Source organism: Rhizobium sp. PRIMUS64 (genome assembly GCF_023006465.1).
Taxonomy (GTDB): domain Bacteria; phylum Pseudomonadota; class Alphaproteobacteria; order Rhizobiales; family Rhizobiaceae; genus Rhizobium; species Rhizobium leguminosarum.
The window spans coordinates 1-57,323 of sequence record NZ_JALBGX010000031.1 but is presented as its reverse complement, the minus strand read 5'-3'; the positions used below and the strand labels follow the sequence as shown (position 1 = coordinate 57,323).

Genomic DNA, 57,323 nt, shown 5'->3' with positions numbered 1-57,323 from the left:
ACGGGCACCAGCACTTACGTGACGCTGGAAGACCTGGCGGAGATGGTGAAGAAGGGCGAAGAATTTACCGTACAAGATGCAAAAAGCGGAGATGACATCACCCATTCGGTGCTGACCCAGATCATCTTCGAACAGGAATCAAAGACCGGAAACACACTGCTCCCCATCTCCTTCCTGCGCCAGCTCATCACCTATTACGGCGACCAGATGCAGATGGTCGTGCCGAGCTTTCTCGAACATTCGATGCGCTCCTTCACCGAACAACAAGCCCAGATGCGCGAGCAGGTGACCCGCGCTTTCGGCGAAACGCCGCTCGGCAAGAACCTGCAGTTGCCGATGCAGATGGTCGAGGACCATGTTCGCCGCAACACCGAGCTGTTTCAGCAGGCGATGCAGATGTTCTCGCCCTTCATGACGCCGCCTGCCAAGGAAAGCCGCAAGGCCGAGGCCAAGGATATCGACGAGCTGAAGGAACAGCTCCGCGCCCTTCAGAACAAGCTCGACAACCTATAGTCCGATCGAGACATCCCGCCCGGCGCTTCGGATCGACACGGCAAAACCGCCGATGACATCGATCAGAGCGATCGTCATCAAAATGAAGAATACCTGCGTCGCAGCATCCCGGACGAGCAAAAACTCGACCAGGAAGGCGATGAAGACCAGCATCGACAACATGTGGTTGACGAGATTGCCGGGACCGGTTCTGGTCGCTTTGAGAATTTCGAAGAACAGCACGACAAGTGCGATGACGATGAAAAGATCGCCGAGCGCCATGCTCCAGATCGCGCCCGAGATCATCGACAGCACGATGATATCATGCTGCAGTGCCGGAATGCCGCCATCTCCCATCAGGCCCAGCATCGCCAGATTGTAAAGAATAAACGGGATAATCATCAGGGGCATGGCGGCTATCATCGGCAATCTCCCAGCGCATCATGCTTTCCGAAAATCGGATGCGATTTTCGGAAAGCATGATGCGTAGCTTCAAAGTGCTACAGCGTCCTTTGCGCGTCTGAAAAGACGCGCGGCACAGTAGCGCGCAAGAAGAATACTGCCGCAAACCGTTGTCTGACTGCAAGTCATTGCAAATATTATATTGTCGAAATGCAAAAGGCCGGCATGACGCCGGCCTTGAAACTTCGATCGGACAAGCCGGATCGGGAAATTATGCGCTTTCCTTCGGCGTCAGGACCTGGCGGCCGCGATACATGCCGGTCTTCAGGTCGATATGATGCGGGCGGCGCAGTTCGCCGGAATTCTTGTCTTCGACGTAGGTCGGAGCCTTCAGTGCGTCTGCCGAACGGCGCATACCGCGCTTGGACGGGCTTGTTTTTCTCTTCGGTACAGCCATTTCACTTACTCCACTTGCGGGCAAAACATTCCCACGGCCAGACTGGCGGCCGAAACGGACATGTCGCGATTTCGGAATTTGGCGCGCTTATACATGCAAGGTGTGGCCTTGACCAGTCCCCATACGTATTTTTTGCGAAGCCGATGATTCCAGGCTCAGACTTCGTCTTCCGGCACGATCCAAGGCTCGGCGCGGGCCGCCTCTTCCCATTTCCGCCAGGCCGGATGCGCCTTCATGGTCTCCATATAGGCCAGGATATCGTTTCGGCTGACGAGATCGTAGATGTCGAACCGGTTGACGACAGGCGCAAACATCGCATCCGCCCCGCTGAACGCGCCAAACAGAAATGGTCCGCCGGATTGCTGCAGCAGGTCGCGCCAGATCGTCTCGATGCGGCTGATATCGGCGTCGACACCATCCGGCAGCGCGATCTTGCCCTTCGGCCGGCGGATATTCATCGGGCAGGCGCTACGCAGCGCCCGGAAGCTCGAGAGCATTTCCATCGAAACCGAACGGGCGAGCGCCCGCTCGGCACGATCCCTCGGCAGAAGGCCGGCGTCCGGATAAAGCTCGGCGACATACTCGATGATCGCCAGCGATTCCCAGATCTTCAATGCGCCGTGCTGCAGGATCGGCACCCGCCCGGTCGGCGAAATCTCCTTGATATTGGGATTGCCACTGGGATAGTCGAAGGGGATCAGGACTTCCTCGAAATCGACGCCGGCGCCCGTCAGCGCCATCCAGGGCCGGAACGACCAGGAAGAGTAGTTCTTGTTGGCGATGTACAGCGTCGGTTTATCCATGGGCCTCTCCCGTTCAGGCTTCGAAATCGAAAATCAGCAATTCGTGGAAATGGTTCATATCCTCGAACACGCAGAATGCCGGCGGGGTCAGCTCGAGAACAGGGGCCTTGCGGCGGATATCGTCGGCCACCTCATCGAGCATCGCCTGCCAGCGCGGCAAGGCTTCATCCTCCAGCCGTTCGATCGCATAGGCAAAGGTCATGTGGAACTTGTATTCCTCATGGCTCGGCTGGCGATAGCCCAGAAGATCAGCCAGCGCATTACGCCAGGCGCGCATGACCCTGCGGTCGTTCTCCGTCGCCCCGTCGACGAGCAGGCCCGACGGGCGAGCGTCGACGATGGCGACCTTGAAGGGATCGAACATCGAGAAACCTTCGAGCCTGGCCGCCATCAGCGCGGTCATGTCTTCGATCGGCGTATCGAGTGGGAGGTCGCCCGGCCAGGAATCCTGCCGGCGCCTGGTCTCGATGACACCTTCGAAAAGCGTCATGTGAATGCTTGATATCGGCGTGAAGAGGAACTGCGGGGCCTCGGGCATCGCCAGATATTTCTCACGCGCCTCGATCAGCGCCGTCTGCGTCTGCGAGCCCTTCTCGAAATGGCAGACGATGGTGTTGCCGGCTTCCGGCAGAAAGCCGCCGACCTTGCGATAGCGGCTGCCGAGATGGGCGGGCGGGGTCGGATTATGCCTCTTCGAATAAAGGAGAAGCTCGGGCGAAAACGTCGTGGTGGTCATGGGCGACTCGGGGCCTCTGGTTGGACTGCATTCGCCCATATGGCAGAACCAAGAATGTCAGATGACACTTGCCGCTTCTAGAGCATGATGCCGAAAAGTGTGAGCGGTTTTTGGACGATATCATGCGCTAACTATATAATTTAGAACAGGATTCAGATTTCAGGCAGTACCCGGACTGAAATCTGAATCCTGCTCTAACGACAAGTTCTGATGTCAATCATAAATGCACCTGATGTAATCGCCTGAACCTTGCGCGCGTCTCTCGATGACGCCGGCCAGCCGGCGAAGGCCTCGTCCAGGCTTGCCAGCATTGCGGTCGATCGGGTTTGGCAGCGAGACGGCAAGCAGCGATGCCTGGCGCCGCGTCAGTTTCGAGGCCGGCACCTTGAAATGATGCTGGGCCGCGGCCTCGATGCCGTAGATGCCGGGACCCCATTCAGCAATGTTGAGATAGATTTCCATCAGCCGCCGTTTCGACAGGACGAAATCCGTGGTCACCGCGAGCGGAAGTTCCAGCGCCTTGCGCACGAAGGAACGGCTGTTCCAGAGGAAGAGGTTCTTCGCCGTCTGCATCGGAATGGTACTGCCGCCGCGTGTCGCCTGACCTTTCAGCGTATCCTCGACCAGCATGCGCATTTCCGCCCAGTCGACGCCGCCGTGAAAGCAATATTGCCCGTCCTCTGACATCATCACCGACTGCACCACAACCGGGGCGATATTATCAAGCGACACCCATTGCCTGTCGTAACCACGCAGCAGCACGAGATCGCGCAACATCAGCGTCGAGACGGGGTGAATGAAGGGCAGCAGATAGAAAAAGATCAGTGCATAGGGAAGGATCAGCAAGATCAGCACGGCAAGAACAATGCGTTTCAACACACGCCGGTCTTCGAACCATCGCCGACGAGCCGGCATGTCGACGCTGTCCTCTCTCTCTGGCGCTATATCCAATGTCCCCAAGTCCGATTTCGCTCCTGTCGTTCTCATAACGCCTGTGCAGAGCTTATGCCAGAGTGCGCGGCGAATCTTGCTGCCGCCATCGACAATTCCGTTGCAAGCCCGTGGGCGCTCATGCCAAACAGCGCCCATGGACGCGAACCGGGACACTTTCGAGACGAGGCTGAAGAACAACGCCCACGAGATCGAGGCGCTGCTCGACCTATTGCTTTCGCCGAGCACCCTTTCCGATGAAATCGCCAGGCCCGAGACGCTGCGCGATGCCATGCATTATGCCGTGCTGAACGGCGGCAAGCGGCTGCGCCCGTTTCTCGTCGTCGAAAGTGCAGCCCTTCTCGGCGGCGACGCAGAGGCGGCACTTCGCGTCGGCGCCGCACTTGAATGTGTCCACTGCTATTCTCTCGTGCATGACGACCTGCCGGCCATGGACGATGACGACCTGCGCCGCGGCAAACCGACGGTACACATCAAGTTCGACGAAGCGACGGCAATCCTCGCAGGCGACAGCCTGCTGACCTACGCCTTCGACATCATCGCCGCGCCGGAAACGGCCCTTCCCGACACGAGCAAGGCATCGCTGGTGCTGGCCCTTGCCCGCGCAGCCGGTCTTGGCGGCATGGCCGGCGGCCAGGCGCTCGACCTCGCGGCGGAAAAGCAGGCCCCCGACGAGGCCGCCATCATTCGCCTGCAGGCGATGAAAACCGGCGCGCTGATCCGCTTCGCCTGTGAAGCCGGCGCCGTCATCTCGGCAAGCCCGCCGGAAGATCGCCGCCGCCTGCGCGCCTTCGGCGAAAAGATCGGTCTTGCCTTCCAGCTTGCAGATGACATTCTCGACCTGACCTCGGACACCGCGACCATGGGCAAGGCAACCGGCAAGGATGCGGCCCGCGGCAAAGGAACACTTGTGGCTCTTCGCGGCATGGAATGGGCCGAAGCCCAGCTCCGTGAGCATGTCCGCGATGCCGAGGCGCTGCTTGCCCCCTACGGCCCTCGCGCCTCGATCCTCACCGCCGCGGCGCATTTCATCGCCGATCGGAAGAGCTGACATCCCCAGGCCCACCTCCGGCGTTGGGGAGCCTTGACTGTTCCCCGACGCCGATGATCCGATCGTTCAGGCGCCGGCTAAAACAGGCTCCTGAACCGTAGCGGTTCGCCGTCCCAGGATCGCAACGATCATCAGACCGCCGACGACGCTCAGATGCTCGATCGCAAACAGCATCTCGAGAAAGGCGGCTTGGCCGCTCATCGACCAGAAGGCGTGCGCGATCGGGATCGTCAGCACGGTGAAGACGCCGAGAGCGCCCGCCCCGAGCCAGATATGCCGACCGGAGATGACAAGGGCGGAGCCGGCTAGCTGCACGAATATGACGGCAATCGCAGTCGGCGCAGCAGGCGCAAGGCCGTAGTGCTCCATCTCTGCGATCGCGGTCGGGAAGTCGAAGAGCTTCGCAAGCCCGCTCGACCAGAAGACCAGCGTCAGCAGAATGCGGGCAAAGATCCGAAAGCTGCTCGATGCCAGCAGGCGATCGACATGATGCATTCTCATTGTTGATTCCTCGATTGTCGAAAGGATTGGGATCGGCGTCGCAGCGCTTGCTCCCGGGGCCGCGGGCTCACGCCTGCGGCGGCGGCGGAATGTCGATGCCGAAACGGGCGGCCGTCGCGACGATCTTCGGAACGTCGGGCGCGCTCATCGGCGGAAAGGCCGTCGTGCCGGGTGCGACCGGCTCGCCGACCGCCATGAAGAACTCCTCATGCAGATCGCCGGGGAAATTGATCAAAAGCAGCTTCGAGGGCGTCTCGGCAATATTCCGGAAGGAATGCAGCGTGCCCGGAGAGACGTGGACGAAATCGCCGGGGCCGCAATGCTTGATCTCGTCGCCGACGACGATCTCGTAATGGCCTTCGAGGATGAGAAAGGCTTCCTGGTCCGTCTGCGAGTGCGGCGGCGGGCCGGCGTTCGGAGCCGTATAGGCCTCGATGACCGTGAAGCTGCCTTTGGTATCCGCGTAGCGGGCACGAAAGGTGAGGATATTGCCAAGAAAATGGACGGTCATCGGCGCAACGGCGTCGGATCGGCCGGAAAGGGGCGCGGAGTTCATCGACTTGTGCCTTGATTTGATTGTGATACACTAAACTCTTAATGAGACATTAATCTCATAACGAGGCATGAATGGACAGTCAAGAAAAAAGATTCGAGAGGGTCAATCAAAAGCGTCGCACGCGTGTCGAGTTGCTGCGTGCCGCGCGCGAGATCATAGAGAAAGGCGGCCACCCCTCGGTCGCCGAAGTGGCCGATCTCTCTGGCATTTCGCGCGCGACGGCCTACCGATATTTCTCGACGCCGGATGAAATTATCCGCGAGGCAGTCCTCGATGGCGTTGCGGATGTGATCAAGATCCCGCCAGCGCGGAACGACATGGGCGATGCGGAGGTTGGCCATCGGCTCGAGGACCTGGTCTCGCAGATCTTCAAAATGGTCATCGACAATGAGGGCGTCTTTCGCGCGCTTCTCGGCAGCTCGGCTGTCGGCCAGGCGCAGGTCCGCCGCGGTGGCCGCCGCATCGCGTGGCTGAAAGAGGCGATGTCACCGCTGCAGGCAACCATGCCGCCGAAGAATTTTCAGCGCCTCGTCCACGCACTGTCGCTGGCGGTTGGCATAGAGGCACTGGTGGTGATGCGTGACATCTGCGAGCTGGAGCCCAAGGAAGCGGAGAAGGTTCTGCGCTGGACCGCAAAGACTTTGCTTGCCGGCGCCATGGCCGAAAGCTGAGGAAATCGGTGGGCTGCTCAGGCCGCCAGCATGTCCTTGAGAGCGGAAACCAGGCGCGCGCACTCCTCGTCCGCGCCGATGCTGATGCGCAGGAAATCCGAAATACGTGGCTTGGCGAAATGCCGGACGAGAATGTTCCGCTCCCGCAAGCCGGCTTGAAGCGCTACACCCGATTGTCTCTCGTGCCCGGCAAAAACGAAATTGGCCTGGGACGGCAGGACCTAGAAGTGCAGCGTTTCGAGTTCGGAGACGAGGCTTTCCCGGCTGGCGATGATTTTCCTCCGGCATGTCTGGAACCACGCCTCATCTTTGATCGCCGCCGTCGCGGCGAGCTGCGCCAGACGATCGAGCGGATAGGAATTGAAACTGTCCTTGACCCGCTCCAGCGCCTCGATCAGCGGCCGCTGCCCCAGCGCGAAGTCGATGCGCAGACATGCAAGCGAACGGGATTTCGACAGGGTCTGAATGACAAGCAGATTGGGATGCGTGGATATCAGCGGGATGGCGCTTTCACCGCCGAAATCGATATAGGCCTCGCCCATGACGACGACTGCATCCGGATGGGCGGCAAGAAGTGCCTCGATGCCGGCAAACGGCAGGCCGATGCCGGTCGGCGCATTCGGATTGGGGATGATGATTGCGCCGCATGGCCTGTCGTAATCCGCCAGCCGGACCTGGAACCTGTCGTCGACCGGCACCTCGATCGCCCCGACACAGTATAGCAGGCGCTGACGATTGGCGACCAGTACTGGCTCATCCGAACCTATGGGCGCTCATTCCGCCGCCGTCCGCTGGCCGAACCGTTTCTCGATATAGTCGACAACCAGAGCCTCGAAGTCGGCGGCGATATTGGGACCGCGCAGCGTCAGCGCCTTCCGCCCGTCGATGAAGACCGGGGCCGCCGGCGTCTCGCCGGTGCCGGGAAGCGAAATGCCGATGTCGGCATGTTTGCTTTCGCCCGGCCCGTTGACGATGCAGCCCATGACGGCGACGTTCAGCGCCTCGACGCCAGGATATTTTTCGCGCCAGACCGGCATGTTCTTGCGGATGTCGTTCTGGATGTTCTGGGCAAGCTCCTGGAACACGGTCGACGTCGTGCGTCCGCACCCCGGACAGGCCGCAACGACGGGTATGAACTGGCGGAAGCCCATGACCTGCAGGATTTCCTGCGCCACCTGGACTTCGCGCGTGCGGTCGCCGTTCGGCTCGGGCGTCAACGATACGCGAATCGTATCGCCGATGCCCTGCTGCAGCACGAAGCCCATCGCCGCCGACGAGGCGACGATGCCCTTGGTGCCCATGCCGGCTTCGGTCAGGCCGAGATGCAGCGCATGATTGGAGCGTTCGGCGAGCATGGAATTGACGGCGATCAGGTCCTGCACCTGGCTGACCTTGGCCGACAGGATGATGCGGTTGCGCGGCAGGCCGATCTCTTCGGCGAGGGCTGCAGAAAGCAGCGCCGATTGCACGATCGCCTCGCGTGTCACCTGCCGGGCCGAAAGCGGCGATCCGGCTTCGGCATTCTGGTCCATCAGCGCCGTCAGCAGATCCTGGTCGAGCGAACCCCAATTCACGCCGATGCGCACCGGCTTGTCATAGCGGATCGCCATCTCGATAATCTCGGCGAACTGCTTGTCCTTCTTGTCCTTGAAGCCGACATTGCCGGGGTTGATGCGGTATTTCGCCAGCGCCGCGGCACAATCAGGATGATCGGCGAGCAGCTTGTGGCCGATATAATGGAAGTCGCCGATCAAGGGCACGTCCATGCCGAGGCGCAGCAGCCGCTCGCGGATCTTCGGCACGGCGGCCGCACTCTCGTCGCGGTCGACGGTGATACGCACCAATTCCGAGCCTGCGCGGAACAGAGCGGCGACCTGCGCGACGGTCGAATCGATATCGGCCGTATCGGTATTCGTCATGGATTGCACGACGACCGGCGCCCCGCCGCCAACGATGACACCGCCGACATCGACGGCAACGGAAGCGCGGCGCGGTTTCGGATCAAAATCGGCGGCTGAAGACATGAAGAGTTCTTGCACCCCTATAAACAGTGCTTTTCAGGTGGATCAAGGCCGGCTGCTTGTCAACCGCCCCTGATATCACTTTTGTTGGGAGGCGGCTCAGTGACCGCCTCCGGAGGTCCCATCGGCATAATGGGCCAGCTTGGAGAGCAGGAGAACGACGAGCAGCAGCACCGGCAGCGCCATGAAAACGACGGCAAAGCCGATATGCTCGGCGACGAAGCCGATCAACGATGGCGCAACCAGCATGCCGGAATAGCCCATGGTCGTGACCACCGAGATGGCGATGCCGGGCTTGAGACCGGGTATGTTGCCCGCCGCCGAGAAGGCGATCGGCACCATGTTGGAAATGCCGATGCCGCAAAATGCAAAGCCCAGGATGGCAAGCTCGGCATTCGGCGCCAAGCCTGCAAGCAGCATGCCGATAATGGCAAACAGCGTGCAGATGCGCAGCGTCTTGACGCCGCCCAGACGGTCGCGCACCAGGTCGCCGGCAAAGCGCATGATTGCCATGGTCGCCGAAAAGGCTGCGAAACCAAGGCCGGAAAGTGCCACGGATGCATCCATTTCCTGCCGGAGATAGAGCGCGCCCCAGTCCAGAACCGCACCTTCCGGCACCATACTGAACAGCGCCATCAGTCCGAGCAGCCACGGCAGCGGCACCATCGGCAACTTCGTCTTTTCCTTCTTGGTGTCGGGATGCGGCGGATCCGCAAGGACCATCGGCCAGGCGACGGCAACGAAGATTGCCGCCAGCACCGTCGCCAGTTGCGCATGGCCGAGAATGCCGAGCTTGGAGATCACGATGCCGCCGAGACCGGAACCGATCAGCCCGCCAAGGCTCCAGAAAGCGTGGCAGGACGACATGATGGCGCGGCGCATGGATTTCTCGACCGACACCGCATTGGCATTCATCGCCACGTCCATTGCGCCGATGAAGCCGCCGAACAGGAAGAGCGAGATTGCCCCGGTGAGCACATTTGGCGCGAGCGTCAATGCCAGCAGCAACGGCAACACGCAAAGAGCCAGTATCTGGACGACGACACGCGAGCCGTGTTTGGCGATCTGCGCACCGGCGAGCGGCATCATGACCAGCGAGCCGACGCCGAAGACGAGGATCATCAGCCCAAGCTCGAACTTGGTCAGCGCCAGACGCTCGGCAAAATCGGGGATCTTCGGCGCCCAGCAGCCGACGACAAAACCGTTCATGAGAAAGAGCAGAGAAACCGCCGCCCTGCTTCTGGTAACGAAGCCGCTCCGGGCTCCCGGCTTACTCACATGAGTATCCATTTTCCGATCTTTCCTCATTGCCGGGCTTGCTCGCGCCCGGTTTCCCTAAACTCTGTGATGGCGCCTCAGTTCGTTTTCTCGGCCAGAACAGTCCTGCATCCGCGCTCGCGGTAACGAGCGAGAATGGCCGGATCGGCATCGTGCTCAACGACCAGGCATTCGCAATGCGCAACCGGCAGGATGCTATGGGGGGCAGAAGTGCCAAATTTCTCCGAGGTTGCAGCCACCAACACCCTTTTGCTCCTGGACGTCGCAAACCGCTTGAACTCCGCATCCTCGAAGCCGAACACCGTGATGCCGGCCTCGAGATCGACGCCGCAGGCGCCGAGAATGCAGAGATCTGGTGAAATCTGCTCCATATCCCGCAACGCCTTGGCGCCGAGCGCACCGCCCGTCTGTCGATCCACCATTCCGCCGATCAGGATGACGTTGACGGCCGGCTTGTCGATCAGCGCTGCGGCAATCGCCGGCGCATTCGTCGCAGCCGTCAGTGCAAGTTCGGCCGGCAATGCGTTGGCAATCGCCAGATTGGTGCTGCCAGCGTCGAAGAACACGGTCGAGCCGGCGGCAATCTGCTTTGCCGCAGCGCGCGCCAGCGCTTGTTTCCGGTCTGCGGCAAAGCCGATACGCTGCGTCAGGCTTCCATGCGCCGGCGAGACCGGCAATGCACCGCCATAGACCCGCTCGCAGAGCCCTGCCGCTGCCATCTCGCGTAGGTCCCGACGCACCGTATCCTCGGAGACCCCAAATTCGAGCGCAAGCTCCGTCGCCAGTACGCGGCCATTCAGCCGCAGCCTCTCGGAAATCACGCCTTGGCGCTCTCGCAACAGAAAATCCTGCATGTTCCTACCGAGTTCGTAGCTTACAAATTAAAAACGTGCATAAACGCTTATGATCATGCAGGCAATATGCACGGTTACACGTTTTCTGACGTTTGGAAATAAAGCTCCACTACCGGAAGGAATAAGCCCTATTGACCGGTCCGAGAGGCGGGAATATCGATTGGTCATTCCCGATTCCCGCCGGCATATCCGCCACCTGGTGCGTTCTCCCCGTGAAAAACTCCGTCAGCCTGGGCATCCTGCTCACGACCGTCGCCTATATGGCGTTCACCTTCCATGACGCGATCATCAAGATCCTGGCTTCCAGCATTCCCGTCTGGCAGATCCTGTTTTTCCGCAGTCTCACCATCCTCGTCGGTTGTCTTGCCTATGGCCGCGGCAAGCTCGTCCATCAGACGATGACATCGCCGATCATCAAGCCGATGATCGCCCGCAGTATCCTTCTGCTCTGCGCCTGGCTTTCCTATTATTCCGCCGCAAGCCGCCTGCAGCTTGCCGAAGTGACCACGCTTTATTACGCCGCCCCTGTCGTCGGCACCTTACTGGCTTGGCTTATCCTGAAGGAGAAAGTCACGCCGACACGTTGGCTGGCCGTCGGCGTCGGTTTCGTCGGCGTCCTTATCGCCTGCAATCCGATCGGCCTCACCATCTCCTGGCCGGTCTATCTGGCGCTGCAGGCGGCCGTGCTCTGGGCCTCTGCCATGGTGCTGCTGCGCAAGACCTCGCTGCACGAGAAGACCATTATCCAGCTCACCGTTTCCAACGTCTTTTTTCTTGCCATGACCGGCATTGCCGTGATCTGGACATGGCAGACCCCCGATATGACGCAGCTCGCGCTCCTCATTGCCACCGGCGTCGTTGCCGGCTGCGCGCAGTTCGCCCTTTTCGAAGGCATGCGTCAGGCGCCCGTCTCCGTGCTTGCGCCATTCGAATATACGTCTCTCGTCTGGGCCTTCCTCTTGGGTTATCTGATCTGGGCCGACATCCCCACGCCCAATGTGGTTGTCGGCGCAGCGATGATCCTCGGCGCCGGATTGATCATCATCGTCAGCGAAAAACTGCGCCGCCGCATCACCGCCTGATGACTGTTTCTGCAGGATTCACGGTTCGAGCGGCCGTTTGAGAAAAATATTTGCAGTTGCTGCTTTTATTCGCAGTTTTCTACGCTTCCGGCGCCATCATTTTCTGCCAACTATCCCCATCCGAAACACCTCCCAAGGATGAATGAACAATGAACTGGTTGAAAACCGTCGCCGCCGCCGCCCTCATTCAGGCTGCGGCCCTCCTGCCTGCCCATGCCGGTGAAAACCTCGCCGCCATCAAATCGGCCGGCGTCTTCAAGATCGGTACCGAAGGCACCTATGCGCCCTTCACCTATCATGACGAAAGCGGCAAGCTCGTCGGCTTCGACGTCGAGATCGGCGAAGCGATCGCCGCCAAGCTCGGCGTCAAAGCCGAGTTCGTCGAAGGCAAGTGGGACGGCCTGATCGCCGGCCTCGACGCCAAGCGCTACGACACCGTCATCAATCAGGTCGGCATCACCGAAACCCGCAAGCAGAAGTATGATTTCTCCGAGCCCTATATCGCCTCCAAGGCCGTGCTGATCGCCCGCGACGGCGACGACAGCATCAAATCCTTCGCCGATCTGAAGGGCAAGAAAGCCGCCCAGTCGCTGACCAGCAACTTCGGTAAGCTCGCAACCGAAGCCGGCGCCGAGCTCGTCGGCACCGATGGTTTCGATCAATCGATCCAGCTCGTATTGACCAAGCGCGCCGACGCCACGATCAACGACAGCCTCTCCTTCCTCGATTTCAAGAAGCACAAGCCGGACGCGCCGGTGAAGATCGTCGCCGAGCAGGAAAATGCCGATTACTCCGGCGTCATCATCCGCAAGAACGAACCGGAGCTTCTCGCCGAAATCAACAAGGCGCTTGCCGACATCAAGGCCGACGGCACCTATAAGAAGATCGCCGACAAGTATTTCGGCCAGGACGTTTCCAAGTAATTTGAACTGAAGAAAAGTCCCCTCCCCAACCCGCTCCCCACAAGGGGGAGGGGCTTAGCCGACGGACCGACTCATCTCCAAATAATCGCGTCGGCCTGCCGCTCGGTCGCTATTTCTTGCGAGGCGACACCTAGATAAGTCCCTCCCCCTTGTGGGGAGGGGTTGGGGAGGGGTATTTCGAGTATCACGACCCAACCGACGAGAGAGAACTCCCTTGGCGCACTGGCTCCAACTGATGGCGGAATCACTGCCCTCGCTCCTGTGGGCGGGGCTGATCTTCACCATTCCTCTGACCCTGCTATCCTTCGTCTTCGGCCTGGCCCTCGGGCTCGCCACCGCAATCGCCCGGCTCTTCGGGCCGATGCCGCTTTCGGCCATCGCGCGCTTCTATGTCTGGGTCATCCGCGGCACGCCGCTGCTCGTGCAGCTCTTCGTCATCTTCTACGGCCTGCCGAGCCTCGGCATCCTGCTCGATGCCTTTCCGGCCGCCCTCATCGGCTTCACGCTGAATATCGGTGCCTATAGCTCCGAGATCATCCGCGCGGTCATTTCCTCAGTACCGAAGGGCCAGTGGGAAGCCGCCTATTCGATCGGCATGAGCTGGCGCCAGGCGATGAGCCGCACCATCCTGCCGCAGGCAGCCCGCGTCGCAGTGCCGCCTTTGTCGAACACCTTCATCTCGCTGGTCAAGGATACCTCGCTTGCCGCCGCCATCACCGTGCCCGAGCTCTTCCAGGCGGCGCAGCGCATCGTCGCCACCACTTATGAGCCCTTGATCCTCTATATTGAGGCGGCGCTGATCTATCTCGTCCTGAGCTCCGTCCTCTCGCAGCTGCAGGTGCGGCTGGAACGCCGCTTCGCGCGTTATGGCGGCATGCTGGAGGCAAACGCATGATCGAGCTTTCCAATATCGAAAAGCGCTTCGGCGATGCGGTCATCCTCAAGGATATCAGTATCCGCATCCCCGAAGGCAGCGTCACCGCGCTGGTCGGGCCTTCGGGCGGCGGCAAGAGCACGCTTCTGCGCTGCATCAACCTGCTCGAAATTCCGACCGCCGGTTCCATCCGCCTCGGAGAGGAAAGGCTGGCCTTCGCACCGGGCAAACGAACAAGCTGGCCGGCGATCCAGAAGATCCGCCGCCAGACCGGCATGGTCTTCCAGAATTTCCAGCTCTTCCCGCATCAGACCGCGATCGAGAATGTCATGGAAGGCCTGGTAACCGTACTGAGATGGCCGAGGGAAAAGGCACGCGAGCGTGCGATGGAATTGCTGACCAAGGTCGGCATGACCCATAAGGCCGATGCCTGGCCTTCGACACTGTCGGGCGGCCAGCAGCAGCGCGTCGCGATCGCCCGCGCACTGGCGCAGTCGCCGCGCGTGCTTCTCTGTGACGAGCCGACATCCGCCCTCGATCCCGAGCTTTCGGCCGAAGTGGTCGATGTGCTGGGCCAACTTGCCAGCGAAGGCACGACGATGGCGATAGCGACCCACGATCTCCGACTCGCCTCTAAGATCGCCAATGACGTGGTTTTCCTGGAAGCCGGGAGCGTCGTCGAAACGGGCAGCGCCAGAGCGATCTTCAGTGCGCCGGAGCGCGAACGCACCAAACGTTTCATTTCGACGATCAACGCCGCCCATACTTACGATATCTGAGCTAGAGCATGTTGCCGAAAAGTGTGAGCGGTTTTCGGACGACATCATGCTCTATTTCTTTGATTTAGATCTGGATTCAGATTTTAGGCCAACCTGGCCTAAAATCATCCGGATCTAATGCCGGGATGCGAACATCCCGGCATTGCTGGAACTCCAATCAGGAGGCCGTGACGACCGAGCGCGCCGCCTTCAGCGCATTGCCCCACCAGGTGAGCTGGTCGAGCTGGTTCTTCGCCGCTTCGTTGAGATGCGCGTAGTCGCTGAGGCTCTTGCCTTCCTTCAGGACGCCGAGATATTCGCCGAGCGCGATATGCACGCCCGTTTTCACCGACGCCGCACCCATTTCCACGAAGATCAGGCGAAGATGCTCGACCGCACGTGCGCCGCCGACGCCGCCGTAACCGACGAAACCGACCGGCTTCTGGATGAACTCGCCGAGGTCGATGGCGTTCTTCAGAACCGCCGTCGGAGCGTGATTGTACTCGGCAGCGGTGAAGATGAAGCCGTCGAATTCACGCAGCTTCTTTTTCCAGCGCTCTGCCGTTTCGCTTTCAGCGGTCGTCGCACGCTGCTCACCGAAAAAATGCATGGGGTAGTCGAGCAGGTCGAGAACCTCGACCTCGATGTCCTGGCGCTCGGCGGCGATAGCGGCAATCCACTTGGCCGGATGCTCGGCAAAACGGCCGATACGCGTGCTGCCGACGATGACGGCAATCTTCAATTTGCTCATGGAGATGATTTCCTGATGGGTCTTGGGGGCAGGTGGTAAGAGTGCAAGTCTATGAGAAAGCCTCCGCGCCGGGCAAGGCGCGAAGGCTGCGGACATTCGAAAAATCAACTTTTTGACAGGCCGATCGTACACAATCGAGTGAATGGAGTCGGCTCGCAAAGTCGGCTGATGGGCGTCTTTGCGAGGACGGCAGCCATTCAACCTGCGTAAACGACGAGCAGGTCCTTGGCGTCGATCTGGTCGCCGGCGCGCACCAGCACCTCGGAAATGGTGCCGTCCTTTTCCGCATGCAGCGCCGTTTCCATCTTCATCGCCTCGATCGAGACGAGCACGTCGCCGGCATTGACGGCCTGGCCGGGTGAGACGAAGACACGGCTGATGACACCCGGCATCGGCGCGCCGACATGAACGGCATTGCCCGGCTCCGCCTTGCGGCGGACGGCCGCACCCGTCGCCCCATGCGCCCGGTCCGGCACCTTGATACGGCGCGGCTGGCCGTTGAGCTCGAAGAAGATGGTCACCATGCCCTGGCTGTCGGTGGCGCTCATCGCCTGATTGACGATGACGAGCGTCTTGCCGCGCTCGATATCGGCAAACAGTTCCTCGCCGTCCTTGAGACCGTAGAAATAGGCGGGTGTCGGCAGCACCGAGACCGGGCCGTAGGTATCGGAGGCGAGCGCGAAGTCGGTGAAGACCTTCGGATACATCAGGTAGGAAGCGAATTCGAAGTCGCTGATCTCGCGCTCCAGCTTCGTCTCGATGACTTTGCGCTCCGCATCGAGATCGGCCTCCTTGAGCAGCGAGCCGGGACGCACGGTGTAGGGCTTGTCGCCCTTCAGCGCCTTCTTCTGCAGCGCCTCGGGCCATCCTGAAGGCGGCTGACCGAGATCGCCCTTCAGCATCGAGACCACCGATTCCGGGAAGGAGACTTCCTTCTCGGGGCTGACGACGTCGGCAACCGTCAGGTCCTGGGACACCATCATCAGCGCCATGTCGCCGACGACCTTGGAAGACGGCGTCACCTTGACGATATCGCCGAACATCTGGTTGGCGTCGGCATAGGCCTGCGCCACCTGATGCCAGCGGGTTTCGAGGCCGAGCGAGCGGGCCTGTTCCTTGAGGTTGGTGAACTGGCCACCCGGCATTTCGTGCAGATAGACTTCGGATGCTGGTCCCTTCAGATCGCTTTCGAAGGCGGCATATTGGTTACGCGCCGCTTCCCAATAGAAGGAAATACGGCGGATCCATTCCGGATCGAGGCCCGGATCACGCTCCGTACCGCGCAACGCCTCGACGATCGAACCGAGACAGGGCTGCGAGGTATTGCCGGAAAGCGCATCCATGGCGGCATCGACGGCATCGACGCCGGCATCGACAGCGGCAAGGACGGTTGCGGCTGCAATGCCCGATGTATCATGCGTGTGGAAATGGATCGGCAGGCTGGTCGCCTCACGCAGCGCCTTGAACAGAACCTTCGCAGCCGCAGGCTTGAGGAGACCTGCCATATCCTTCAGCGCAATGATATGCGCGCCCGCCTTCTCGAGCTCGACCGCAAGGTCGGTATAATATTTCAGATCGTATTTCGGACGGGCCGAGTTCAGGATATCGCCGGTGTAGCAGATCGCCGCCTCGCAGAGCTTGTTCTCCTCGGCAATGGCATCCATCGAGACACGCATGTTCTCGACCCAATTCAGACAATCGAACACGCGGAAGAGATCAATACCGCCCCTGGCCGCCTGGCGGACAAAATATTTGACGACATTGTCGGGATAATTGGTGTAGCCGACGCCGTTGGCGCCGCGCAACAGCATCTGCAGCAGAAGGTTCGGCGCGCCCTCGCGGATCAGCGCCAGGCGCTCCCACGGGTCCTCGGTCAGAAAGCGCATGGAGACGTCGAAGGTCGCGCCCCCCCAGCATTCGAGCGACAAAAGCCCTGGCAGCGCATGTGCATAGGTGCCGGCGATGCGGGCGATATCATAGGTGCGCATGCGGGTGGCGAGCAGCGACTGGTGGCCGTCGCGCATCGTCGTATCGGTCAAAAGCACGCGCTTCTCGTTACGCATCCATTCGCCGAACTTCTTCGGGCCGAGCGTGTCGAGGAGCTGCTTCGTGCCATCCTTGACCGTATTGCCATTGGCGTAGGGAACCACCGGCTCGGCAGCATTTTCCAACGGCTTCGGCCTGTCCTTGGCCTCGGGATGGCCATTGACGGTGACGTCGGCGAGATAGGTCAGGAGCTTCGTGGCGCGATCCTGGCGCTTCACCTGCTGGAAGAGCTCCGGCGTGGTGTCGATGAAGCGTGTCGTGTAGCTGTTATCCCGGAACTTCGGATGGCCGATGATCGCTTCGAGGAAGGTCAGGTTGGTGGCCACGCCGCGAATACGGAATTCGCGCAACGCACGATCCATGCGGGCGATCGCTTCGGACGGATTGGGCGCCCATGCCGTGACCTTGACGAGAAGGGGATCATAAAAACGGGTGATGATGGCGCCCGAATAGGAGGTGCCGCCATCGAGGCGGATGCCGAAACCGGATGCCGAGCGATAGGCGGTGATGCGGCCGTAATCCGGAATGAAATTATGCTCCGGATCCTCCGTGGTGATGCGGCACTGCAGCGCATGGCCGTTGAGGCGGATATCCTCCTGGCGCGGCACGCCCGATTCCGCGGTGCCGATCGCAAAGCCGTCGAGGATGTGGATCTGCGCCTTGACGATGTCGATGCCGGTGACGACTTCGGTCACCGTATGCTCGACCTGGATGCGGGGATTGACTTCGATGAAATAGAATTTCCCGGTATCGGCATCCATCAGATATTCGACAGTACCGGCGCCGATATAATTGGTCGCGGCGGCGATCTTCAGCGAGTAGGCGGCGAGTTCCTGGCGCTGCGCCTCCGAGAGATAGGGTGCCGGCGCGCGCTCGACGACTTTCTGGTTGCGGCGCTGGATCGAGCAGTCACGCTCGAAGAGATGCACGACATTGCCGTGCGTATCGCCGAGAACCTGGCTTTCGACATGACGGGCGCGCTCGACGAGCTTTTCCAGATAGACCTCGTCCTTGCCGAAGGCGGCCATCGCCTCGCGTTTGGCTTCCGTCACCTCGCGAGCAAGATCCTTTGGATCGCGGATCGCGCGCATGCCGCGCCCGCCGCCACCCCAGGAAGCCTTCAGCATGACGGGGTAGCCGATTTCTTCCGCCATCTTCGCCACTTCGGCCATGTCCTCGGGCAGAGGTCCGGTGGCCGGGACTACAGGGACGCCGACCGAAATCGCCAGGTTGCGCGCCGCGACCTTGTTGCCGAGCTGGCGCATCGTATCGGCCTTCGGGCCGATGAAGATGATGCCGGCCTTGTTGCAGGCATCGACAAATTCGGGGCTTTCCGACAGCAGGCCATAGCCGGGATGGATGGCATCGGCGCCGGAGAGTTTCGCGACGCGGATCACCTCCTCGATCGACAGATAACTCTCGATCGGACCCATGTCCTTGGAAAGATGCGGGCCGCGACCGACCTGGTAGCTCTCGTCCGCCTTGAAGCGGTGCAGCGCCAGCTTGTCCTCTTCCGCCCAGATCGCCACGGTTTTTATTCCAAGCTCGTTGGCCGCGCGGAACACGCGAATGGCAATTTCGGAGCGATTGGCAACGAGAATCTTGGAAATGGGCAAAACGGTCTCCTCAGACGTTCAGGCGCGGGCAATGCTGCACCCGCGAAGAAAATTCTTAACTTCTTGTTACAGAAAGTTCAATTTCTCTTGCGACTGCGAAATGCAATTTCTCGCCATGCTGGAGCAACTCCAGGAAAAGTGCGAAGCGGTTTTCCGTCTGGAGTTGCGTAAAAGTAAAAACCAGAGCGTTTCGCTTCGATGAGATGTAGAATTGCTCTAACTTATCAGGCCGTGGCGGAAGGCAAGCGCCACCGCCTGCTGCCTGTTTTTCGCCTTCAGTTTATCCTGCAGACCGTTCATATACCAATCGACCGTGTGGTTTGAGATCTTCAGCATCTTGCTGATCTCCATCGAAGTCATGCCTTCGGCGAGATAATGCAGGATTTCCATCTCTCGCCGCGTCAGCGGCGTGTCTGCCGGCAGGACGGTTTCCAGCGCCGGCGCCTCGCCTTTCAGATCGAGCAACCGCCAGAAGGCCTTGCGCGCCACCGCCTCCAACAATGCGATCTCCACCGGCGACAACTCGATCGGCTTGCCGGCGAGACTGAGGCTGGCGAGAGTACCGTTGCGTCCGTGGATCGGAAAGATGTAGCCGTCCTCCAGTCCGTGGCCGAAGGCATCGACCATCATCTGCTCCATGCGGCGCTGATGCGCATCCTTGTGGAAGGCCGCCATCGCCTCCCGCCAGCGGAAAGGCCGCTGCGCGTGGCCGAGATAGCGCACCATCGGATCGATCAGAGCATATTTTTTCGCGGCATATATCCGCGGCCAATGCTCCGGCCAGCGGCCGGCCAGCGCCGCAGCCCAGGACTCTGGATTCTGCTGCACCGGTTTCTGTGGCAAATGACGCAGCAGGCCGTAATATTCGAAACCGCAACCGTGGAGGATCTGCTCCAGCTCGGTGACGACAGCTTCAGGATTTGAGCATTCTTCCAGAATTACAAGCAATTGAATTAACGAATCAATATTCACAAAAATGCCCCTTGCCCGGACCTGTTGCCCGCATGAGGCCGTCGGCGGCTGGTCAAACTGGTCGCGAAACGGTCTTCTTTAATAAATGCAGTCTGTAATTTAATGCTGTGCTAAACATTTAATAAAATGCAAGCGCAAATTGTTGCGAGATATGGCCAGGCGGCAATTTCGGCGTCATGGCCACTCGTCGCATCCTGCGATAATACGATCGCGGCAATCATCACATCGATCGAACCCTGACTACTCCGTTAATCGCCCGTTCAGGTAGGCTTTTGTAGCATCGCATCATCCCGTTTTCGCAGATGCACAAGAGGTTCGACGTGACGCTATTCAAGGTCTATGCAAGAGCTCTGCGCTATCTTGGCGCCTACAAGCTGCGCGTATCCCTGGTCGTTGTCGCAAACATTGTTCTTGCGACGATCACCATCGCGGAGCCGATCCTGTTCGGTCGCATTATCGATGCGATTTCGGGCAAGGGTGAGGTCAAGCCCATCCTCTTCATGTGGGCGACTTTCGCCGTCTTCAACACCATTGCCTTCGTCCTGGTGGCCCGCGAGGCCGACAGACTGGCCCATGGCCGGCGAGCGACGCTGTTGACGGAAGCCTTCGGCCGCATCATTTCCATGCCGCTCGGCTGGCACCATCAGCGCGGCACCTCCAACGCGCTGCATACATTGCTGCGCGCCTGCGAGACGCTGTTCGGCCTCTGGCTGGAATTCATGCGCAACCACCTGTCGACGGTCATCGCGCTTGCTCTTCTGATACCGACCGCAATGTCGATGGACCTGCGCCTTTCCGCCGTACTCATGGTGCTCGCCATCGCCTACTGGCTGATCGGCCGCGTCGTCATGAGCCGCACCAAGGACGGCCAGGCTTCGGTCGAGAACCATTATCACACCGTCTTCTCGCATGTCAGCGACTCGATCAGCAACGTTTCTGTCCTGCACAGCTATAACCGCATCGAGGCCGAAACCAGGGCGCTGAAATCCTTCGCTGACCGTCTGCTCGAAGCGCAGTATCCGGTGCTCGACTGGTGGGCGATCGCCAGTGCACTGAACCGTATGGCGTCGACCATCGCGATGATGGTGGTCCTGATCATTGGCACCATGCTCGTCCAGGCCGGCCAGCTGCGCGTCGGCGACGTCATCGCCTTTATCGGCTTCGCCAACCTGTTGATCGGCCGCCTCGACCTGATGCGCCAGTTCGCTACGCAGATTTTCGAGGCCCGTTCCAAGCTCGAGGAATTCTATGCGCTGGAAGACTCGGTGCGTGAACGTGAAGAGCCGGCCGGCAACGGCGAAATCAAGGACGTCAGGGGTTCGATCGAATTCCGCGACGTCTCCTTCGGCTTCGGCAACAGCTCGCAGGGCCTGCATAACGTCTCCTTCTCGGTGAAGGCAGGCCAGACGGTTGCGATCGTCGGCCCGACCGGCGCCGGCAAGACGACGCTCGTCAACCTGCTGCAGCGTGTCTATGATGCCCAGGGCGGTAAGATTCTCGTCGACGGCACCGATATTACCAAGGTGACCCGCAAGTCGCTGCGTCGCCACATCGCCACCGTCTTCCAGGATGCGGGCCTGCTGAACCGTTCGATCAGCGACAATATCCGCCTTGGTCGCGAAGGCGCCAGCGAAGAGGAAATGCGCCGTGCGGCCGAAGCCGCCGCCGCCGCCGACTTCATCGAGACCCGTGAGGAGCGCTACGATACGCATGTCGGTGAACGCGGCAACAAGCTCTCCGGCGGCGAGCGCCAGCGTATCGCGATTGCCCGCGCCATTCTGAAGGACGCGCCAATCCTGGTGCTCGACGAGGCGACCTCGGCGCTCGACGTCGAAACCGAAGCCCGCGTCAAGGCCGCAATCGACAACCTGCGCCAGAACCGCACCACCTTCATCATCGCCCACCGCCTGTCGACGGTCCGCGAAGCCGATATGGTGCTCTTCCTGGATGACGGCCGTGTCGTCGAACAGGGCAGCTTCGACGAACTCAGCCACAGCAACGGCCGCTTCGCCGCCCTGCTGCGCGCCAGCGGCATCCTGACGGACGAAGAAGTCCGCAAGGCCCATACCACCGAAGCCGCCTGATCGGTTCGGGTTTCAAGATAAAGGCCGGAAGGTAACCTCCTTCCGGCCTTTTTGTTTGCTCTGGGACCTGGCAGGCTTTTCTGTTCAGATTGAAGTATTCTGTTGGTCCAAAAGGAGCCGGATGATTGAGGGGCCGACGCCCGTCGCCGACGGCGGCAAAGGTCCAGAGATCCTGCGGCCGGCGGGCGATCTTGCGAGCCCCCAGGCCGGATGCTCGTCACAGATATCAAGCAACCGCATGTTCGAGATCGGCTCCCGTGCGCCATGGGCTGGCATGCGGCCGGCGGGAGCAGTCCTCCACCGGCTCGCCCGCCCGCAGGCGCCGCAGCCAGACGTAGCCGGTCTGTCGGCTGATGCAGTGGCGCTGGCAAAGCTCAGATACGTTCTCCCCCTCAAGCTCTGCCAGCCGGCAGAATTCCAAATATTCGTCCGCAATCGACCTCGGCCGCTAGAGCCTTTCCGGGTTAGATTGAAGCATTCTGCCGGAGCAGGTTTTCGTCAGGGCAAAGGCGATTGGCGAAGGGCATACCCCTTGGTACGTCCGAGCCGATCGCCTCTGATCCTGGCGGAAAGATGCCTGGCCCTTCGGGTTGGCTCAAACGGAGTCGGAATGGTTCAATCTAACCCGAAAAGGCTCTAACCTCCGCCAGTCGAAGAGCAACGGGGAGCGAAGCCATGAAGGTCCTGCGCATCGTCGCCAATATTCAGGCACCGGATATCACTCTGGCCCGGCGCTTCTATCAGGATATCCTCGGTCTCGACGTCATCATGGATCACGGCTGGATCACGACGTTCGGCACCCCGCGCTCGATGAACGTTCAGCTCAGCATCGCCAGCGAAGGCGGTTCCGGAACGGAGGTGCCCGCCCTCTCGATCGAGGTCGACGACCTCGATGCTGCTTTCGCGGCAATGTCGGCCTCAGGCTTCCCGATCGAGTACGGCCCGGCCGACGAGCCTTGGGGCGTCAGGCGCTTCTATATGCGCGATCCCTTCGGCAAGCTGGTGGATATCCTCCTTCATCAAAATTGAGCCGGCGGCCATCGGCCGCCGGCTCCTTCATGTCGGGCAAATCCGAGCTCTATTTCCGATCGTTCTGGCGATAGACATTTGCCGTTCTGCCAATGCGGACAGGAACAGGGATGGTGGCGGTATCGGCGACAAGTTTCCCCTTGAGCCTGCCCTGCTGGCGCTTGCGTTCGAGATAATAGGCATAGGCGAATTGTGTCGCGACCCCAGCGATCACGAAGAGCGGACCGATCAGTTGGTCCTTGTTGGTGATGTAGAGCACCACCTGACCGATCATGGCGAGGATCGTGCCGGCGACGAAGATGTTCAGCGAGTGGCGGCCGAGGATCGTCAGCGGATGGTCCGCAGGACGGCGCAGGATACGCGACAGTGCCGGGATGCTGATAACGAGATAGGTCAGCGCCAGCACATGCAGCAGCCGCGGCAGCGACAGGAAGGTCTTGTCGAAACCGGTGATGACAGGCGGCAGGCCAAGTGCTGCCAGCGAGTTGCCGAAAATCCAGAGATGGCCGGTCACCCAGATGAAGGACAGCATAACGTAACCGGCAGCAACCGTCAGCAGCAGCGGATGCTGCGGGATCGTGCCGCCGCGCTTGATATGCAGCATCGACACGATGCCGATCGTAAACAGGAACTGCCAGGAGAGCGGATTGAGGAACCAATAGCCCTCGATCAGCATGTTGTGCGGCGCCACTTCGTAGATGCCCGCAAGCAGCCAGACCGTGCCCGAGACACCGAGCGCCAGCCAAGGGCTTCGCGCATTCAAGAGCAGGATGACCGGCACCATCAGCATCAGCGCCCCGTACATCGGCAGGATATTATTGTAGCCGATCTGGTGGCCGAGCAGCAGCAGCGCTGGAATGCCTTCCTTCAGGTTCATCAAAACCGCCAGGATATTGATCTCGACCAGCAACCCCGGCCTATGAAACAGCCACGCACCGCAGAGAAAGAGCGCCAGCGTCATGAAGGTGGTGATCATATGGGCGAGATAGAGCGTGAAGGCGCGCTTTGCCGACTTGATCGCCACCGTGAGCCGGTTGCCCGGCTGGAAGCGGCCCCCATAGGCAAGGCCGACGGCAATGCCGGAGATCAGCACGAAGGCCTCGGCGGCATCGGAGAAACCGAAATTCTTCGTCGTCACATATTCGAAAATCTGTCCGGGAACATGATTGATGAAGATCATGATCAGGGCCACGCCACGCAAGACGTCGAGCCTCGTGTCACGCACTGACGCAGCTGCGGATAGGGAACTGCGCCCCGTGACGATGGCTTGGGTCGGCGTGCTTGCCATTGGTCTCTCCTTATTATCCGATTTGCAAACGCGACGACGGCCAAAAGGGTTCCCTTTTGGCCGTCGCGAATCGCCGTCTTTTTCAGCGTGGAGAACGCTGTTATCCGAGCGGATATCCCTCTTCGGGATCGGTGACTTCGCAGCCGTTGATTGACAGAGTGTAGCCGCTGTCATTGGACGCTTTTGAGACCGAAATGCGGTATTTGCCGCCGCCTTGCTCCACCTCTGCCGCAAAACCGTCCCATTCCGAAGGGAGCGACGGGCGCACGTAAATCCGGCCGTCCTTCAGCCGGATACCGAGGATGCCCTCGACGGCGGCGCGATAGAGCCAGCCGGCTGACCCGGTATACCAAGTCCAGCCGCCGCGCGACGTATAAGGCTCGTTTCCGTAGACGTCGGCCGCAACGACATAGGGTTCGACGCGGTATTGCTCCGCTGAAGCCTTGTCGAGCGCATGGGTGATCGGGTTGAGGATCTGGAAGCAGCGGAAGGCATCGTCGCCCCGCTTCAGCTCCGCCAGCGCCATCACGATCCAGGTCGCGGCATGGGTATATTGCCCGCCGTTTTCGCGCACGCCCGGCGGATAGGCCTTGATATAGCCGGGATCCCTGGCGGAATTGACGAAAGGCGGCGTGAACAGCCGGATGATGCGGGCATCCTCGTCGACCAGCTGATCGAGCACCGCATCCATCGCCGTGACGGCGCGGGCTGGATCGCCCTCGCCCGACAGCACGCTCCAGGACTGCGCGATCGAATCGATCCGGCATTCGGGGCTTTCCCTGGAGCCGAGCAGCGCACCGTCGTCGAACGTGCCGCGGCGATAGTAGCCGCCATCCCAGGCCGCAGTTTCCAGCGCCTTCTTCAGCTCGGTGAGATGCGCCGACCAGCGCTCTGCACGGGCCGTGTCGCCGCGCTCTTCGGCATAGGGAATGAAAGAGCGCAATGCCCCCGCCAGGAACCAGCCGAGCCAGACGCTGGTGCCGCGCCCGCCGACGCCGACGCGGTTCATGCCGTCGTTCCAGTCGCCGCCAAGGAACAGCGGCAGGCCGTTGGCCCCCTTGCGAGCGATGGCGAGATCGAGCGCCAGCGCCGCGTGTTCGTAGACGCTCGCCTTGTTCTCGGAGATCTCCGGCTTGTAGAACGAGTCGTGCTGGCCTTCGAGCAGTGCCGGCCCTTCCAGGAAGGCGATCTCCTCGTCGAGCACGTTTTTGTCGCCGGTGACGCTGCAATAGTGGTGGATCGCGTAAGCGAGCCAGACGACGTCGTCGGAGATCAGCGTACGCACGCCCGCACCCGTTCCCGGCAGCCACCAATGCTGTACATCGCCTTCGCGGAATTGCCGCGAAGCGGCATTCAGGATCTGGCGGCGGGCAAGCGAGGGCTCGTGCAGCACGAAGGCCAGCGTGTCCTGCAGCTGGTCGCGGAAGCCGAAGGCGCCGCTTGCCTGGTAGAAGGCGGTGCGGGCCATGATGCGGCAGCCGAGGCTCTGATAGGGCAGCCAGGTGTTGACGAGATTGTTCATCCCGCGATCTGGAGTCGATATCTGCAGCCTGCCGGTGAAATCCCGCCAGAAGGCGCGGTTTGCCTCGACGGTCTCGTCGAACGAAACCTTGCGGATATCGGCGATGACAGTGCGCGCTTCTTCTTCCGTCGGCGTATCGCCGAGGAAGAATGTGAAGTCGCGCTCTTCGCCGGCGCCGAGCTCGATGTCGATTGCAAGCGCCGCGGCCGGATCACCATCGAGTTCCGTCGCGCCGGAAAGAGCGGCGGCGGAAGTGACGGCCTGCGGTGCCTGGATCGTCCCCGCCTTACCGATGAATTCGCGCCGGCTTGCCGAGAAACTCGAAAGTGTCTCGCTCGCAGCGAAGAATGCAGTGCGGTTCGAAAAATCGATGCTGTAGGGATTGGTGGCAAACAGCGCCCCCGTCTCCTCATCATGGCTCGACAGGATGAAAGGCACCGTGCGTCCCGGATTGCTGCCGAGAATCCATTCGACATAACCGTAGAGACGCAGCTTGCGGCCAGTCGAACCGGTGTTGCGCAGGCGCAGGCGTTGCAGTTTCACCGGCTTTTCGCGGTCGATCGTCTGCGTCAGCTCAAGCGCGATATCGTGCTGAACGCTGGAGAAGACGGAATAACCGAGCCCGTGGCGGGCTTCGAAACGGATGTCCGGCCGGCGGGAAAGTGCTGCGAACGGCGTCATGACGGCACCGCTGTCCAGATCGGTGAGATAGAACGCCTCTCCCGAACGGTTGACCACCGCATCGTTCGACCAGGAGGTCAGCTGATAGTCGCGCGAATTGACGCTCCAGGTGAAACCCGAGCCCTCGGCCGAAACGTGGAATCCGAAGCTGTCGTTGGAAATGACATTGATCCAGGGCTGCGGCGTCGCATGACCTCCAGGCAGCCGAACGACATATTCGCGTCCGTCGCGGGCAAAGCCGCCGATGCCGTTCCAGAAGTCGAGATCGCCTTCCTCCTCGATGATGACGGCGGGCACGACAGGTGGCGGCACCGGCGCAACACGCTTGACGGGGGCCTTGTTGCGCTCGACCCGTTCCATCTCCTGCAGTTCCTCCTTGGAGGGTGCAAACAGCGCGACGGCGCGGTTGATCTGGTCGACCACCTTGCCGTTCTTGGTGTGTAGCGTGACGCGGGAAGCCGCGATCAGCGCATGATAAGTGGCTTCTTCCATCAGGTCCTTGCGAACCGCAAAGATATGCTGGCGCAACCCGTCGGCCTGGCCCATGCGGCGCACGTTTTCGCACATGGCGTCGAGCGCATGCTGCATGTCCTGCGCATAGGACGAAGCGCGTTCGTTCATGATGACGAGATCGGCGGTGACGCCGCGCGAGCGCAGATATTCCTGCGCCAGCAGCGCCTCGCGGGCGATGTCGAGGTCCATGTCATCGTTGATGCGCAGCGTGAAGATCGGGAAGTCGCCGGAGATCGCCAGCGGCCAGAGCGCCGATTGCGACTGCAGGCCGGCCTCGACGGTCGCCTCGTCCTTGCGCAGTTGCATGTCGGGATAGACGAGGTAGCGTCCGAGATGCTGGAAGGCGGCCGCCTGCTGGGAGGTGACGCCGACATGGCGCATCTGCACCTGCGTGCGTGTCCAGGCCTGGACGAGCTCGTGGGTGAAGGCATCGGGATGACGGTAGCGATTGACCGCCTTGTCGACTTCCTCGCGGCTTGGCGCCGCAATCGTCCAGAAGATCACGCTGACTTTCTTGCCGGCCGGTACGCGGACGGTGCGACGCAGCGACATGACGGCATCGAGCATGAAGCCATCGCTGCCGGAAAGCGTGGCACCCGGATCGAAGGCCGCCGCATCGGCAAGGCTGCGGCCACGGCCGATGAACTTGCGCCGGTCGGTCTCGAATTCGGTATGGCGGGTGTCGCCGGCATTGTCGACGATCAGATGTGCGATGCTGATATTAGGCTCGTTCGGGTCGCGCTTGTTGCGTTCGGCGCGGATGACGTCGCCGCGCTTGCCGATCTCTGTCTTGACGAACATGCGGGCGAATGCCGGATGCGCATTGTCGGTATCGTCGGAGGTAATCACTGGTTCGAGATAGGAGGTGACCTCGATGAAACGGTCTTCCGTGCCCATGTTGAGCAGCGTGACGCGACGGGCCTCGGCATCATGCTCGGTCGCGACGATGCATTCCACCTCGCTTGTGAGGTCGCCGACCATCTTGGTGAACTGCGCCTTCTCGTCGGCGAATTCGACCTTGATCTTTTCGCCTTCGACGCCCTTCGGCTCTGATGTCGCCGACCACCATTCGTTGGTGGCGGTATCGCGCAGGAAGATGAAGCTGCCCCAGCGGTCTTCAGTCGGATCAGGCTTCCAGCGGGAAACGGAAAGATTGTTCCAGCGGGAATAACCCGCGCCCGTCGCCGTCAGCATCACCGAATAATGACCGTTCGACAGGAAGACCAGTTCGCGGTCACGCGAAGCCGGATCGCTGATCTTCCGGAGCTCCGGCCGCAGGAGATCGTCCTGGATGCTGGCCGGTGTGTCGGATTCATGCTTGCCGCTCATGACAGGAATATCGCGCGGCGCCTTTTCCTGCAGCAGCAACTCCGCCGCCTCGATGACGGGATCGGCGTGGAAGAGCTCGCGCAGATGACCGTTGAAGGCGACGTTGGCGACCGCCGCGATCGACATGCCGTGGTGATGGGCATAATAATTGTAGACCACCGCGCATTTCTTGCCTTCCGGCACGCGCGTCGGCGTGAAATCGACGGCGTCATGGAAGCCGAACTTGCCGAGTGCGCCGAGCTTGCGCAACTTTTGCAGGTTTTCCAGCGCGGCCGGCGGATCGTACTGGCTGGCAAGCAGCGAGGCATAGGGCGCGATGACGGCATTGTGGCCGAGGCCGCGCTTCAGGCCGAGCGTGGGCACGCCGAAATTCGTGTACTGATAATTGAGGTTATGGTCGCGGGCATTGAAGGCCGCCTCCGAAATACCCCAGGGAATACCGAGCTTGCGGGCGTAATTCATCTGCTCGACGACGACCAGATTGTTGGTCTGGTTGAGAATACCCCCGCCGCGCTCCTGCATGACGAGCGGCGGCATCAGATATTCGAACATCGAGCCGGACCAGGAAACCAGCGCACCGCGCGACCCCACAGGCACGACCTGGCGGCCGAGGCGGTACCAGTGTTCCGTCGGCAGGTCACCCTTGGCGATGCCGAAGAGGCTGGTCAGGCGGCATTCCGAGGCGAGAAGGTCATAACAGGCCTGGTCGAGTTCACCGCTTTCGACGCGATAGCCGATCGACAGCAGACGCCGTTCCGGCCGGAACAGGAAGCCGAAATCCATCGAGAAGGCGAGATCGCGCGCCTTGTCGCGCAGCGCCACCAGGCGCGGCCTCAGCGCATCGACTTTGGAAAGGTCGAAGGTGCTGTCGGAAATATGCGCCTCGCAGACCTTCACCAGGGATGCCGCCCATTGGGTGACCTCTTCGCTCTGCTTCGACTTGACCTCATGGTCGAGATTGGCAGCGAGCTTCTCGATGTCGCGCGCGAGAACCGCAAGGTTGATGATGCGGATCGAGGCGAATTCGTGCTCGCGTTTGACGGCGGCAAGCGCGTTCTGGAAGCCGACGATGCGCTCCTCCAGGCGCCGGCGCAGCGGGCGCACGGTCTTGCGGTCATCGGGCAGGTCCGCCAGCACTTCTCGGAGAATGCCGGCCGTGTCGCCGACGCCGTCGAGATTACCCTGCATATGGGCGGACGGCGCCTCGGCCCAGTTGCGGCAGGCCGACGAAATGGCGATCAGATGGCCGGCGAGATTGCCGCTGTCGACGGCTGAGACGTAACGGGGCCCCAGCGTCTGCAGCGTATCGGTGTGATACCAGTTGAACAGATGGCCGCGGAATTTCTCCATTCTATCGATCGTCGCGATCGTCTGCTCCAGCCGTTCGAGCGTCTCCTCGAAGGAGAACCAGCCGAAATGCCGGCCGGAAACGACGGAAAGCAGATAGACGCCGATATTGGTCGGCGAGGTGCGCGCCGCCACAATCACATGCGGCGTTTCCTGGATATTGTCCGGCGGCAGATAGTTCTGCTCGGCCGTCGTGAAGGTCTCGAAATAACGCCAGGTGCGCCGGGCGATCTTGCGCAGTTCGCTCGACACGGAATCGGCGACCTCGAGCCGGTCCTCGGTCTCCGCCGACTGGCTGACATACCAGGCGACGACCGGCGACAGGATCCACAGCAGCGCGAAGGGAATGCCCACAAGGAAGGCGTTGTCGCCGGGAAGAGCTGCGAAACCGAGCGCCAGCAGCGCCAACGCCGGTGCATGCCACATCGCCTTGTAATAGGAGATCAACGTGCCCTGGCCGCCGGCCTGAACGCTGGCAGCGGTCCGCCACTGCAGCATCAGCTTGCGGCTGACGAACAGGCGATAGAGCGAACGGCCGATCGCATCCGCCATCATGCAAGCCGAATCGGCGATGAAGACGATGCGCAGCGCAACCTGCGCGTTGGCGGCCGTGATATCGGACCAGACCGTATAGAGATGGGCGCGGGCGATGATATCGCTGGTGCGCGGGATGATGCCGTTGATGAGCGACAGCGTCGGCGCGACGAAGAGGCAGAAGATCAGCAGAATCTGCCAGATGAGCGCGCCGAGCGGACCCATGAAATACCAGCCGAGCACGGAGGCGAAGAACCAGGCGATCGGCGTCAGCGAGCGGCGCAGATTGTCGAACATCTTCCAACGGCCGAGTGCCGTGACGCCGTATTTCGGATTGAACATGTAGGGGAGAAGCTGCCAGTCGCCGCGTGCCCAGCGATGCTGGCGCGAGGTTTCCACCTCGTAGCGGATCGGGAAATCCTCCACCAGTTCGAGATCGGTGACGAGCGCGCAACGCGCCATCGAGCCTTCGAGAAGATCGTGGCTGAGCACGGAGTTCTCGTCGATCCGGCCCTTCAACGACGCTTCGAAGGCATCGACATGGTAAAGGCCCTTGCCGGTGAAGGTGCCTTCGCCGGCGAGATCCTGATAGACGTCGGAAACGGTGAAGACGTAAGGATCGAGGCCACGGTTGATCGAAAAGACGCGCTGGAAGACCGACGCGTCCTTGCCTGTCGTCAGCGACGGGGTGACCCGCGGCTGCAAGACGCCATAGCCGCTTTCGACGCGGCCGGTTTTCGGATTGATGACCGGGCGGTTGATCGGATGATAGAGCTTGCCGACGAGCTTGGTGACGGCATCGCGCATCAGGCGCGTATCGGCATCGAGCGTCATGACATATTGCACATTGGCCGGCACGGTATTGGCGCCCGGCAGATAGGTCGTGTCGCGGTCGCCGCGCAGAAGCATGTTCAGCTCGTGCAGCTTGCCGCGCTTGCGCTCCCAGCCCATCCAGACGCCTTCCGCGGGATTGTAGAGGCGGCGGCGATGCAACAGATAGAAACGCGTCTTGCCGTCATAGGCATAGCGGGCGGAGAGATTGGCGATCTCGCGCCTGGCATAATCGAGAACCTCGAGATCGGCAGGCGTTTCCTCGACCTCGCTGTCCGGCCAGTCGCTGAGCATCGCGAAATAGATCTCACCGCGCGGATTGGCGAGATAATGAACCTCGAGATTGCGAACGTGATCGTCGACGCTGTCGCGGTTCGAGATCAGGCAGGGCACGACGAGCAGCGTGCGCGCATCTTCCGGAATGCCTTCCTTGAACTCGTAGCCGACGAGGCGCGCCGGCGTCACGAAGAAGGATAGCAAGGTGTTGAAGAGACCTGTCGCCCCCTCCGACGCCGGCACCGAGAACATGATCAGCAGCAGGGCGATTTCAAACGCACCCATGCCGGCATTCGCCATGAATTTGCCGACGATCGCCATGGCGATGATGGTCAGCAGCATGACGGGCACGGCAATCGCCAGCCAGTTGAACCGGCGCACGGCGCGCACAAAATGCTGGATGACCGTCGGGCGATAGTTCGCCCGTGCTTCGAGCTTCGGCCGCTGCGCGCCGGACAGGAAGCCGCCGACATTCGGTTCGTGCGGCTGCGGCTCGTCGGAGGCCTTGGCGGCGTCAGTCATGTCGAGCGCCAGCTGGGCGATTTCCATTTCCGTCAGCGGCGAGCGCTTGGCCAGCTTCTCGATCTGTTTGCGATATTTGTTGCGCGAGCCGGAATCGAGGATGCCGTAATCCGAATGCTCCCAGAGCAACTTGTCGACATGGCTGACCTGCTCGACCCAGACCGACCATTCGGCGTCATCGATCTCGCGAAGGCTGCGGATGATGTTGCCCATCGTCACGTTGCCGGAAGAGAGCCGGCTGTGTTCGGCCGTCGTCGTCTCTTCGGTGTTGCGGCCGAGCTCTTCCAGCCGCGCGTCGAGCCAAGTGATCGCCAGGCTCGACGTCTGCGAGCCGTCGCGCAGGCGATAGAGGAACTGCGTCGAGAAGGTATTGTCCTCGGCAAGCGATTCCAGCGTCTTCAGATAGGCGGTCGCCCCGGCTGGATCCGTTAGGCGCACCAATTCATCGGCCGCCTCGTTGGCGCGGCGGCGCAGGCGGCGGCTAGCTTCGACACGGCTCGAAATGCGGCGAAGGTTTTCGACGAGCACATAGCGCACGAGGGAGGGCAACGCCCAGAGTTCGCCGATCCTGAGCGTCTCGCTGGCCTGGAAGCCATCGACCAGCGCCGTCAGGCTTTCCTGCGATATCGTGCTGTGGGTATGAGCGACATAGAGCCAGGCAAGCACGAGGGTGCGCGGCACCTCGACGCCGCCGACGACCATGGTCGGCAATTCGCGATAGAAGCGGCGAGGGAAGTCGCGCCGCACCTCCTGGATCGCCTCTTCGACGATATAATGATTGTCCAGCAGCCATTCTGCCGCCGGCGTGATCGTCTCGCCGGCTTCGACGTCGGTCGCCGTGGTCCGGTAGACGCGCAGAATTTCCTTCTCGTTTTCCTTATGGCGGGCGAAGAAATCGAAGGGAGCGAAAGCCGGCAGCTTGTCGACGCCGTTGCGGGCGACCGCATCGCCCATCGCCTTGATGTCCTCGATGGAAAGATAGGTCGAGCGGATCGAATCGTTATGATCGATCTGCTTCGTCTCGGGTTCGCGCGAAAGGCTCGGAGAAAGATTGGAAATAGACATGGGTTCGGTTCTGGATCCAAACGAAGTTATGGCTGTTTTGCTCAGCCTTTTGCACTGCTTATCATGACTGCTACATGAACGGAGCCCTATTCTTCAAAGATCGATGAAGTGGGGGGTGAACGACACTTGGCAAGCGATGCAGACGGGCGAAGCCCTGGTTCAGGACGCGGCCCGACAGGATCGAGACCATCGATACCTCTCCGCGAAAGCCATGTCGAAAATTTGGACACTATCGGGATAATTCAAGTCAAGAGGCGTTCACCGCTTGCCCGGCGAGCTTGTCTGGGCGGTGGGAATGACGAAAATGCCGGCCCCTGGTCCCGGCGATCAACAGCTTCGATTTCAGAAAAAGAAAAGAAGACGATCGCCAGATCCTACGCCTGACAGCGATTTGGGCGAGCTTGCACCCCGCGCATGAGCAAGTTCGCCGTGGCGCGCTTTGGATGGCGTGAAAAGAATAGAAGAATGATGATGAGTGGGAAAGCCGAGACAAATTAATGTTCGGAATTCAATAAGGGCGGAAACCGCCGCAGCGCCGGCACCTGCCGACGCTTAATCATCCACCGGATTACCCGACGACGCCGCAAACCATGGCCACGACGAACAGGAACGCCGCGGTGAAGATCGCTCCATGAAGCACCGTCTGAAGCCTGTGGCGCGTGGTGAGCGGCTTCTTGGTCGGTACGGAACCATACTGGTTCACGTGAGCATGCGAAATACCCAGATCTGCCATATGTCGCCTCCGTTGTTCTCGTGCGGCCGGTTGTGCGGCTCGCGCTTATATTCTTATTTTCTCTATCAAGTAGGTAGAGATAAAATTCCGTCTAGAGCGAACGGAAGAGAAAATTCAACCAGCCCTTTTAGCAGAGCGTGCGCCATGCCCAGATCAACGAGCGCTCGACGGCACTCTCCTTCTCAGGCGGGTTGGAGGAAGCCTCGATCAGCCGGCGGTCCTTTTCCGCGGGAAGGGATACCGAAATCTGTTCCCGGCGATCGGTTTTCACGGGAGGATCGAGGTAGCCCATGGTCATCCCACCGAGAAAGAACATGCTTCAACCTCCATCGATCACGAAAGCTAACAAACGTTAACGGGATCATGACAGAAGCAAGGCAGCTGTCAATAGTCTAGTTGAATGGTCGTCTTTTAGGAAAACATTATCCTTAACAGCGCCGCCGATCTTTTCTTTTCAAAGGTTTGAAAAGATTGGCCTTCAGGCTTTGACGAAACCCTTGCTCGCGATCATCAAATTTCTCGTATAATCCTCGTGAACCGCACCCGTCGCCAGTTCCTGCGAGCTCAACCGCTCGACGACGGCGCCGTTGCGCATCACGGCGAGCCGCTCACACATATGGGTGACGACACCGAGATCATGGCTCACCATCACGAAGGTGAGCTTGCGGTCGCGTCGGATCTGCTCCAGCAGGTTCAGCACCTCGGCCTGCACCGAGGCGTCGAGCGCTGATGTCGGCTCGTCGAGCAGCAGGATTGACGGTTCCACGATCAGCGCCCGGGCGATCGCCACACGCTGGCGCTGGCCGCCGGAGAGCTGGTGCGGGTAGCGGAAACGGAAACCATTGCCGAGGCCGACCTCGTCGAGCGCCCGGGCGATGCGCTTCTCGCTGTCGGCGATGCCGTGGATTGCAAGCGGTTCGAGCAGAAGCCGGTCGATGGTCTGGCGCGGATGCAGCGAACCATAAGGATCCTGGAAGACCATTTGCACGCGCCGGTAGAAGACTTTGCTGCGCTTCGAACCTTTCAACACTTCGTCGTCGATGTGGATCGCGCCGCCGCTGATCGGCGCAAGCCCGGCAACGGCCCGCAGCAAGGTCGATTTTCCCGAGCCGGACTCACCGACGAGGCCAAAGGATTCGCCGCGTTCGACGGCGATGCTGACATCCTTCAGCGCATGAAAATGGTCGTAGACGACGCTGAGATTGTCGACTTGAAGAGCTGCGCTCATGCCGCCCACTCCGGCTTGCGGTCGAGCACCGGCAGCGGATGGCGGTTTGCACCGATCTCGGGCATGCAATTCAGCAGTCCTTGCGTATAGGGATGCTGCGCATGTTTGAGATCGGCCGCCGCCAGTTCCTCGACGATCTTTCCGGCATACATGACGATGACGCGGTCGCAGAAGGAAGAGACCAGCCTCAGATCGTGGGAGACGAAGATCAGCCCCATGCCACGCTCGGACACCAGCTTGTCCATGATCCTCAGCACGTCGAGCTGCACCGTCACGTCGAGCGCCGAGGTCGGCTCGTCGGCAATCAGCAGTTCAGGTCCGGCAATGAGCATCATGGCGATCATCGCCCGCTGCCCCATGCCGCCCGAAACCTCGTGCGGATGCAGGTCGAAGACACGCTTCGGGTCGCGGATCTGCACCGCTTCCAGCATGTCGAGCGCGCGCTCGCGCGCCTCCGCCTTGCCGACCTTCTCATGTGTGCGCAGCGTCTCGCAGATCTGCCGTCCAATCGACATGACGGGATCGAGCGAATATTTCGGATCCTGCAGGATCATGGCGATGCGCTTGCCCCGCAGCCTGCGCCTTTCGCCGGCAGACGCATTGATCAGATCGATGCCGTTGAAATTAAGCCTGTCGGCCGTGACGATGCCGTGTTTCGGCGTCAGGCCCATGATCGCCCGTCCGGTCTGCGACTTGCCGGAACCGGATTCGCCGACGATGCCGAGCCTTTCTTTGCCGAGCGTGAAGGAGACGCCGCGCACGGCCTCGATCACGCCCGTGCGCGTGGGGTAGCTGACCTTGAGCTTGTCCACCGTCAGAAGTGTCGTCATTGGCCGCTCTCCTTCGGATCGAGCGCGTCGCGCAGGCCGTCGCCAAGGAGATTGAAGCCGAGGCTGACGATGAGGATGGCGATGCCGGGCATCGCTGCGACCCACCATTGATCGAGGATGAAGCGCCGGCCCGAGGCGATCATCGCACCCCATTCCGGCAGCGGCGGCTGCGCCCCGAGGCCGAGGAAACCCAGACCGGCCGCCGTCAGGATGATGCCCGCCATGTCCAGCGTCACGCGCACGATCAGCGAGGAAATGCAGAGCGGCATGACATGGCGCACGACAATGCGAAGCGGCGAGGCGCCCATCAGCTTCACCGCCGAAATATAGTCGGAACGCCGGACCGCCAGCGTCTCGGCGCGGGCGATGCGCGCATAGGGCGGCCAGGAGGTGATCGCAATCGCGATGATCGCATTCTGGATGCCGGGACCGAGGGCAGCGACGAAGGCGAGCGCCAGCACCAGCTTCGGAAAGGCAAGGAAAATATCGGTGATGCGCATCAGCGTCGCATCCACCCAGCCTCCGGCATAACCGGAGACGGTGCCGACGATCAACCCGATCGGCGCAGAGATGATGGCGACAAGCGCGACGACAAGGAGCGTCAATCGCGATCCGTAGATCAGCCGGGAATAAATATCACGGCCCTGGTCATCCGAACCGAGCCAGAATTCCCCCGTGCCGGGCGGCAGCAGGCGGGCGTTGCGCAGATCGCCGACAACGGGATTATGCGTGGCGATCACATCGGCAAAGGCGGCGATAAAAAGCAGCGCCACGATGATCAGCAGGCCGACGACAGCGAGCCTGTTTGCCGTGAACTGCCGCCAGGTGACATAGGTGCGGCCGAGGCGGGCCTGCAGGCGCGATTGCGGCCGGTCGGAGAGCAGCCATTCGCGGCGGCTCATCGCAGGAGATGGGCTGGCATTGGCCGTCATCGGTTTCGCGTCCTCGGGTCGAGCGTCCGGTAAAGAAGATCGGACAGAAGGTTGATACCGATGAAGACCGTACCGATGACGATCGTGCCGCCGAGCACGGCGTTCATGTCGGCATTCTGCAGCGAATTGGTGATGTACAGCCCGATGCCTGGCCAGGAAAAGACGGTCTCGGTCAGCACCGATCCCTCGAGCAGGCCGGCATAGGAAAGCGCAATGACGGTAACGAGCGGCACGGCGGCATTGCGCAGGGCATGGCCCCAGATCACCCGCGTTTCCGAAAGCCCCTTGGCACGTACGGCGACGATATATTCCTGGGAAAGCTCGTTCAGCATGAAGCTGCGCGTCATGCGGCTGATATAGGCGAGCGAGAAATATCCGAGCAAGGAGGCAGGCAGGATGATGTGGCGGAAGACATCATAGAAGACATCCCACTGCCCCTGCCAGGCACTGTCCAGCAGGTAGAAGCCGGTGATCGGCGTGAACGTGTATTCGAAGACGATGTCGATGCGGCCGGGAAAGGCCACCCAGCGCAGTTGCGCATAGAAGATCACAAGCGAGATCAGCGCCAGCCAGAAGATCGGCACCGAATAACCGATCAAGCCAATGACCCGCACCACCTGGTCGACGATGCTGCCGCGGCGCACCGCGGCGAGAACCCCGAGCGGCACGCCGACGAAAGCGCCGATCAGCGTTCCGAGCGTCGCGAGCTCCACTGTCGCCGGAAATGCACGGCGAATATCGACCATCACCGGATTGGTCGTCAGGACCGAATTGCCGAAATCGCCGGACAGGATGCCTTTGATATAGATGAAGAACTGCTGGTAGAGCGGCAGGTTGAAGCCCATCTCCTGGCGCACGCGCTCGACGACATGGTTGGGCGCGCGATCGCCAAGGATGGCGAGCACGGGATCGATCGGCACGACGCGGCCGATGAAGAAGGTGACGGCCAGCAGGCCGAGATAGGTGGTGACGGCGGCAAACAGAAACCGCCCTAACGCCTTTGCAAAGGCGCCGGCACGGCCCTTTCGGGGCCGCGCCTCCTGTGTTGTTTCGATGGTGCTCAAGCCACTCAATCCCGCCGGATTATTCCTTGGCGATCGGACCGACGAAATTGGTGTCGAAGCTCGGACCCAGCTTGAAGTCCTTCACGCTTTTGCGGTAGCCAGCCACCTCGGTCTGCTGGAAGATGAAGACGAAGGGGCTGTTTGCCAGGTACTTCTTCTGGATGTCCTGATATATGGCGGCGCGCTTGGCGGCGTCGCGTTCGAGAAGTGCGGCCTTGGCTTGCTTGTCGAGTTCCGGCGCTTCCCAGGTGTTGCGCCATGCGAGCGTCTTCACCGTGCCTGCATCGGAATTGTCGGGATTGCCGGTAAAGGTGTCGGCATTGGAATTCGGGTCGAAATAGTCCGAACCCCACTGGCCGATATACATGTCGTGGGTGCGGGCGCGGTACTTGGTCAGCGTCTGCTTGCCGTCGCCGGGGATGATTTCCATCTTCACGCCGGCTTGCGCCAGCGTCTGCTGCATGGATTCGGCAATGCCCGTCACCGGCTGCGTATTGCGCACATCCATGGTGATCGAGAAACCATCGGGTACGCCGGCCTTGGCGAGCAGTTCCTTGGCCTTGGCGACATCGAGCTTGTAGGGATTCTCATCGAGCGCGCCGAGCTGGCCCTTCGGCAGGAAAGTCTGGTGGATCTCGCCGATACCCTTGATCAGCGTTGCGCCGATCGCATCGTAGTCAACCAGGTATTTGAAGGCTTCCTGAACTTCCGGCTTTTTCAGGTTCTCGTTCTTGTTGTTCAGGCTGACATAATAGATCGTGCCCTTCGGCGCACTCGTTGTCGCCAGATCGGCATTCTTCGAAACGGCGTCGATGTCGCCCGGCTCGAGGTTGCGGGCGATATCGATGTCGCCTGCTTCGAGCGCCAGCCGCTGGGCCGAGCTTTCCTTCATGTAGCGATAGATGACGCGATTGAGCTTGGCTTTTTCGCCATAGTAATTGTCGTTGCGCTCCAGCACCACGACTTCGTTGGCGCGCCATTCGCGCAGCTTATAGGCGCCGGAGCCGGCATAGCCCGTCTTCAGCCATTCATTGCCGAAATCATTGTCGTATTTGTGCTCGGCATCCGGCGTCACGGCCTTCACATGCTCAAGCACCAGCTTCTTGTCGACGACGGAAGCGACGGTTGCCGTCAGGCAGTTAAGCACGAAGCTCGGCGCATAGGCCTTGTCGACCGTGAAGACGAAAGTGCCGGCATCGGCAGCCTTGGCTTTTTCCGTGACGTTGTCGCCGGTCAGGCCGAACTGGGTGAGGATGAAGGCCGGGCTCTTGTCGAGCTTGACGGCGCGTTCGAAGGACCAGGCGACATCTTCGGCGGTGACCGGGTTGCCGGAGGCGAATTTCAGGCCTGACTTCAGCTTGAACGTATAGGTGAGGCCATCATCGGAAACGCTCCAGCTCTCGGCCAGATCGCCCTTCACCTTCGACGTATCGTCCATGTCGAGACGAACAAGCAGGCTGTAGCTATTGGTGGTGATTTCAGCCGTCGAAAGCTCGAAAGCCTCGCCAGGATCCATCGTGATGATATCGTCGATGGCGAATCCTTCGACCAGCGTATCCTTCGGCGTCTCGGCGAAGGCGGCGGGTGCCGCCATCATCAGCAGCGATAGCGCGGCTCCGGCGGATAGCATGCGAAAATTGCGGCTGAGTTTGGTCATCATCATGGTCTGTTCCCCTGTTTTTTGATTGGATTAGGAAAGGCTTAGGCGCGGTCCTCCCGCCAAGCTTGGGCCAGAATGCGAAGCCAGTTTTCACGGGCAAGTTTTGCGAGGTCGGCATCAGCATAGCCAACCTCCTTGAGAGCGGCAATCAGCTTCTGATTGCCAGCCGCATCACCGATTTCCTCTGGAATGGTGGCCCCGTCGAAATCCGATCCGAGCGCCACGCAATCGATGCCGATGCGGTTCACGAGATAGTCAATATGGCGGATCATGTCGGTAAGCGGCGTATCGCTGTCCGAGCGGCCGTCGGCACGCAGCATGGCGGTGGCATAATTGATGCCGACGAGCCCGCGGCTTTCGCGGATCGCATCGAGCTGCCTGTCTGTCAGGTTGCGCGCGACCGGCGTCAGGGCGTGGGCATTGGAATGAGTGGCGACCAACGGCTGATCCGTCGTCTTCGCCACGTCCCAGAAACCCTTCTCGGTGATATGAGCAAGGTCGATCAGGACGCCGAGGCGATTGCATTCCCTCACCAGCGCGAAGCCGGCATCGGTCAGGCCGGGCGCCGTGTCCGGCGACATTGGGAAGGCGAAGGGCACGCCGTGACCGAAGACATTGTGCCGGCTCCAGACCGGCCCGAGCGACCGCAGCCCCGCCGCGTAGAATACCTCGAGCGCCGAGAGATCGGCGCCGATCGCCTCGCAACCTTCCATATGCATGACGGCGGCAAAAATGTTATCCGCCATGGCGCCGCGGATATCTTTCACCGTCCGGCAGAGCCGCCAGGCGCCAGCCTCGTCGAGCCGCAGCGCGATCGCCGCCATTTCATTGGCGATGGCAAGGGAAGGCAGCGGATCAAGAGGTGCCGCCATCGGCGTGATATAGCGACCGTTAGCATCCGGATCGGCAAAGACGAGATCGCCCGAGGGAATGTAGATGGCGCAGAGACCGCCCGAAAGACCGCCCTCTCTGGCGCGACGCGCATCGATATGGCCGACCGTCGTGCCGTCTGCGAATTCCGCGATCGGGTCGCTGCCGTCTTTTGAATGTGTCCAGAGTCGAAGGAGAACGTCGTTGTGACCGTCAAATACGAATTGCATCTGTCTTCCTGCGCTGCCCGAGCGGGCGAATGAAGCGGCAGAATAGAAAAGCTGACGGAATTCGCCACCTCTTTTTTTAAAAATCCGTCATCGACGCTGGAACAGGATGATTTTCGGCCAGTTCGGCTTAAAATCTGAATGCTCTTCTAAGTTAAATAGTTAGAGCGTGATGTCGTCCGAAAACCGCTCACATTCTTCGGCATCATGCTCTCAAAACGGAACGGGGGCCGAGGCCCCCGCAAAACTATCGGATCACGCTGCCGGAAATTAGTGCTTGCGCCGTTTCTTCTGTCTGTAGACGTCGATGACAACAGCCGCGACGATGATGAGGCCCTTGACGATCTCCTGGTAGTAGGCGTCGATCCTGAGGAAGGTGAAGCCGGAGGTCATGACGCCGAGAATGATGGTGCCGATGACCGTGCCGGTAATGCGCCCGACACCGCCGGTGAGCGAAGTGCCGCCGATGACGGTCGCGGCGATCGCGTCAAGTTCATATCCGACACCCATGCTGGCCTGCGCGGTTTCAGCACGTGCCGCCGTGACGATACCGGCAAGGCCGGCAAGCAATCCCGCAATCACATAGACCTTGACGAGATGAGCCTCGATGTTGATGCCGGAAACACGCGCGGCCTGCGGATTCGCGCCGATGGCATAGGTGAACTTGCCGTAGCGGGTGTAGCGCAGCGCGATATGAAAGATCAGTGCAACGACCAGGAAGACGACAACCGGCCAGGCTTTCGTTCCGATGAAATGAAACTGCTCGGTGATCCCGGAAACCGGCTGTCCCTTCGTATACCACTTCGCCACGCCTCTGGCCGAAACGAACATGCCAAGTGTGGCAATGAACGGCGGGATCTTGGTGTAGGCGATGAGCGCGCCGTTCGCGAGGCCGGCCGCCGCCCCGATCAGCAGACCGACGACGATGGGCACGAAAGCCGGCAGGTCGGTCAGCGAGGGAAAGACGGCCCGTCCCCAGGTCGAGGACTGGGCAAAGCTCGTTGCGATCATCGCCGTCATGCCGACGACCGAACCCGACGAAAGGTCGATGCCGCCGGTGATGATGACCTGCGTGACGCCGACGGCGATGATGCCGATGACGGAGACCTGCAGGATCATGATCGTCAGACGCTGCGAATTCATCAGGAAGCTTTGGCCGATGAACATCCAGCCGAGCACTTCGTAGATGAGTGCGATGCCGACGAGCACGAGGAAAATGCTGAGTTCCGTCGGTATGCGCCGCCGCCTTTGCCGGGTTGCGAGCGGAGCCGCGCTCTCTGCTGCCTTGGTAGTCATGTCAAACCTCCCTTGGACGATCGCCGTCGACGCATCACTGCGCAGCCAGCTCCATCACCTTTATCTGCGTTGCTTCGTCGCGATTGAGGAAACCGGTCACGCGTCCCTCGTGCATGACCATGATGCGGTCGCTCATGCCGAGAACCTCGGGCATCTCGGACGAGATCATCACCACCGCCACGCCGTTTCGCGCCATCTCCACGACCAACCGGTGGATTTCCGCCTTGGCGCCGACATCGATGCCGCGCGTCGGCTCGTCAAGGATGAGGATGCGCGGATTGGTGAGCAGCCAGCGGCCGATCAGCACCTTCTGTTGATTGCCGCCCGAAAGATTTTCCACCCGCTCGTAAAGATTGGGCGTTTTCACGCGCAGCTTTTTTGCCATGTCTTCGCAGGTTGCCTCGACTGCGCCCTGCTGCACGAAGCCGCCCTTGACGTATCTGTCCTGCAGAACGGCGATCTGCATGTTCTCGAGAATATCGAGGATCAACAGGCAGCCGGTATCTTTCCGGTCTTCGGTCAGGAACGCCATGCGATTGCGGATGGCCTCGGTCGGCGAAGAAATGGTCACCGGCTTGCCGTAGAGCTCGATCGAGCCGGAACTTGCCGGCGTCACGCCAAACAGCGTTTCGGCGACGTTCGACCGGCCGGAGCCGACCAGGCCGGCCACACCGAGGATTTCGCCGGCCCTGACCTCGAAGGAGACGTTCTTGAAAACGCCGTTGAGACACAGATCCTTGACGGAGAGCACGACCTCGCCGATCGGCACCTCTTCCTTGGGAAACATCTGGGTGATCTCGCGCCCGACCATCATCCGGATGATATCGTCGCGGGTGACGTCGGTTGAGGCATGCGTGCCGATATATCGGCCGTCGCGGAAGACGGAAAACTCGTCGGCAATCTCGAAGAGCTCGTTCATCTTGTGGGTGATGTAGACGATGCCGATGCCTTGGGCCCTGAGGTCGCGGATGATACGGAAAAGATGCTCGACCTCGCGCTCCGTCAGCGCCGAAGTCGGCTCGTCCATGATCAACACATCGGAATTATAGGAAACCGCCTTGGCGATCTCGACCATCTGCCGGTTGGCGACAGACAGGAACCGGACCTCGATATCAGGATCAATTGCGATATTGAGCCGGGTAAACAACTCCTCGGTCATGCGGTGCATCACGCCGTGATCGATGAAACCGAGGCGGTTCTTCGGTTCGCGGCGAATCCAGATATTTTCGGCAACCGTCATGAACGGCATCAGGTTCAGTTCCTGATGGATCATGGCAATGCCGTTCTCCAGCGCGTCGAGCGGAGATTTCAGCTGGATTTCGATCCCCTTCAGGCGAATATCGCCCTTGTCGGGCGTGTAGATACCGGCGAGGATCTTCATCAACGTCGATTTGCCGGCGCCGTTTTCGCCCATCAGCGCATGCACGGAGGCGCGCTTCAGTCGGAACTGCACGTCGTCGAGGGCGACGACACCGGGAAATTCCTTGCGGACACCCTCGGCGCTCAAGAGATATTCCGCATTCGGAACTGCGCCGCTCGCGCGCACGGCGGCCATGGTTGTCGGGCTGACGGCCATATCATCTCCTCCGGATACGGGTAGGCGAAAAGGATGCGGGCTTTGCCCGCATCCTGCTTGGCCTTCGCCTCAGTTCTTGGTGACGAAGTCCTTGACGTTGGCGGGCGTCACGAGCTGGAAGGGAATGTAGACCTTCTTGTCGATCTTTTCGCCCTTGGCGAGCTTGAGCGCTGCATCGAGCGAGCCCTTGCCCTGGCCGGCGGCATCCTGGAACACCGTGACGTCGAGATCACCCGCCTGCATGGCGGCAAGCGCGTCCTGCGTGGCGTCGACGCCGCCGACGACGACCTTGGTCATATCCTTGCCGGCTGCCTTCAGCGCCTGGATGGCGCCAATCGCCATTTCGTCGTTGTTGGAGATCACGGCGTCGAATTCGATGCCGCTGGAGAGCCAGTTGGTCATCAGGTCGGCGCCCTGGGTGCGGTCCCAGTTCGCCGTCTGCTCTTCGACGATCTCCAGGCCCTTGCATTCATCCGTCTTGATGACGTCGTGAACGTCCTGGGTCCGCATGCGCGCAGCCTGGTTGGAGAGCTCGCCCATGATCACGACGGCCTTGCCCTTGCCGCCGAGAATGCGGCAGATTTCCTTGGTTTCCAGCGTGCCGGATTCCTGCTCGTTGGAAGCGACGAAGGCCTGCTTGTCCGGCAGCGTGTCGACGTTGACCGGCTGACGGTTGACGTAAACCAGCGGAATGCCGGCATCGGCCGCGAGCTTCGACATTGCCGTGGTCGCATCGGTATCGACAGGGTTGACGATGATTGCATCGACCTTGGAGGCGATGAAATTCTGGATCTGGCTCTGCTGCTTGGAAACATCGTTCTGTGCGTCTTCGACCTGCAGCGTCACACCGCTGAGTGTCTTTGCATAATCGGTCATGCCGTTACGCAGAACCGTCAGGAAATTGTCGTCGAATTTCGCCATCGAGACGCCGACAGTTTCCGCGTGAGCCGTCGTCGACATGACGAGCGCCATCGCAGTGCCCAGGATAAACTTTTTCATTTTACTTCCTCCACAAAGCGGTGCCCGGCTGCACCCTCCTCACGCCGGAACTCCAGGCATTTGCTCTGAAGCCGCAATTCCCCGCGCCACCTCTCCCGCGGCGCTCCACAAAAACGGAACAAACAAACCGTCAAATCCGCTCTGCGGAATATTCATTCCATTTTCTGGGAGCGGCGTCAAGTATCTTTAGCGGCGTCAAGATATGGATGAGAGCGCAATGCCATGCGGGCTTCAGGACCGAGGCCCGCATTGCCGGTGTTGTGAAAGACGAAACGAGCATCCATCTATGCAGGGTCGAAGACAGGCTCACGGCCGCAGACGCCTTCGACCTCTCGCCGCGACCCAATCATTTGAAGATTTTGGAGACAGGACAGATGTCCATTTCGATGTATCGCCTCACCGTTCCGATGTTCCAGCGCGGTCTCGCCAGCCTGAAAACCTACCTCGACAAGGCCGAAGCCTATGCGAAGGAAAAGAATATTGATCCCGTCATATTGGTCACCGCTCGCCTTGCGCCCGACATGCTGCCGCTCTCCGGCCAGTATCAGCGCGCCAGCGACACCGCCAAATTTGCGCTCGCCCGCCTGACGGCGACCGACGCCCCGAAGTTCGAGGACAACGAAACGACGTTCGACGACCTGCGTGAGCGCCTGGCAAAGACCGAAGCCTATCTCGCCGGCTTCTCGGCGGAAGCACTGGAAGGCACCCAAACCCGCCAGATCACCCTGCCGGGAAAGAGTGGTATCGTGCTGCCGGGTGACGAATACATCGCCACCTTCGCCCTGCCGAACTTCTACTTCCACGTCGCGACGGCCCACGCCATCCTGCGTAGCCAGGGTGCTCCGATCGGCAAGCGCGATTATCTCGGCTGAACCCTAGTTCGGCTCGGCTAGACTAACATCAGGGCCGGTGGGTCACCGGCCCTCTTTCCGTCAGTTCGGTATAAGCGAGCGTCTGATCGAGATGCCGTGCTCGGAGCGACAGCAGCTTCTCGGCATAGTCGAGCCTTATCGCCGCATAGGCCGGATCCGCCGCGACATTGTCGAGCTCCATCGGATCATCGGCAAGATTGAAGAGGAGCGGCGGCAATGCGGTAAAATGCACATATTTGAACCGCGCGTCGCGGATCACCGCGAGATTGCATTCATTGGACCGCAGCCGGAAATGCCGCTCGGCCTCGCCATGCGCAATGTCGCGGAAATCGAACTCCCAAAATGCCGCGTCCCGCCAGTTCTGTCCGCTCCCACCCCTGACAAACGGCATGAGCGACCTGCCATCGAGCCCGTTCGTCGCGTCGACGCCGAGCCTTTGGCAAAGTGTCGGAAAAATATCGGCAGCGCTGGTGAATTTGTCGACGACCCCACCCGCAGCACTGCTTGAGGGATCGCGAATGACAAGCGGAATATGATAGCTGCCGTCGAAGAAGCCGCCCTTGCCGAGCGTCCAGTGATCGCCCGCCATCTCGGCGTGGTCGGAGGTGAAGACAACAAGCGTATCGTCCCAGGCATCCGCATCCTTGAGGGCCTGCCAGATACGGCCGAGCTGCGCATCGACCTCTGATATCATGCCGTAATAGATCGCCCGGATCGCAGCGAAATCCTCGCCGTTCCAGTCGCTGAGCGGCCCCGTTGCACCGTGAATGAAGCTGCCCTTGTCGGAGCGTGGCATGGCATAGGCGAGGTAGGGATGACTGTCATGTTCGGCTTCGCAGTTTGCCGCGCGCGCAAAAACCGGCCCGTCCCCCGGCTTGAACATTCGGTTGAACGGCTCCGGCACGGAGAACGGCGGATGCGGACGCAAGAAGGAGACATGCGCAAACCACGGCCTGTCCTGTTCGCCCACCCAGCGAATGAACTCGCCGGCCAGGAAAGCCGTCTGGGTCTCGTCGCGCGAATAGGCCGGCGCTGCATTTGAAATTTCTCCCGCTCCCGCACCGACGGGAATGTGAATATCGCGGCTGACGGCATCGGCATGGCCGCGGGACCGTAGCCAGGAGAGCCATTGTCTTTCGTGCTCGGGCAGAAGCTGGCGGGCCGTAAAACCCGGCAGCACGCCTTCGTAGGTCGTCAGATGCGGATCGCCGGCATCCATCCCGCGCGGATCGGGCGCCGTATCCGTGTAACCGAACAGCGTCGGGTCATATCCCGCCCGCCGGGCCGCCAGCGCCAGATTGTCAAAGCGGGCATCGAGCGGCGAACCGTTACGGCAGACGCGGTGGTTCATTTGATAGAGGCCGGTATAGAGCGTGGCCCGCGCCGGCGAGCAGGGAGCCGCGCCGGCATAGTGCCGCCGGAAGAGCGTGCCTTCCCGCGCCAGCGCATCGACACCAGGCGTCTTTACACAGGCGTGACCGACGGCTGACAGGCAATCGCCGCGCCACTGATCCGCCGTGATCAGCAGGACGTTCGGCCGGCGCGCCTTCTCAATGCTGGTTGGATTTTGCATGCCAATCCCAGGCGGAGCGGATGATCTCAGACAGATCATACTGCGGCACCCAGCCGAGCACGTCGCGCGCCTTGTCGTTATTGGCCACCAGCGTGTGCGAATCGCCTTCGCGCCGGCCGATATATTCGACCGGGAAAGGCCGGTTCGACACTTCTTCGATCGCGCCGAGCAATTCCTTCACCGTCGTGCCGGTGCCGGTGCCGAGGTTGAGCGCAACGGAATCGCCGCCCTTCAGCAGATATTCGACGGCGCGCACATGCGCATCGGCGAGATCCAGCACATGGATATAGTCGCGCACACAGGTGCCGTCGCGTGTCTCGTAATCGCTGCCGAACACCTTGAAGCCTTGGCGGCGGCCGAGTGCCGCGTCGATCGCCAGGGGTATCGCATGCGTTTCCGGCTGGTGCCATTCGCCGATCCGGCCCTCAAAATCGGCGCCGGCCGCATTGAAATAGCGCAGCACCACCGAGCGCAGGCTCCTGTACTGGTCGTAATCGGCAAGCGCCTGTTCGACGATATATTTCGTTCGCCCGTAGGGATTGATCGGCACCTGCCGATGGGTCTCGTCGAGCGGCACGCTCTGCGGCAGGCCGTAAGTGGCGCAGGTCGAGGAGAAGACGAAGGCGTTGATGCCGGCCGCTTGTGCCGCCGAAAGCAGCGTCAACGTGCCGATCACATTGTTCTCGTAGAAGGAAACCGGATCCTTGACCGATTCGCCGACTTCGATCAGCGCGGCGAAATGCAGGATCGCCGCCGGCTTGTGCTTGGCCAGCACCTCATCCAGCCGGGCGCGGTCGCGAATATCGCCCTCTTCGGCCGGCCCCCATCTGACAAACTCGCGATGACCGTTCGAAAAATTGTCGAAGACGACAGGCCTATAGCCCTTGTTCGCCAGGTCGAGGCACGTATGCGAGCCGATATAGCCGGCGCCGCCGACGACAAGAACCGTTTCACCTGCCATACACCACCCTATTGTTCACGAGAGATGGGAGAAGCCTAAACGAGATACACGTCAATAAAAAGAAGGAACTGCGATCGGCGCAAACGGACAATACGTCAAATGCCGAAGCCGCCCGTCCGGGCGATGTGTGCCGGACCCGCAATATTCATGAATTATTCGCGTGATTTGCATAACCGCGCGATCTAAGGGGCTTCTACCACCATGTGATGATCAACGGTCTGCAGCCATCAGGCAGGGAGAGCGCGAATGAGGAAGGCATTGGTCGTTTGGGGCGGCTGGCAAGGTCATGAACCGGAGCAATGCGCTCATATCGTCGCCGACCTTCTGCGCGAGGACGATTTTGCGGTCGAGGTAACCGGCGATCTCGGCATTTTCGGATCTCCAACGCTGGCGAAGGCCGATCTGCTGGTGCCCATCATTACCGGCGAAACGCTCGAAAAGCCTCATGCTAGCGCCCTCGTCGAAGCGGTGCGCGGCGGGCTCGGGCTTGCCGGCCATCACGGCGCACTCGCCACATCCTTCAAGGAGAGCGCGCCTTTCCGTTATGTCTCCGGCGTCACTTGGGTCGCCCATCCCGGCAATATCATCGACTTCCGCGTCGCCGTCACCCGCCAGGACGATCCCGTCATGGAGGGCATTCCCGACTTCGACTATCGTTCGGAGCAATATTATCTCCACTATGATCCCACAGTCGAAATCCTTGCGACCACCACCTTCACCGGCGCCTACGATCCGGCAGCCCGCAATGTCGTGATGCCCGTCGCCTTCAAGCGTCATTTCGGTGCCGGCCGCATCTTCTATTCCGCCCTCGGCCATGTCGCAGCCGAATTCGATCATCCCTACATGCCCCTCATCCTGCGGCGTGGTCTGAGCTGGGCCGCACGCCAGTAGCGTCAGGGCGAGCCGCACGCCGGCGAATGCCGACCGGCGGCGACAACCGGACGACGTCGGCCGCTAAAGAATAAGCATTTCAAGCTGGTGGGCCGCCGCGGCTGATCGGCCGGCACGGGCGACTGCTTGCCGATCACCCGCCCGCGCCATAATTTGCCCGGATGCAGGATCGCTTCTCTTTCTTCCCCGCAACCACCGACCGCCTGGCCGATATCGAAGCGGTCTTCGACGATTGCGCCGACGGCCGGAATTGTCGCTGCGCCTACTGGTATCGACCGAATGCCGACTACAAGGCAGGATGGGGCGAGGGAAATCGCAACTGGTTCCGAAGCCTCGTCGCCGAACGGCGCCCGCCCGGTATTCTCGGTTATCACGAGAATGAACCGGCCGGATGGTGCGGTGTCGCGCCACGCGCCGTATTCGACCGGCTGCGCCGTTCAAAACCCTTTGCGCCGGTGGATGACAAGCCGGTCTGGTCGATCAATTGCTTCATCGTCCGCAAGCCGTTCCGGCGGCAGGGTCTGTCGCGATTGTTATTGAAACACGCCGTCGAATTCGCAAGCGCGAACGGCGCCGAATGTCTCGAAGCCTACCCTGTCGATCAGGCAGCCCGTGCTTCGAACGGAGCCGAGCTTTATCCGGGAACGCTGTCGATGTTTCTGGATGCCGGTTTCGTCGAGGTGGCAAGACGCCTGCCGGCAAGGCCGATCGTCCGCCTGGAATGCCGCTGAATATTTCGGCAACCCAGAGATTGAAAAATACGGCCTAGCGAGCCGCCTTGATCTGCCGGTCGTTCTCAACGGCGGGCGCCGCCTCGTCATAGATCCGCATCAGCCGCCCGGCTGCCTTCAGCTTCTCGATGAGATCGTTTCCATCAGGCGAGGCCTTCGTCAGCTCCAGCTGCTCGAACTCCCTCAGCGCCTGCGCCCAATGGCTTTCCCCACGCCCATCCGGCCTGCCTTCCGATTCCCATAGTGAATAAGCGCGCTGGCTGACCCAGGCGTCTTTATTATGACTCATAATCAACCCCAGCGAGAAATTTGGAAGCAATATTCGACAGGCAACAAGGTGCCAAAACCGGCTTTAGGAGTCGTTACGAGGCAGCGTTAGTTTTTAGCTAATAGCGAGGCACAGAGGATTATCCCTGTGCACATTCCCGGACCTTGGCCTCGTACCGCCTGCAGGGTAGGGTCATCGCAGAAACGACAGCGATGACCGATGGCAGCCAAGACAACACTCAATGCGAAGAATCTTGAATCCCTTGGTGCGCAGCGCCTTGCCGAGCTGCTGGTCGAGATCAGCATGGGCAGTGCTGCCCACAAGCGACGGCTTCGAATGGAGCTTGCCGGCAATCACGGCAGCGCCGAGGTCGCGCGTGAGGTACGAAAACGGCTTGCCAGCATCGCCCGCGCTCGCACCCTCATCAACTGGCGCAAAGTGAAGGCGCTGAAGAGCGACCTGGAAACGCAGCGCAAGACGATCACAGAGACGGTTGCCGCCGATGATCCCCAGGAGGCTTTCGAACTGATATGGCAGTTCCTCGCCCTGGCGAATTCGATCTTTGAGAGATCCAACGAGAGCAGCGGTTCTGTCATCCAAAGTTTTCATCAGGCTTGCGAGGATGCTGCCGCAATCGCCGCGTCCGCCAAGATCGACGCCAATGTCCTGGCCGAGAAGGTGTTCAAAGCCGTGCAAGACGATGGTTACGGCCAGTACGACAACCTGATTGTGGCGATGGCGCCAGCTCTCGGCAAGGATGGTCTCGATTGCCTGAAAACCCTCTTCATCCAATGGTCCAAGGAGCCGAAAGACAAGCCGGCGGAGGACAAGCGCGAGATCATCGGCTGGGGCGGCGCAGGCCCCCTTTACGAAGATGAGATCGACGGCACTCAGCGAGACCTGACGGTGCGCATAGCCTTGCAGGAAATTGCCGACGCCCAGGGCGATGTTGATGCCTACATTGGCCAACACCCCGAGGATGCGCGCAAGGCGCCGATGATAGCTGCCGACATCGCCAATCGTCTGCTCTCGGCCGGTCGGGCGAAGGAAGCGCTTGAGACGTTGGATGAGGCCGACAGGAGAGGCTGGGCCGACATGCCATTCGAATGGCAGCGCGCGCGCGTTGAGACGCTCGAGGCCCTGGGGCGTGCAGCGGAGGCGCAGACCTATAGATGGACATGTTTCGAGCAGTCGCTGCATGGCGAGCACCTCAAGGCTTTCCTCAAGCGGCTGCCCGATTTCGACGATCTTGAGGCCGAGGAGAAGGCATTTGTCCATGTTCGGGCTTTTCCTGACGTCCACCAGGCACTTGCGTTTTTTCTCAACTGGCCGGCGCCTGCCGAGGCGGCAAAACTTGTAGCGAGCAGGAAGGCGGAACTGGATGGCAATCTCTATGAGCTGATGACGCTGGCGGCCGAAGCTCTGGCGGAGAAACATCCGCTCGCGGCCACCATTGTCTTGCGCTCCATGATCGATTTCGCGCTCGATAGCGGCCGGTCCGGCCGCTATAAGCATGCGGCGAGGCATCTGGCGGACTGTGCATCCTTTGCGCCTCATATCGATGACTTCGGCAACACTCGATCCCATGACCTCTATGTCGCGGAACTCAAACGTCGGCACGGCAAGAAGCATGGCTTCTGGAGCCTGGTGACCTAAGTTGCTCCGGATACCTTACCCTCAGAGAGGAATTCCATGACGACCACTTCCTGGCATGCAGATCCGCTGACTTGGGGCACTGGACCCCGCATCTTCGAAGCCTTTCTGGAGCCGACTTGCCCCTACTCGGTCAGAGCGTTCAACAAGTTCGACGAATTGCTCGGCCAGGCCGGCGAGGACAAGATCACCGTGAAGATCCGCCTGCAATCGCAACCTTGGCATATGTATTCGGGCGTCCTCGTCCGCTGCATCATCGCAGCCTCAACGTTGGAAGGCGGCAAGCAGACAGCAAAGAAAGTGATGGCCGCCATTGCAGCCCATCGCGAGGAGTTCGAATTCGAGCGTCACGCCGGCGGCCCGAATATGGATGTGACGCCGAACCAGATCATCGAGCGCCTGGAAGGCTACAGCGGCGTCAAGCTGAAAGAAGCCTTCGCAATCCCGGATCTCGACCGGGAGATCAAGTGGCACTGCAAATATGCCCGGCAGAACGGCATCCACGTCTCGCCGACCTTCATGATAGATGGGCTGGTGCAGGCAGATATGAGCAGCGGTGATGAGGTTGGAGTCTGGGTGAAGAAGGCGCTGGGTAACTGACGAGATCCCGCACTAAGAGCCACCCGTATATTTGTCTCCTGCCTGTTTCGCTCAATGGATATCGGGCAGAATCAGCGCAAGCAAAGCGCGATGTTTTGATTCGGGAACGGCTCTGGTGCGGCCTTGGAATGCATGCGATTCTGACCGCCGGTCACGGCAATCTCCCGGTAATCTCAAACGTTAATAATCCCGGGAAATTTATGGCGGAGAGGGTGGGATTTGAACCCACGATACCCTTGCAGGTATGCCGCATTTCGAGTGCGGTGCATTCGACCACTCTGCCACCTCTCCGCGGTCTGGTCGGCGCTTGTTCGGCGCGGGCGTTCTCATAACGGGCAAATGACAGGCTGGCAAGCCGAAAAGTCGAACCATTCCATCCTTTTGCCTTGACAGCTTTTTGTCACTCGCGTATCTCGGCTGCGCAATAGGTTTGGAGAAATCCGTGCCTAGCTCGTCCTGCGTTTGCGTGGGGCGCTTCACCGGCAGGAAGAGTTCGAGGATTAGACCTCTGAAATCCCTGCTTAACTTCGACTGATAAAAAGACGGCCACCTCGCTCAATCGGCGAGGAGAGCTGGAACGAACATGAAAGGATAAAAAATGTTCGCAGTCATCAAGACCGGCGGTAAACAGTACCGTGTGGCAGCCAACGACGTGCTGACCATCGAAAAGCTGGAAGCCACCGCTGGCGATTCCATTGAATTCACCGAAGTGCTCGTGATCGGCGAAGGCGCCGACGCTGCGATCGGTGCGCCCTTCGTAACCGGCGCCTCTGTCAAGGCAGAAGTCGTCGAACAGAACCGCGGCAAGAAGGTCATCGCCTTCAAGAAGCGCCGCCGTCAGAATTCGAAGCGTTCGCGCGGCCATCGTCAGCATCACACGGTCGTCCGTATCACGGACATCGTGGCTGCCAAGTAAGATCAACGGGACAAGGTTTAAAGGAGAACTCCAATGGCACACAAAAAAGCTGGCGGTTCCTCGCGCAACGGTCGCGATTCCGAATCCAAGCGCCTTGGCGTGAAGAAGTTCGGCGGCGAAGCCGTCATCGCAGGCAACATCCTCGTGCGTCAGCGCGGGACGCAGTGGCATCCGGGTTCCAACGTCGGCCTCGGCAAGGATCACACGATTTTTGCACTTACCGCCGGCAATGTGAACTACCGAACGAAGGCCAACGGTCGCGTCTACGTGTCTGTCATGCCGAAAGCGGAAGCAGCGGAATAAGCCGGTAGCGCTCAAAAACAGCCGGCGTCTCATCGACCCGGCTGGCCGTATCAGGTTCAGTCTAGAAAACAGGGGAGATGGGGCGCCATCTCCCCTTTTTCTTTACCCCTCAAGGAGGACTGAACCATGCAAGGCGAATTGTTAAGGGCAGACCAATCACGGTCTCCCCGGGAAGACCAGCGGTCTTCCGAAGAACGGCTGAGGCCGGAACGGTTAAGGACCGATTGCCCTGTCTTGTTATCGGAAAGGCTCGTCATGCGCGCGCCCCACGAAGAAGACATCGACGCCCTTGCCCATCTCGCCAACAACGCCAAAGTCGCCACCATGGTATCGCGTATGCCGCACCCTTATACCGCCGATGATGCTGCTGACTTCGTGCGTCGCACGAAAAATGGCGATATTGGCAAGTGCGTCTATGCGATCACCAAGGCTGAAAACGGCGCCTTTATCGGCTGCTGCGGCGTCGAGCCGCATGCGGACGGCAGAACCGTCGAGATCGGTTACTGGCTGGGCGAGCCCTATTGGAACAAGGGTTATACGACCGAGGCCTGCCATGCCCTGGTCGATATGGTGTTCAGAACCCGTCAGGACGTCGATCAGATCGATGCCCGTTGCCGGGTAATGAATGTCGCCTCGCGCCGCGTCATCCAGAAGTGCGGCTTCCAGTTCCAGGGATCGGGGCTCGCCGCCTCGCTGGCGCTCGGCAGTAACGTGCCGGTCGAATGGTACAGGCTCGACCGCAAGACCTGGATGTCCCTCCGAAGCTGGGGGAACATCGCATGAGCACGACTGCGCTGCAAAGGCCGGAGGTCAAGCCGATGATGCCCGGCCCTGCGCCGGTTATCTCGACCGCCCGGCTGACGCTCCGCCCCCACAGGCTGAGCGATGCGCCTGATATCGCGGAATCGCTTTCCGATTTCGCGGTCACGCGCATGCTGTCCCGCGTACCCGCGCCGTTCGACCGGCAGGATGCGCTGGACTGGCTGATCCCGGTCACCTCAGGCACCCTGCCCGACTGGCCGTTGGCGATCACCGATAAGGACGATGTCCATATCGGCAACGTCTCGATCGAGCTGCGCCACGGCCGCTGGCACCTCGGCTACTGGCTGAACCGCTATTACTGGCGGCGCGGCTATATGAGCGAGGCGGTAGCGGCGATCATCGAGCGCTTCTCGCGCCGCATGCCGGAGACGCCGATCCATTCCGGCGTCTTCGCCGACAACCCTGCTTCGCTGCGGCTGCAGGAGAAGCTCGGTTTCCACATGACGGGTTGCGGCGAAATCTATTGTTTCGCCCGCAATACGATGGTGTCGCACATCGAAACCGTGCTGCAGCCTGGCATGCTGCAGCCGCGGAAGGTTGCCTGATCAAACGCGAGACGTCGCCGCACCGGCGGCGTCTCAATCAACGATTTCGACCCATAGGGGGAAGTGATCGGAGCCCTCGGATTGCGTATCGATCCGAGCGGATTTCAATCGGCCCTCGAGGCCGCAACTGACGAAGCAATAATCGAGATGCATGCGTTTGCCGTGATCTTCGGGATCCATCCAGCTGTAGCTCCCCGGGCGATAGGCCTCGAGCGCCGCAAAGGCGTCCATCGGCGTGCCGATCCTGGCGACACGTCCATAATATCCGCCGCCAGCACCGGCAAGCGCGCAATATTCCGGCGATTCCGGCTCCATGTTGAAATCACCCATGATAATATAATCCTCCGGCAGCGGCGGCTCCGGCAGATCGAATTCACCACCCCCCGTCAGCGATCCACCCTCCTGGACGAAGGCATTGATATGCGCGTTCAGAAATTGCAGCTGGCGGATGCGCTCATCGGCGGAGACATGGTCGAGATGCACGGAGTAGACGCGGATCGCCCCGCCGGGTGCTGCGATTACCGCTTCGGTTGCGCCGCGCTGCGGGTTGATCTTGCCGATCGTCCGGCTGCGCGGCAGAAGCAGCGTCCGGGTCGAGACAACAGGCCAGCGCGACAGCACCATGTTGCCGAACTGGAAACGGGTGCCCGGCACCGGCTGGAGCCCGCCTTCATCAGCTTCGACATGCATGTCGCAGGCTGGCCCATAGACCCAGAAATAGTCGGGAAAGAAGGCTGCAACATCGGCCACCATGTCGGCAAAACCGTTGCGGGAGAAACCGCGAGTCACCTCCTGCAGCGCGATGACATCGGCTCCCTCGAGGCTCCGGGCAATCCGCGCCAGATCGTATCTGCCGTCGAGACCGAAGCCGTACTGTATGTTATAGCTCGCAAAATTCACGATAATCTTTGACCTCCGTCGGAACCGCCTATATCGAATGGGCCAAGACGGGCCGTCCAACTGCCACTGAATATTGGAAGTAAAATGAAATTTCTCGACGAAGCAAAGGTCTATATCAAGTCCGGGGACGGCGGCGGCGGCAGCGTTTCCTTCCGACGCGAGAAATTCATTGAGTTCGGCGGCCCGGATGGCGGTGACGGCGGGCGCGGCGGCGACGTCTGGGTCGAGGCCGTCAACGGCCTGAACACGCTGATCGATTTCCGCTATCAGCAGCATTTCAAGGCGACGATCGGCACCCATGGCATGGGCAGAAACCGCACCGGCGCCAATGGCAGCGACGTGACGCTCAAGGTTCCGGTCGGCACCCAGATCTTCGAGGAAGATCAGGAAACGCTGATCTGCGACCTGACTGTCGAAGGCCAGCGTTACTGTCTCGCTCATGGCGGCAATGGCGGCTTCGGCAACGCCCATTTCAAGACTTCGGTCAATCAGGCGCCGGATTGGGCCAATCCCGGTCTGCCCGGCGAGGAAAAGACCATCTGGCTGCGCCTGAAGCTGATTGCCGATGCCGGCCTCGTCGGCCTGCCCAATGCCGGCAAGTCGACCTTCCTGGCTGCCGTCACCCGCGCCCGGCCGAAGATCGCCAACTATCCCTTCACCACGCTGCATCCCAATCTCGGCGTCGCCACCATCGACGAGCGCGAATTCATTCTTGCCGACATTCCGGGCCTGATCGAAGGCGCCCATGAAGGGGTCGGCATCGGCGACCGTTTCCTCGGCCATGTCGAGCGCACCCGCGTGCTGCTCCACCTCATCTCCGCCCAGGAAGAAAAGGTCGGCAAGGCATATAAGACGGTCAAGCACGAGCTCGAAGCCTACGGAAACGAGCTGACCGACAAGGCTGAGATCGTGGCGCTGTCGCAGATCGACGTGCTCGACGATGCCGAACTGAAGAAGAAGACCAAGGAATTGGCCAAGGCCTGCGGCAAGACGCCGTTCCAGATTTCGGCCGTCACCGGCAAGGGCATGACCGAGGTGCTGCGCGCGCTGCGCGACATCATCGTCGAAGCCAATACCGAGGAGAAGCCGGCCAAGGTGCCGAAGCTGCGCCATCGCGACATGGTCGTCACCGATGAGGGCGAGGACGATGACCAGCCGTAAGCCGCTTGGCCGCTACCGCCGCATCGTCATCAAGATCGGCTCCGCGCTTCTGGTCGACCGCAAGGCCGGGTTGAAGAAGGCCTGGCTTGACGCCATGTGCACCGATATCTCCGACCTGAAAGCCAAGGGCATCGACGTGCTCGTCGTCTCCTCAGGCGCGATCGCGCTCGGCCGCTCGGTGCTCGACCTGCCCTCGGGTGCGCTGAAGCTGGAAGAAAGCCAGGCTGCGGCGGCCGTCGGCCAGATCGCGCTGGCGCGCGCCTGGTCGGAAAGCCTGTCGCGCGACGAGATCGTCGCCGGCCAGATCCTGCTGACGCTCGGTGATACCGAGGAGCGCCGCCGCTATCTCAATGCGCGCGCCACCATCAATCAGCTCCTGAAGATCGGCGCCGTGCCGATCATCAACGAGAACGACACCGTCGCCACCAGCGAGATCCGCTATGGCGACAACGACCGGCTGGCCGCTCGTGTTGCGACGATGACCGGCGCCGATCTGCTCATCCTTCTCTCCGATATCGACGGCCTCTACACCGCACCACCGCATCTCGATCCAAACGCGACGTTCCTCGAGATGATTGCCGAAATCACCCCCGAGATCGAGGCGATGGCCGGCGGAGCCGCTTCGGAACTTTCGCGCGGCGGCATGCGCACCAAGATCGATGCCGGCAAGATTGCGACGGCATCAGGCTGCGCGATGATCATCGCCTCCGGCAAGACCGACAATCCGCTGTCGGCGATCGAAAACGGCGCGCGTTCCTCCTGGTTCGCGCCATCGGGCACACCGGTTACCGCCCGCAAGACCTGGATTGCCGGGCAGCTGCAGCGGGCCGGCGAACTGCATGTCGATGACGGCGCCGTCGTTGCCCTCGGGGCCGGCAAGAGCCTGCTTCCAGCCG

Annotated in this window: 51 protein-coding genes, 1 tRNA gene and 1 pseudogene (1 of these 53 running past the window's edge); 20 read left to right on the top strand and 33 right to left on the bottom strand. The window is 60.8% G+C overall.

Translation table 11 applies throughout. The features are described from left to right. Positions 1–513, top strand: partial view of a polyhydroxyalkanoate synthesis repressor PhaR gene (gene phaR / locus MOV76_RS14925; RefSeq protein WP_003543798.1) — the 3' portion only. 60 nt of this gene lie to the left of the window's left edge; 513 of the gene's 573 nt are visible here — the last part of the coding sequence; its start codon lies beyond the left edge, outside the window; it ends in the stop codon at positions 511–513. Here phaR and MOV76_RS14920 read toward each other — a convergent pair. The 5 genes from MOV76_RS14920 to mtgA all read right to left on the bottom strand — a co-directional run bounded on the left by MOV76_RS14920 (position 508) and on the right by mtgA (position 3,841). Beyond that, entirely contained in the window at positions 508–915 is a 408-nt protein-coding gene (locus MOV76_RS14920) for a hypothetical protein (protein ID WP_003543801.1), read from the bottom strand. The genes phaR and MOV76_RS14920 overlap by 6 nt on opposite strands. A gap of 250 nt (positions 916–1,165) precedes the next feature. Then, positions 1,166–1,351 (bottom strand): 50S ribosomal protein L32, encoded by a 186-nt coding sequence (gene rpmF, locus MOV76_RS14915; protein ID WP_003543812.1) that lies wholly within the window; start codon positions 1,349–1,351, stop codon positions 1,166–1,168. Between the two features lie 155 nt (positions 1,352–1,506). Beyond that, positions 1,507–2,154, bottom strand: coding sequence for a glutathione S-transferase family protein (locus MOV76_RS14910; protein ID WP_168298828.1), 648 nt, complete (start codon positions 2,152–2,154; stop codon positions 1,507–1,509). A gap of 13 nt (positions 2,155–2,167) precedes the next feature. After that, the gene (locus tag MOV76_RS14905; protein ID WP_247264782.1) at positions 2,168–2,890 is read right to left on the bottom strand and encodes a DUF1868 domain-containing protein; all 723 of its coding nucleotides are present in this window, start codon (positions 2,888–2,890) and stop codon (positions 2,168–2,170) included. A 213-nt stretch (positions 2,891–3,103) separates the two neighbouring features. After that, positions 3,104–3,841, bottom strand: coding sequence for a monofunctional biosynthetic peptidoglycan transglycosylase (mtgA, locus tag MOV76_RS14900; RefSeq protein ID WP_026230972.1), 738 nt, complete (start codon positions 3,839–3,841; stop codon positions 3,104–3,106). A 136-nt stretch (positions 3,842–3,977) separates the two neighbouring features. Between mtgA and MOV76_RS14895 the strand changes: the two genes are divergently transcribed. Next, the gene (locus MOV76_RS14895) at positions 3,978–4,892 is read left to right on the top strand and encodes a polyprenyl synthetase family protein (protein WP_247264781.1); all 915 of its coding nucleotides are present in this window, start codon (positions 3,978–3,980) and stop codon (positions 4,890–4,892) included. A gap of 66 nt (positions 4,893–4,958) precedes the next feature. Here the strand turns inward: MOV76_RS14895 and MOV76_RS14890 are convergent, their stop codons facing one another. Then, on the bottom strand, positions 4,959–5,393 hold the full coding sequence (locus MOV76_RS14890) for a DoxX family protein (RefSeq protein ID WP_247264780.1): 435 nt from the start codon (positions 5,391–5,393) through the stop codon (positions 4,959–4,961). Positions 5,394–5,460: 67 nt separating this feature from the next. Further along, positions 5,461–5,949: a cupin domain-containing protein gene (locus MOV76_RS14885; protein WP_247264779.1), complete on the bottom strand. Its 489-nt coding sequence runs from the start codon at positions 5,947–5,949 to the stop codon at positions 5,461–5,463. Positions 5,950–6,020: 71 nt separating this feature from the next. Between MOV76_RS14885 and MOV76_RS14880 the strand changes: the two genes are divergently transcribed. Next, positions 6,021–6,620, top strand: a complete 600-nt coding sequence (locus MOV76_RS14880; RefSeq protein WP_247264778.1) for a TetR/AcrR family transcriptional regulator — start codon at positions 6,021–6,023, stop codon at positions 6,618–6,620. Positions 6,621–6,637: 17 nt separating this feature from the next. Here the strand turns inward: MOV76_RS14880 and MOV76_RS14875 are convergent. The 4 genes and pseudogenes from MOV76_RS14875 to MOV76_RS14860 all read right to left on the bottom strand — a co-directional run. After that, a pseudogene (locus MOV76_RS14875) lies at positions 6,638–7,345 on the bottom strand (pyridoxal phosphate-dependent aminotransferase); the annotation flags it as partial. Positions 7,346–7,393: 48 nt separating this feature from the next. Further along, positions 7,394–8,644, bottom strand: a complete 1,251-nt coding sequence (gene ispG, locus MOV76_RS14870; protein WP_018244068.1) for a flavodoxin-dependent (E)-4-hydroxy-3-methylbut-2-enyl-diphosphate synthase — start codon at positions 8,642–8,644, stop codon at positions 7,394–7,396. Positions 8,645–8,740: 96 nt separating this feature from the next. Then, positions 8,741–9,931 carry an MFS transporter gene (locus MOV76_RS14865; RefSeq protein WP_130653290.1) on the bottom strand — a complete coding sequence of 397 codons (1,191 nt, stop codon included), beginning with the start codon at positions 9,929–9,931 and terminating at the stop codon, positions 8,741–8,743. Between the two features lie 65 nt (positions 9,932–9,996). After that, positions 9,997–10,773, bottom strand: a complete 777-nt coding sequence (locus MOV76_RS14860) for a DeoR/GlpR family DNA-binding transcription regulator (RefSeq protein ID WP_247264777.1) — start codon at positions 10,771–10,773, stop codon at positions 9,997–9,999. 131 nt (positions 10,774–10,904) lie between these two features. On the opposite strand from MOV76_RS14860, the gene MOV76_RS14855 reads away from it, so the two are divergent. The 4 genes from MOV76_RS14855 (at position 10,905) to MOV76_RS14840 (ending at position 14,431) form a co-directional block, all read left to right on the top strand. Beyond that, the gene (locus MOV76_RS14855; protein ID WP_197728272.1) at positions 10,905–11,855 is read left to right on the top strand and encodes a DMT family transporter; all 951 of its coding nucleotides are present in this window, start codon (positions 10,905–10,907) and stop codon (positions 11,853–11,855) included. 149 nt (positions 11,856–12,004) lie between these two features. After that, positions 12,005–12,778: an amino acid ABC transporter substrate-binding protein gene (locus tag MOV76_RS14850; protein WP_017995516.1), complete on the top strand. Its 774-nt coding sequence runs from the start codon at positions 12,005–12,007 to the stop codon at positions 12,776–12,778. A gap of 214 nt (positions 12,779–12,992) precedes the next feature. Further along, complete coding sequence (locus MOV76_RS14845; RefSeq protein ID WP_018244073.1) at positions 12,993–13,673, top strand: amino acid ABC transporter permease; 681 nt, start codon at positions 12,993–12,995, stop codon at positions 13,671–13,673. Further along, complete coding sequence (locus MOV76_RS14840; protein WP_247264776.1) at positions 13,670–14,431, top strand: amino acid ABC transporter ATP-binding protein; 762 nt, start codon at positions 13,670–13,672, stop codon at positions 14,429–14,431. Before MOV76_RS14845 ends, MOV76_RS14840 begins: the two co-directional genes overlap by 4 nt. A gap of 157 nt (positions 14,432–14,588) precedes the next feature. On the opposite strand, the gene MOV76_RS14835 is transcribed toward MOV76_RS14840, so the two are convergent. From MOV76_RS14835 to MOV76_RS14825, 3 genes are all read right to left on the bottom strand, one after another. Further along, positions 14,589–15,161, bottom strand: a complete 573-nt coding sequence (locus MOV76_RS14835; protein WP_130653291.1) for an NADPH-dependent FMN reductase — start codon at positions 15,159–15,161, stop codon at positions 14,589–14,591. Between the two features lie 197 nt (positions 15,162–15,358). Then, entirely contained in the window at positions 15,359–18,823 is a 3,465-nt protein-coding gene (pyc, locus tag MOV76_RS14830; protein WP_018244076.1) for a pyruvate carboxylase, read from the bottom strand. 216 nt (positions 18,824–19,039) lie between these two features. Beyond that, the gene (locus MOV76_RS14825; RefSeq protein ID WP_047620222.1) at positions 19,040–19,795 is read right to left on the bottom strand and encodes a LuxR family transcriptional regulator; all 756 of its coding nucleotides are present in this window, start codon (positions 19,793–19,795) and stop codon (positions 19,040–19,042) included. A 320-nt stretch (positions 19,796–20,115) separates the two neighbouring features. Here MOV76_RS14825 and MOV76_RS14820 point away from each other — a divergent pair, with 320 nt between their 5' ends. Beyond that, positions 20,116–21,879, top strand: coding sequence for a glucan ABC transporter ATP-binding protein/ permease (locus MOV76_RS14820; protein WP_113542554.1), 1,764 nt, complete (start codon positions 20,116–20,118; stop codon positions 21,877–21,879). A gap of 226 nt (positions 21,880–22,105) precedes the next feature. Here the strand turns inward: MOV76_RS14820 and MOV76_RS40340 are convergent, their stop codons facing one another. Continuing rightward, positions 22,106–22,300, bottom strand: a complete 195-nt coding sequence (locus tag MOV76_RS40340) for a helix-turn-helix domain-containing protein (RefSeq protein WP_157626506.1) — start codon at positions 22,298–22,300, stop codon at positions 22,106–22,108. 254 nt (positions 22,301–22,554) lie between these two features. Between MOV76_RS40340 and MOV76_RS14815 the strand changes: the two genes are divergently transcribed. Then, positions 22,555–22,908 (top strand): VOC family protein, encoded by a 354-nt coding sequence (locus tag MOV76_RS14815; RefSeq protein ID WP_247264775.1) that lies wholly within the window; start codon positions 22,555–22,557, stop codon positions 22,906–22,908. A gap of 49 nt (positions 22,909–22,957) precedes the next feature. On the opposite strand, the gene MOV76_RS14810 is transcribed toward MOV76_RS14815, so the two are convergent. The 13 genes from MOV76_RS14810 to MOV76_RS14750 form a co-directional block, all read right to left on the bottom strand. Then, positions 22,958–24,196, bottom strand: coding sequence for an OpgC family protein (locus tag MOV76_RS14810; protein ID WP_018244081.1), 1,239 nt, complete (start codon positions 24,194–24,196; stop codon positions 22,958–22,960). A 100-nt stretch (positions 24,197–24,296) separates the two neighbouring features. Further along, entirely contained in the window at positions 24,297–32,816 is an 8,520-nt protein-coding gene (locus MOV76_RS14805) for a GH36-type glycosyl hydrolase domain-containing protein (protein WP_247264774.1), read from the bottom strand. A 568-nt stretch (positions 32,817–33,384) separates the two neighbouring features. Then, on the bottom strand, positions 33,385–33,549 hold the full coding sequence (locus MOV76_RS14800; protein WP_018244083.1) for a hypothetical protein: 165 nt from the start codon (positions 33,547–33,549) through the stop codon (positions 33,385–33,387). Between the two features lie 127 nt (positions 33,550–33,676). Continuing rightward, entirely contained in the window at positions 33,677–33,865 is a 189-nt protein-coding gene (locus MOV76_RS14795) for a hypothetical protein (RefSeq protein ID WP_018244084.1), read from the bottom strand. A 162-nt stretch (positions 33,866–34,027) separates the two neighbouring features. Then, positions 34,028–34,777, bottom strand: coding sequence for an ABC transporter ATP-binding protein (locus MOV76_RS14790; protein WP_247264773.1), 750 nt, complete (start codon positions 34,775–34,777; stop codon positions 34,028–34,030). Further along, positions 34,774–35,607 (bottom strand): ABC transporter ATP-binding protein, encoded by an 834-nt coding sequence (locus MOV76_RS14785; RefSeq protein WP_247264772.1) that lies wholly within the window; start codon positions 35,605–35,607, stop codon positions 34,774–34,776. Before MOV76_RS14785 ends, MOV76_RS14790 begins: the two co-directional genes overlap by 4 nt. Further along, positions 35,604–36,539: an ABC transporter permease gene (locus MOV76_RS14780; RefSeq protein WP_247264771.1), complete on the bottom strand. Its 936-nt coding sequence runs from the start codon at positions 36,537–36,539 to the stop codon at positions 35,604–35,606. The genes MOV76_RS14785 and MOV76_RS14780 overlap by 4 nt, the downstream gene beginning before the upstream one ends. Further along, positions 36,536–37,603: an ABC transporter permease gene (locus MOV76_RS14775; RefSeq protein WP_131605702.1), complete on the bottom strand. Its 1,068-nt coding sequence runs from the start codon at positions 37,601–37,603 to the stop codon at positions 36,536–36,538. Before MOV76_RS14775 ends, MOV76_RS14780 begins: the two co-directional genes overlap by 4 nt. Before the next feature lie 19 nt (positions 37,604–37,622). Beyond that, positions 37,623–39,266 carry an ABC transporter substrate-binding protein gene (locus tag MOV76_RS14770; protein ID WP_247264770.1) on the bottom strand — a complete coding sequence of 548 codons (1,644 nt, stop codon included), beginning with the start codon at positions 39,264–39,266 and terminating at the stop codon, positions 37,623–37,625. 38 nt (positions 39,267–39,304) lie between these two features. Further along, complete coding sequence (locus tag MOV76_RS14765) at positions 39,305–40,363, bottom strand: dipeptidase (RefSeq protein ID WP_247264769.1); 1,059 nt, start codon at positions 40,361–40,363, stop codon at positions 39,305–39,307. Positions 40,364–40,630: 267 nt separating this feature from the next. Next, positions 40,631–41,656 (bottom strand): ABC transporter permease, encoded by a 1,026-nt coding sequence (locus tag MOV76_RS14760; protein ID WP_018244091.1) that lies wholly within the window; start codon positions 41,654–41,656, stop codon positions 40,631–40,633. 34 nt (positions 41,657–41,690) lie between these two features. Continuing rightward, the gene (locus MOV76_RS14755) at positions 41,691–43,232 is read right to left on the bottom strand and encodes a sugar ABC transporter ATP-binding protein (protein WP_028733608.1); all 1,542 of its coding nucleotides are present in this window, start codon (positions 43,230–43,232) and stop codon (positions 41,691–41,693) included. Positions 43,233–43,301: 69 nt separating this feature from the next. Continuing rightward, on the bottom strand, positions 43,302–44,231 hold the full coding sequence (locus MOV76_RS14750) for a sugar ABC transporter substrate-binding protein (RefSeq protein WP_130653296.1): 930 nt from the start codon (positions 44,229–44,231) through the stop codon (positions 43,302–43,304). A gap of 374 nt (positions 44,232–44,605) precedes the next feature. Here MOV76_RS14750 and MOV76_RS14745 point away from each other — a divergent pair, with 374 nt between their 5' ends. Beyond that, positions 44,606–45,103 (top strand): DUF1993 family protein, encoded by a 498-nt coding sequence (locus MOV76_RS14745; protein WP_026188557.1) that lies wholly within the window; start codon positions 44,606–44,608, stop codon positions 45,101–45,103. A gap of 28 nt (positions 45,104–45,131) precedes the next feature. Here MOV76_RS14745 and MOV76_RS14740 read toward each other — a convergent pair whose 3' ends face one another. Together MOV76_RS14740 and galE are read right to left on the bottom strand one after the other, a co-directional pair. Beyond that, positions 45,132–46,676, bottom strand: a complete 1,545-nt coding sequence (locus MOV76_RS14740) for an alkaline phosphatase family protein (protein ID WP_210066639.1) — start codon at positions 46,674–46,676, stop codon at positions 45,132–45,134. After that, entirely contained in the window at positions 46,654–47,637 is a 984-nt protein-coding gene (gene galE, locus MOV76_RS14735) for a UDP-glucose 4-epimerase GalE (protein WP_018517028.1), read from the bottom strand. The genes MOV76_RS14740 and galE overlap by 23 nt, the downstream gene beginning before the upstream one ends. 246 nt (positions 47,638–47,883) lie before the next feature. On the opposite strand from galE, the gene MOV76_RS14730 reads away from it, so the two are divergent. After that, the gene (locus MOV76_RS14730) at positions 47,884–48,528 is read left to right on the top strand and encodes a ThuA domain-containing protein (RefSeq protein ID WP_028734124.1); all 645 of its coding nucleotides are present in this window, start codon (positions 47,884–47,886) and stop codon (positions 48,526–48,528) included. 161 nt (positions 48,529–48,689) lie between these two features. Next, positions 48,690–49,259: a GNAT family N-acetyltransferase gene (locus tag MOV76_RS14725; protein WP_028734123.1), complete on the top strand. Its 570-nt coding sequence runs from the start codon at positions 48,690–48,692 to the stop codon at positions 49,257–49,259. 34 nt (positions 49,260–49,293) lie between these two features. Here the strand turns inward: MOV76_RS14725 and MOV76_RS14720 are convergent, their stop codons facing one another. After that, a complete protein-coding gene (locus MOV76_RS14720; protein WP_018448355.1) occupies positions 49,294–49,548 on the bottom strand; it encodes a DUF2934 domain-containing protein in 255 nt (84 codons plus the stop codon). 198 nt (positions 49,549–49,746) lie between these two features. Between MOV76_RS14720 and MOV76_RS14715 the strand changes: the two genes are divergently transcribed. After that, entirely contained in the window at positions 49,747–51,183 is a 1,437-nt protein-coding gene (locus MOV76_RS14715; RefSeq protein WP_247264768.1) for a DUF6880 family protein, read from the top strand. A gap of 36 nt (positions 51,184–51,219) precedes the next feature. Beyond that, positions 51,220–51,780, top strand: coding sequence for a thioredoxin domain-containing protein (locus MOV76_RS14710; RefSeq protein ID WP_130653300.1), 561 nt, complete (start codon positions 51,220–51,222; stop codon positions 51,778–51,780). Between the two features lie 201 nt (positions 51,781–51,981). On the opposite strand, the gene MOV76_RS14705 is transcribed toward MOV76_RS14710, so the two are convergent. Then, positions 51,982–52,071 (bottom strand) — tRNA-Ser (locus tag MOV76_RS14705). Between the two features lie 307 nt (positions 52,072–52,378). On the opposite strand from MOV76_RS14705, the gene rplU reads away from it, so the two are divergent. The 4 genes from rplU to MOV76_RS14685 all read left to right on the top strand — a co-directional run bounded on the left by rplU (position 52,379) and on the right by MOV76_RS14685 (position 54,366). Continuing rightward, positions 52,379–52,696 carry a 50S ribosomal protein L21 gene (gene rplU / locus MOV76_RS14700; protein ID WP_003543907.1) on the top strand — a complete coding sequence of 106 codons (318 nt, stop codon included), beginning with the start codon at positions 52,379–52,381 and terminating at the stop codon, positions 52,694–52,696. A 33-nt stretch (positions 52,697–52,729) separates the two neighbouring features. Beyond that, a complete protein-coding gene (rpmA, locus tag MOV76_RS14695) occupies positions 52,730–52,999 on the top strand; it encodes a 50S ribosomal protein L27 (protein ID WP_003567620.1) in 270 nt (89 codons plus the stop codon). 126 nt (positions 53,000–53,125) lie between these two features. Further along, on the top strand, positions 53,126–53,782 hold the full coding sequence (locus MOV76_RS14690) for a GNAT family N-acetyltransferase (RefSeq protein WP_017966066.1): 657 nt from the start codon (positions 53,126–53,128) through the stop codon (positions 53,780–53,782). Beyond that, on the top strand, positions 53,779–54,366 hold the full coding sequence (locus MOV76_RS14685) for a GNAT family N-acetyltransferase (protein WP_130653301.1): 588 nt from the start codon (positions 53,779–53,781) through the stop codon (positions 54,364–54,366). The genes MOV76_RS14690 and MOV76_RS14685 overlap by 4 nt, the downstream gene beginning before the upstream one ends. 33 nt (positions 54,367–54,399) lie before the next feature. On the opposite strand, the gene MOV76_RS14680 is transcribed toward MOV76_RS14685, so the two are convergent. Then, positions 54,400–55,266, bottom strand: a complete 867-nt coding sequence (locus MOV76_RS14680; RefSeq protein ID WP_115157076.1) for an endonuclease/exonuclease/phosphatase family protein — start codon at positions 55,264–55,266, stop codon at positions 54,400–54,402. Positions 55,267–55,350: 84 nt separating this feature from the next. On the opposite strand from MOV76_RS14680, the gene obgE reads away from it, so the two are divergent. After that, complete coding sequence (obgE, locus tag MOV76_RS14675) at positions 55,351–56,427, top strand: GTPase ObgE (RefSeq protein WP_112905555.1); 1,077 nt, start codon at positions 55,351–55,353, stop codon at positions 56,425–56,427. Beyond that, the coding region (gene proB, locus MOV76_RS14670; RefSeq protein WP_247264767.1) for a glutamate 5-kinase at positions 56,414–57,323 on the top strand (910 nt) is incomplete at its 3' end. The genes obgE and proB, both read left to right, overlap by 14 nt.

Excerpts from the sequence above, each read along its gene's own strand:
- MOV76_RS14920 (WP_003543801.1), bottom strand. The coding sequence starts at position 915 with ATGATAGCCGCCATGCCCCTGATGATTATCCCGTTTATTCTTTACAAT.
- rpmF (WP_003543812.1), bottom strand. The coding sequence starts at position 1,351 with ATGGCTGTACCGAAGAGAAAAACAAGCCCGTCCAAGCGCGGTATGCGC.
- MOV76_RS14910 (WP_168298828.1), bottom strand. The coding sequence starts at position 2,154 with ATGGATAAACCGACGCTGTACATCGCCAACAAGAACTACTCTTCCTGG.
- MOV76_RS14905 (WP_247264782.1), bottom strand. The coding sequence starts at position 2,890 with ATGACCACCACGACGTTTTCGCCCGAGCTTCTCCTTTATTCGAAGAGG.
- MOV76_RS14895 (WP_247264781.1), top strand. The coding sequence starts at position 3,978 with ATGGACGCGAACCGGGACACTTTCGAGACGAGGCTGAAGAACAACGCC.
- MOV76_RS14890 (WP_247264780.1), bottom strand. The coding sequence starts at position 5,393 with ATGAGAATGCATCATGTCGATCGCCTGCTGGCATCGAGCAGCTTTCGG.
- MOV76_RS14885 (WP_247264779.1), bottom strand. The coding sequence starts at position 5,949 with ATGAACTCCGCGCCCCTTTCCGGCCGATCCGACGCCGTTGCGCCGATG.
- MOV76_RS14880 (WP_247264778.1), top strand. The coding sequence starts at position 6,021 with ATGGACAGTCAAGAAAAAAGATTCGAGAGGGTCAATCAAAAGCGTCGC.
- ispG (WP_018244068.1), bottom strand. The coding sequence starts at position 8,644 with ATGTCTTCAGCCGCCGATTTTGATCCGAAACCGCGCCGCGCTTCCGTT.
- MOV76_RS14865 (WP_130653290.1), bottom strand. The coding sequence starts at position 9,931 with ATGGATACTCATGTGAGTAAGCCGGGAGCCCGGAGCGGCTTCGTTACC.
- MOV76_RS14860 (WP_247264777.1), bottom strand. The coding sequence starts at position 10,773 with ATGCAGGATTTTCTGTTGCGAGAGCGCCAAGGCGTGATTTCCGAGAGG.
- MOV76_RS14850 (WP_017995516.1), top strand. The coding sequence starts at position 12,005 with ATGAACTGGTTGAAAACCGTCGCCGCCGCCGCCCTCATTCAGGCTGCG.
- MOV76_RS14840 (WP_247264776.1), top strand. The coding sequence starts at position 13,670 with ATGATCGAGCTTTCCAATATCGAAAAGCGCTTCGGCGATGCGGTCATC.
- MOV76_RS14835 (WP_130653291.1), bottom strand. The coding sequence starts at position 15,161 with ATGAGCAAATTGAAGATTGCCGTCATCGTCGGCAGCACGCGTATCGGC.
- MOV76_RS14815 (WP_247264775.1), top strand. The coding sequence starts at position 22,555 with ATGAAGGTCCTGCGCATCGTCGCCAATATTCAGGCACCGGATATCACT.
- MOV76_RS14810 (WP_018244081.1), bottom strand. The coding sequence starts at position 24,196 with ATGGCAAGCACGCCGACCCAAGCCATCGTCACGGGGCGCAGTTCCCTA.
- MOV76_RS14805 (WP_247264774.1), bottom strand. The coding sequence starts at position 32,816 with ATGTCTATTTCCAATCTTTCTCCGAGCCTTTCGCGCGAACCCGAGACG.
- MOV76_RS14800 (WP_018244083.1), bottom strand. The coding sequence starts at position 33,549 with ATGGCAGATCTGGGTATTTCGCATGCTCACGTGAACCAGTATGGTTCC.
- MOV76_RS14795 (WP_018244084.1), bottom strand. The coding sequence starts at position 33,865 with ATGTTCTTTCTCGGTGGGATGACCATGGGCTACCTCGATCCTCCCGTG.
- MOV76_RS14790 (WP_247264773.1), bottom strand. The coding sequence starts at position 34,777 with ATGAGCGCAGCTCTTCAAGTCGACAATCTCAGCGTCGTCTACGACCAT.
- MOV76_RS14785 (WP_247264772.1), bottom strand. The coding sequence starts at position 35,607 with ATGACGACACTTCTGACGGTGGACAAGCTCAAGGTCAGCTACCCCACG.
- MOV76_RS14780 (WP_247264771.1), bottom strand. The coding sequence starts at position 36,539 with ATGACGGCCAATGCCAGCCCATCTCCTGCGATGAGCCGCCGCGAATGG.
- MOV76_RS14770 (WP_247264770.1), bottom strand. The coding sequence starts at position 39,266 with ATGATGATGACCAAACTCAGCCGCAATTTTCGCATGCTATCCGCCGGA.
- MOV76_RS14765 (WP_247264769.1), bottom strand. The coding sequence starts at position 40,363 with ATGCAATTCGTATTTGACGGTCACAACGACGTTCTCCTTCGACTCTGG.
- MOV76_RS14760 (WP_018244091.1), bottom strand. The coding sequence starts at position 41,656 with ATGACTACCAAGGCAGCAGAGAGCGCGGCTCCGCTCGCAACCCGGCAA.
- MOV76_RS14755 (WP_028733608.1), bottom strand. The coding sequence starts at position 43,232 with ATGGCCGTCAGCCCGACAACCATGGCCGCCGTGCGCGCGAGCGGCGCA.
- MOV76_RS14750 (WP_130653296.1), bottom strand. The coding sequence starts at position 44,231 with ATGAAAAAGTTTATCCTGGGCACTGCGATGGCGCTCGTCATGTCGACG.
- MOV76_RS14745 (WP_026188557.1), top strand. The coding sequence starts at position 44,606 with ATGTCCATTTCGATGTATCGCCTCACCGTTCCGATGTTCCAGCGCGGT.
- MOV76_RS14740 (WP_210066639.1), bottom strand. The coding sequence starts at position 46,676 with ATGCAAAATCCAACCAGCATTGAGAAGGCGCGCCGGCCGAACGTCCTG.
- galE (WP_018517028.1), bottom strand. The coding sequence starts at position 47,637 with ATGGCAGGTGAAACGGTTCTTGTCGTCGGCGGCGCCGGCTATATCGGC.
- MOV76_RS14730 (WP_028734124.1), top strand. The coding sequence starts at position 47,884 with ATGAGGAAGGCATTGGTCGTTTGGGGCGGCTGGCAAGGTCATGAACCG.
- MOV76_RS14725 (WP_028734123.1), top strand. The coding sequence starts at position 48,690 with ATGCAGGATCGCTTCTCTTTCTTCCCCGCAACCACCGACCGCCTGGCC.
- MOV76_RS14720 (WP_018448355.1), bottom strand. The coding sequence starts at position 49,548 with ATGAGTCATAATAAAGACGCCTGGGTCAGCCAGCGCGCTTATTCACTA.
- MOV76_RS14715 (WP_247264768.1), top strand. The coding sequence starts at position 49,747 with ATGGCAGCCAAGACAACACTCAATGCGAAGAATCTTGAATCCCTTGGT.
- MOV76_RS14710 (WP_130653300.1), top strand. The coding sequence starts at position 51,220 with ATGACGACCACTTCCTGGCATGCAGATCCGCTGACTTGGGGCACTGGA.
- rplU (WP_003543907.1), top strand. The coding sequence starts at position 52,379 with ATGTTCGCAGTCATCAAGACCGGCGGTAAACAGTACCGTGTGGCAGCC.
- rpmA (WP_003567620.1), top strand. The coding sequence starts at position 52,730 with ATGGCACACAAAAAAGCTGGCGGTTCCTCGCGCAACGGTCGCGATTCC.
- MOV76_RS14690 (WP_017966066.1), top strand. The coding sequence starts at position 53,126 with ATGCAAGGCGAATTGTTAAGGGCAGACCAATCACGGTCTCCCCGGGAA.
- MOV76_RS14685 (WP_130653301.1), top strand. The coding sequence starts at position 53,779 with ATGAGCACGACTGCGCTGCAAAGGCCGGAGGTCAAGCCGATGATGCCC.
- obgE (WP_112905555.1), top strand. The coding sequence starts at position 55,351 with ATGAAATTTCTCGACGAAGCAAAGGTCTATATCAAGTCCGGGGACGGC.